The sequence below is a fragment of the Stenotrophomonas sp. GD03877 genome, from assembly GCF_029840555.1.
Taxonomy (GTDB): Bacteria; Pseudomonadota; Gammaproteobacteria; order Xanthomonadales; family Xanthomonadaceae; genus Stenotrophomonas; species Stenotrophomonas geniculata.
On sequence record NZ_JAOCCT010000024.1, the window covers coordinates 1 to 57,671 of the forward strand.

General features: G+C 67.2%; 48 protein-coding genes (1 of these 48 running past the window's edge). 27 read left to right on the top strand and 21 right to left on the bottom strand.

From position 1 onward, the window contains the following. Positions 1–65: 65 nt before the first annotated feature. Complete coding sequence (locus tag N5D20_RS16670) at positions 66–2,747, top strand: TonB-dependent receptor (RefSeq protein WP_235651825.1); 2,682 nt, start codon at positions 66–68, stop codon at positions 2,745–2,747. 107 nt (positions 2,748–2,854) lie between these two features. On the opposite strand, the gene betT is transcribed toward N5D20_RS16670, so the two are convergent. Both betT and N5D20_RS16680 read right to left on the bottom strand, forming a co-directional pair. Then, the gene (gene betT / locus N5D20_RS16675; protein WP_010485181.1) at positions 2,855–4,834 is read right to left on the bottom strand and encodes a choline BCCT transporter BetT; all 1,980 of its coding nucleotides are present in this window, start codon (positions 4,832–4,834) and stop codon (positions 2,855–2,857) included. 193 nt (positions 4,835–5,027) lie between these two features. After that, complete coding sequence (locus tag N5D20_RS16680) at positions 5,028–5,408, bottom strand: VOC family protein (RefSeq protein ID WP_010485179.1); 381 nt, start codon at positions 5,406–5,408, stop codon at positions 5,028–5,030. 150 nt (positions 5,409–5,558) lie between these two features. On the opposite strand from N5D20_RS16680, the gene N5D20_RS16685 reads away from it, so the two are divergent. The 3 genes from N5D20_RS16685 to N5D20_RS16695 all read left to right on the top strand — a co-directional run bounded on the left by N5D20_RS16685 (position 5,559) and on the right by N5D20_RS16695 (position 10,036). Continuing rightward, complete coding sequence (locus N5D20_RS16685) at positions 5,559–6,077, top strand: sigma-70 family RNA polymerase sigma factor (RefSeq protein WP_019337855.1); 519 nt, start codon at positions 5,559–5,561, stop codon at positions 6,075–6,077. Beyond that, positions 6,074–7,018: a FecR domain-containing protein gene (locus N5D20_RS16690; RefSeq protein WP_279914803.1), complete on the top strand. Its 945-nt coding sequence runs from the start codon at positions 6,074–6,076 to the stop codon at positions 7,016–7,018. Before N5D20_RS16685 ends, N5D20_RS16690 begins: the two co-directional genes overlap by 4 nt. 69 nt (positions 7,019–7,087) lie before the next feature. Then, positions 7,088–10,036, top strand: coding sequence for a TonB-dependent receptor (locus tag N5D20_RS16695; protein WP_279914804.1), 2,949 nt, complete (start codon positions 7,088–7,090; stop codon positions 10,034–10,036). 170 nt (positions 10,037–10,206) lie between these two features. Here N5D20_RS16695 and N5D20_RS16700 read toward each other — a convergent pair whose 3' ends face one another. Beyond that, positions 10,207–10,530 carry an SMR family transporter gene (locus N5D20_RS16700; protein ID WP_049437687.1) on the bottom strand — a complete coding sequence of 108 codons (324 nt, stop codon included), beginning with the start codon at positions 10,528–10,530 and terminating at the stop codon, positions 10,207–10,209. Then, a complete protein-coding gene (locus N5D20_RS16705; protein WP_019659945.1) occupies positions 10,530–10,883 on the bottom strand; it encodes an SMR family transporter in 354 nt (117 codons plus the stop codon). Before N5D20_RS16705 ends, N5D20_RS16700 begins: the two co-directional genes overlap by 1 nt. Positions 10,884–11,043: 160 nt before the next feature. Here N5D20_RS16705 and N5D20_RS16710 point away from each other — a divergent pair, with 160 nt between their 5' ends. Further along, entirely contained in the window at positions 11,044–11,895 is an 852-nt protein-coding gene (locus tag N5D20_RS16710) for a LysR family transcriptional regulator (protein ID WP_279914805.1), read from the top strand. 73 nt (positions 11,896–11,968) lie between these two features. On the opposite strand, the gene N5D20_RS16715 is transcribed toward N5D20_RS16710, so the two are convergent. Next, entirely contained in the window at positions 11,969–12,889 is a 921-nt protein-coding gene (locus N5D20_RS16715; RefSeq protein WP_279914806.1) for a M14 family metallocarboxypeptidase, read from the bottom strand. A gap of 131 nt (positions 12,890–13,020) precedes the next feature. Between N5D20_RS16715 and N5D20_RS16720 the strand changes: the two genes are divergently transcribed. The 3 genes from N5D20_RS16720 to N5D20_RS16730 all read left to right on the top strand — a co-directional run bounded on the left by N5D20_RS16720 (position 13,021) and on the right by N5D20_RS16730 (position 17,746). Next, positions 13,021–15,102: a TonB-dependent siderophore receptor gene (locus N5D20_RS16720; protein ID WP_279914807.1), complete on the top strand. Its 2,082-nt coding sequence runs from the start codon at positions 13,021–13,023 to the stop codon at positions 15,100–15,102. Positions 15,103–15,164: 62 nt separating this feature from the next. Then, complete coding sequence (locus tag N5D20_RS16725) at positions 15,165–16,937, top strand: chloride channel protein (protein ID WP_279914808.1); 1,773 nt, start codon at positions 15,165–15,167, stop codon at positions 16,935–16,937. A 92-nt stretch (positions 16,938–17,029) separates the two neighbouring features. Beyond that, on the top strand, positions 17,030–17,746 hold the full coding sequence (locus N5D20_RS16730; RefSeq protein ID WP_024957423.1) for an MgtC/SapB family protein: 717 nt from the start codon (positions 17,030–17,032) through the stop codon (positions 17,744–17,746). Positions 17,747–17,761: 15 nt separating this feature from the next. On the opposite strand, the gene N5D20_RS16735 is transcribed toward N5D20_RS16730, so the two are convergent. Next, a complete protein-coding gene (locus tag N5D20_RS16735; protein WP_010485157.1) occupies positions 17,762–18,169 on the bottom strand; it encodes a MerR family transcriptional regulator in 408 nt (135 codons plus the stop codon). A gap of 63 nt (positions 18,170–18,232) precedes the next feature. Here N5D20_RS16735 and N5D20_RS16740 point away from each other — a divergent pair, with 63 nt between their 5' ends. Continuing rightward, a complete protein-coding gene (locus tag N5D20_RS16740) occupies positions 18,233–19,060 on the top strand; it encodes a class I SAM-dependent methyltransferase (protein WP_279914809.1) in 828 nt (275 codons plus the stop codon). An 85-nt stretch (positions 19,061–19,145) separates the two neighbouring features. Here N5D20_RS16740 and N5D20_RS16745 read toward each other — a convergent pair whose 3' ends face one another. The 4 genes from N5D20_RS16745 to N5D20_RS16760 form a co-directional block, all read right to left on the bottom strand. Then, a complete protein-coding gene (locus tag N5D20_RS16745; RefSeq protein WP_014037513.1) occupies positions 19,146–19,436 on the bottom strand; it encodes a hypothetical protein in 291 nt (96 codons plus the stop codon). A 121-nt stretch (positions 19,437–19,557) separates the two neighbouring features. Beyond that, positions 19,558–20,394, bottom strand: a complete 837-nt coding sequence (locus N5D20_RS16750; protein WP_010485152.1) for an OmpA family protein — start codon at positions 20,392–20,394, stop codon at positions 19,558–19,560. Between the two features lie 61 nt (positions 20,395–20,455). Next, a complete protein-coding gene (locus N5D20_RS16755; RefSeq protein ID WP_049480860.1) occupies positions 20,456–25,651 on the bottom strand; it encodes a YadA-like family protein in 5,196 nt (1,731 codons plus the stop codon). Between the two features lie 235 nt (positions 25,652–25,886). After that, complete coding sequence (locus tag N5D20_RS16760; protein WP_010485148.1) at positions 25,887–26,867, bottom strand: helix-turn-helix domain-containing protein; 981 nt, start codon at positions 26,865–26,867, stop codon at positions 25,887–25,889. Between the two features lie 686 nt (positions 26,868–27,553). Between N5D20_RS16760 and N5D20_RS16765 the strand changes: the two genes are divergently transcribed. The 13 genes from N5D20_RS16765 (at position 27,554) to N5D20_RS16825 (ending at position 40,140) form a co-directional block, all read left to right on the top strand. After that, on the top strand, positions 27,554–27,745 hold the full coding sequence (locus tag N5D20_RS16765) for a Flp family type IVb pilin (RefSeq protein ID WP_019337868.1): 192 nt from the start codon (positions 27,554–27,556) through the stop codon (positions 27,743–27,745). 65 nt (positions 27,746–27,810) lie between these two features. Then, complete coding sequence (locus tag N5D20_RS16770; protein ID WP_010485142.1) at positions 27,811–28,356, top strand: A24 family peptidase; 546 nt, start codon at positions 27,811–27,813, stop codon at positions 28,354–28,356. Beyond that, positions 28,353–28,829, top strand: a complete 477-nt coding sequence (locus tag N5D20_RS16775) for a TadE/TadG family type IV pilus assembly protein (RefSeq protein WP_010485140.1) — start codon at positions 28,353–28,355, stop codon at positions 28,827–28,829. The genes N5D20_RS16770 and N5D20_RS16775 overlap by 4 nt, the downstream gene beginning before the upstream one ends. Positions 28,830–28,852: 23 nt before the next feature. Next, the gene (gene cpaB / locus N5D20_RS16780) at positions 28,853–29,890 is read left to right on the top strand and encodes a Flp pilus assembly protein CpaB (RefSeq protein WP_043402488.1); all 1,038 of its coding nucleotides are present in this window, start codon (positions 28,853–28,855) and stop codon (positions 29,888–29,890) included. An 18-nt stretch (positions 29,891–29,908) separates the two neighbouring features. Next, entirely contained in the window at positions 29,909–31,267 is a 1,359-nt protein-coding gene (locus tag N5D20_RS16785; protein WP_010485136.1) for a type II and III secretion system protein family protein, read from the top strand. Positions 31,268–31,294: 27 nt separating this feature from the next. Further along, a complete protein-coding gene (locus N5D20_RS16790) occupies positions 31,295–32,551 on the top strand; it encodes a fimbrial protein (RefSeq protein ID WP_312662351.1) in 1,257 nt (418 codons plus the stop codon). Then, positions 32,536–33,885: a CpaF family protein gene (locus tag N5D20_RS16795; protein WP_010485132.1), complete on the top strand. Its 1,350-nt coding sequence runs from the start codon at positions 32,536–32,538 to the stop codon at positions 33,883–33,885. Before N5D20_RS16790 ends, N5D20_RS16795 begins: the two co-directional genes overlap by 16 nt. Before the next feature lie 2 nt (positions 33,886–33,887). Further along, positions 33,888–34,844, top strand: a complete 957-nt coding sequence (locus tag N5D20_RS16800; RefSeq protein WP_049410331.1) for a type II secretion system F family protein — start codon at positions 33,888–33,890, stop codon at positions 34,842–34,844. A 28-nt stretch (positions 34,845–34,872) separates the two neighbouring features. Beyond that, positions 34,873–35,808: a type II secretion system F family protein gene (locus N5D20_RS16805; protein ID WP_010485128.1), complete on the top strand. Its 936-nt coding sequence runs from the start codon at positions 34,873–34,875 to the stop codon at positions 35,806–35,808. Next, a complete protein-coding gene (locus tag N5D20_RS16810) occupies positions 35,808–36,704 on the top strand; it encodes a hypothetical protein (RefSeq protein WP_010485125.1) in 897 nt (298 codons plus the stop codon). The genes N5D20_RS16805 and N5D20_RS16810 overlap by 1 nt, the downstream gene beginning before the upstream one ends. Continuing rightward, positions 36,701–37,159, top strand: a complete 459-nt coding sequence (locus N5D20_RS16815; protein ID WP_279914811.1) for a DUF3613 domain-containing protein — start codon at positions 36,701–36,703, stop codon at positions 37,157–37,159. The genes N5D20_RS16810 and N5D20_RS16815 overlap by 4 nt, the downstream gene beginning before the upstream one ends. Positions 37,160–37,167: 8 nt before the next feature. Beyond that, on the top strand, positions 37,168–39,327 hold the full coding sequence (locus N5D20_RS16820) for a TadG family pilus assembly protein (RefSeq protein ID WP_010485121.1): 2,160 nt from the start codon (positions 37,168–37,170) through the stop codon (positions 39,325–39,327). Between the two features lie 99 nt (positions 39,328–39,426). Next, positions 39,427–40,140 (top strand): DUF2968 domain-containing protein, encoded by a 714-nt coding sequence (locus tag N5D20_RS16825; protein WP_109815102.1) that lies wholly within the window; start codon positions 39,427–39,429, stop codon positions 40,138–40,140. A gap of 69 nt (positions 40,141–40,209) precedes the next feature. Here N5D20_RS16825 and N5D20_RS16830 read toward each other — a convergent pair whose 3' ends face one another. Next, the gene (locus N5D20_RS16830) at positions 40,210–40,596 is read right to left on the bottom strand and encodes a hypothetical protein (RefSeq protein WP_197601813.1); all 387 of its coding nucleotides are present in this window, start codon (positions 40,594–40,596) and stop codon (positions 40,210–40,212) included. A gap of 186 nt (positions 40,597–40,782) precedes the next feature. On the opposite strand from N5D20_RS16830, the gene N5D20_RS16835 reads away from it, so the two are divergent. Then, complete coding sequence (locus N5D20_RS16835; protein ID WP_071305363.1) at positions 40,783–41,607, top strand: alpha/beta hydrolase; 825 nt, start codon at positions 40,783–40,785, stop codon at positions 41,605–41,607. A gap of 102 nt (positions 41,608–41,709) precedes the next feature. On the opposite strand, the gene N5D20_RS16840 is transcribed toward N5D20_RS16835, so the two are convergent. The 7 genes from N5D20_RS16840 to N5D20_RS16870 all read right to left on the bottom strand — a co-directional run bounded on the left by N5D20_RS16840 (position 41,710) and on the right by N5D20_RS16870 (position 48,489). Continuing rightward, positions 41,710–43,359 carry an MFS transporter gene (locus N5D20_RS16840; protein ID WP_010485113.1) on the bottom strand — a complete coding sequence of 550 codons (1,650 nt, stop codon included), beginning with the start codon at positions 43,357–43,359 and terminating at the stop codon, positions 41,710–41,712. Beyond that, positions 43,353–44,636 (bottom strand): alginate export family protein, encoded by a 1,284-nt coding sequence (locus tag N5D20_RS16845; RefSeq protein WP_197655062.1) that lies wholly within the window; start codon positions 44,634–44,636, stop codon positions 43,353–43,355. The genes N5D20_RS16840 and N5D20_RS16845 overlap by 7 nt, the downstream gene beginning before the upstream one ends. Continuing rightward, a complete protein-coding gene (locus tag N5D20_RS16850; RefSeq protein WP_279914816.1) occupies positions 44,615–46,462 on the bottom strand; it encodes an amidohydrolase in 1,848 nt (615 codons plus the stop codon). Before N5D20_RS16850 ends, N5D20_RS16845 begins: the two co-directional genes overlap by 22 nt. A gap of 119 nt (positions 46,463–46,581) precedes the next feature. Beyond that, the gene (locus tag N5D20_RS16855) at positions 46,582–47,007 is read right to left on the bottom strand and encodes a DoxX family membrane protein (protein WP_005410009.1); all 426 of its coding nucleotides are present in this window, start codon (positions 47,005–47,007) and stop codon (positions 46,582–46,584) included. A gap of 2 nt (positions 47,008–47,009) precedes the next feature. After that, on the bottom strand, positions 47,010–47,666 hold the full coding sequence (locus N5D20_RS16860; RefSeq protein WP_010485105.1) for a hydrolase: 657 nt from the start codon (positions 47,664–47,666) through the stop codon (positions 47,010–47,012). Next, a complete protein-coding gene (locus N5D20_RS16865; RefSeq protein WP_019337880.1) occupies positions 47,663–48,106 on the bottom strand; it encodes an AraC family transcriptional regulator in 444 nt (147 codons plus the stop codon). The genes N5D20_RS16860 and N5D20_RS16865 overlap by 4 nt, the downstream gene beginning before the upstream one ends. Positions 48,107–48,156: 50 nt before the next feature. Continuing rightward, positions 48,157–48,489 carry a hypothetical protein gene (locus tag N5D20_RS16870; protein ID WP_019337881.1) on the bottom strand — a complete coding sequence of 111 codons (333 nt, stop codon included), beginning with the start codon at positions 48,487–48,489 and terminating at the stop codon, positions 48,157–48,159. A 96-nt stretch (positions 48,490–48,585) separates the two neighbouring features. Between N5D20_RS16870 and N5D20_RS16875 the strand changes: the two genes are divergently transcribed. Both N5D20_RS16875 and N5D20_RS16880 read left to right on the top strand, forming a co-directional pair. Then, positions 48,586–51,615, top strand: coding sequence for a sensor histidine kinase (locus tag N5D20_RS16875; protein ID WP_279914814.1), 3,030 nt, complete (start codon positions 48,586–48,588; stop codon positions 51,613–51,615). Next, entirely contained in the window at positions 51,608–52,261 is a 654-nt protein-coding gene (locus tag N5D20_RS16880) for a response regulator transcription factor (protein ID WP_279914815.1), read from the top strand. Before N5D20_RS16875 ends, N5D20_RS16880 begins: the two co-directional genes overlap by 8 nt. Positions 52,262–52,859: 598 nt before the next feature. Here N5D20_RS16880 and N5D20_RS16885 read toward each other — a convergent pair. After that, positions 52,860–54,053 (bottom strand): MFS transporter, encoded by a 1,194-nt coding sequence (locus N5D20_RS16885; RefSeq protein ID WP_071305367.1) that lies wholly within the window; start codon positions 54,051–54,053, stop codon positions 52,860–52,862. A 93-nt stretch (positions 54,054–54,146) separates the two neighbouring features. Here N5D20_RS16885 and N5D20_RS16890 point away from each other — a divergent pair, with 93 nt between their 5' ends. Further along, entirely contained in the window at positions 54,147–55,076 is a 930-nt protein-coding gene (locus N5D20_RS16890; protein WP_049430989.1) for a LysR family transcriptional regulator, read from the top strand. 114 nt (positions 55,077–55,190) lie between these two features. On the opposite strand, the gene N5D20_RS16895 is transcribed toward N5D20_RS16890, so the two are convergent. Then, positions 55,191–56,648, bottom strand: coding sequence for an amidohydrolase family protein (locus N5D20_RS16895; protein WP_279915111.1), 1,458 nt, complete (start codon positions 56,646–56,648; stop codon positions 55,191–55,193). 51 nt (positions 56,649–56,699) lie between these two features. After that, positions 56,700–57,401 carry an ankyrin repeat domain-containing protein gene (locus N5D20_RS16900; protein ID WP_279915112.1) on the bottom strand — a complete coding sequence of 234 codons (702 nt, stop codon included), beginning with the start codon at positions 57,399–57,401 and terminating at the stop codon, positions 56,700–56,702. A 122-nt stretch (positions 57,402–57,523) separates the two neighbouring features. Here N5D20_RS16900 and N5D20_RS16905 point away from each other — a divergent pair, with 122 nt between their 5' ends. Continuing rightward, positions 57,524–57,671, top strand: partial view of a LysR substrate-binding domain-containing protein gene (locus tag N5D20_RS16905; protein ID WP_024957553.1) — the 5' end (the start) only. 734 nt of this gene lie beyond the right edge of the window; the window shows 148 of its 882 coding nt (coding positions 1–148); the start codon lies at positions 57,524–57,526; the stop codon falls past the right edge of the window.

The following is a 57,671-nucleotide window of genomic DNA, read 5'->3' on the forward strand; positions in this document are numbered from 1 at the left end:
GAGCGCTTACTTTCGTTAAGAACCTGTGATGTATAACTGAATGCGCTTTCGTCATTGGAAGGTGCATGTACCTGCATGCGGTACTGACGGCTCCTCCCCCGTTCGGCGTTGTCGCTTCCATGTACCGCACCACCCTGAACCTGCTTGCTGGCGCCATTGCGCTGGGCCTCACCGCCGGCGCTGCCGGCGCCGCTGAATCCGCCGACACCGGCAAGGACAGCACCACCCTCGGCACCGTGCTGGTGACCGGTTCCAACATCAAGCGCAGCGATACCGCCGGGCCCAACCCGGTGCAGATCGTCAGCCGCGAACAGATCGAGCAGACCGGCCGCTCCACCCTCACCGACGTGCTGCGCAACCTGTCGGCCAATGCCGGCAACAGCTTCGACGAGCAGTACACCGGCAGCTTCGCCGCCGGCTCGGCCTCGATCGGCCTGCGTGGCCTGTCGCCGAAGAACACACTGGTGCTGGTCAACGGCTACCGCGTGTCCAACTTCGGCTTCGCGCTCAATACCCAGGACACCTTCGTCGACCTCAACGCGCTGCCGATCAGCGCGGTGGAACGCATCGAAGTGCTGAAGGACGGCGCCTCGGCGGTGTATGGCTCCGACGCCATCGCCGGTGTCATCAACATCATCCTGCGCAAGAACTTCCAGGGCGTGGAAGTGGGCGGCGGCTTCGGTACCGCCACACAGGGCGGCCTGGACGAACGCAAGGCCAACCTGCTGGCCGGCTTCGGCGACCTGGAGCAGCAGGGCTGGAACGTGCTGTTCGGGCTGGACCTGCTCAAGCGTGATCGCCTCGACGCCGACCAGCGCGCCTATACCCGCAGCGGCGATTTCCGCGACAAGCCCGGCGGACGCCTGGCCGGCTGGTCCACCGCCGGTGGCAATTGGCTGTCCAACCCGCGCGCGCCGCAACCGTTCGCCAACTGCCCGGATGGCAGTCAGCTGCGTCCCTACAGCGATTTCGGCAGCACCCTGCCCGGCCAGGCCTGCGCCTTCAACGCGCAGCCGTTCAAGACCCTGCAGCCCGGCGCCGAGCGCCTGCAGGCGTCGTTGAGCGCGACCTACCGCTTCAACGACAGCGTCGAAGCCTTCGCCGACGTGCTGTACAGCCACAACAAGGCCGACCAGATCTTCAGTGCGCCGCTGACCGTTGGCCCCGGCCTGCGTGCCTACAACCCGGCTACCGGCACGCTCATCGACGTGCCGGCGGTGCTGCCGGTCGGCCATCCCAACAACCCGGGCAGTACGCCACTGCCGTTCGAGTACACCTTCTTCGATCTCGGCCCGCGCCTGAAGGACAACACGCAGGTGTTCTACCGTGCCCTGGCGGGCGTGCGCGGCAGCGGCGAACGCTGGGACTGGGAAGTGGCGGCACTGACCTCGCAGAGTGCACAGCGCGAGTACGTCGACAACTTCGTCAATCGCTATGCGTTCGAGCAGATCCTGCGCGAGGGCAGCTACAACTTCCTCAACCCGTCCAGCACGCCGGGCGCGCTGGATGCACTGCGCCTGCAGACCAAGCGTCCGGGCTGGTACAAGCTGCACGCGTTGAACGTGAAGGCCTCCACCTCGCTGTGGGAGATGCCCGCCGGTACGGTCGGCTTTGCCTGGGGTGCGGAGTTCCGCAAGGAATCGCTGGACGCGCGCACCAGTGCGCAGGTGCTGTCGGGCACCGAACTGCGTCCGGCCATCAACGTGGTCAATGGCGAGCGCCAGGTCAGCGCCGCCTATGCCGAACTGAGCGTGCCGCTGCACCGCACGTTGGAGCTGCAGGTGGCCGGTCGCGGCGATCACTACGATGACTTCGGCAAGGCGTTCTCGCCGAAGGTGGCGCTGCGCTGGCAGCCGCTGGACAGCCTGCTGCTGCGCGGCTCGTTCTCGCGCGGCTTCCGGGCACCCTCGCTGCCGGAGATCGCGCCGGGCCAGACCGTCAGCTACGGCTCGGTGATCGATCCGCTGGATCCGCTGCAACCGGGCGGCAGCCGTGGCGTGACCAACATCCGCACCGGCAACCCGGATCTGAAGGCGGAGCGCTCGCGCAACTTCAACGTGGGTGCAGTGTGGTCGCCGGATGGTGATACCAGCATCGGCCTGGACTGGTACCGCATCGAGCAGGACAACCTGGTCAAGCCGGACAGCGCGCAGTTCATCGTCGACAACCCGACGCTGTTCCCCGGTCGCGTGCAACGTGATGCGCAGGGACGCATCCAGTTCATCACCAACCAGTACGCCAACCAGGGCGAACTGACCACCTCGGGCCTGGACCTGGACGCCAACCGCACCTTCCGCACCGTGGGCTGGGGCAACTTCACCGTGGCCGGCAGCTGGACCCACCTGCTCAGCTTCAAGCAGCCGTTGGTGGCTGGGCAGGCACCGTATGACGGCGCCGGCAACAACCGCCACGGCGCGCTGCCGCGTACCCGCGGCACCACCTCGTTGAACTGGGCGGTGGGCGACTGGAGCAGTACGCTGAGCCTGCAGTACGTGAGTGGCTACGACCAGCGTGTGGCGACGGCAACCAGCAACCCGGGCCTGCGCGACCGCATCAAGCCGTATCACCAGCTGGACCTGTACGTAGCGTACGAAGGTATTCCCAACACCACGCTGTCGCTGTCGGTGCTGAACCTGACCGACAAGGACCCGCCGTTCGACCCCGCCGGTGGCTCCAACGGTTTCGACATCAGCCAGTACAACCTGCGCGGACAGTTCGTCTCGCTGGGCGCTCGTTACAGGTTCTGATTGCCACTGTAGAGCCGAGCCATGCTCGGCTGCTCTTCCGACACCGAGGAGCCGAGCGCGGGCTCGGCTCTACAGGGGGTGCGGACCAACGGTCCGCCCCCACCGCATCACCGGCTCAGGTGCAGGAACTGCAGGTGCCGTTCGTACTGGCTGATGATGTCGTTGATGATCTGCTTGCGGCTGTAGCCCACCAGGTCGTAGTCCTGGCTGCCTTCGAACAGGTGCACCTCGGCGCGGTAGTAGCGCTGGTTGCGCAGCTGCTGTGCGGCGAACGACGGGGTCAGGTAACCGCTCAGAATCACCCGGTACAGGAAGTCCTGCTGCTCGCCATGGTTGACCGTCAACTCCATGTCGCCCGCCTCGAAGCGCGTGGCCACGTCCCAGCCCTGCCCGCGCAGCTGCTCGGCCACCGCTTCCATCGCCGGCTTCACCGTGTCATCCATGAAGCGGTAGACCTGGTCGCGCACCGGGAAATGCATCGCCTGGCTCAGGCGCTGGCGCCAGCCCTGGTGGTGGCGATCGTCGCCGATCAGCGGCGATGGCCGGTACTGCAGCGCGCGCTTGCGGTGCGATTCGTCACTGAAGGCGCGGGTCAGCCCCCACATCATCAACAACAGGATCGCCGAGAACGGCAACGACGCCAACACCACCGCCGATTTCAGTGCGTCGATACTGCCGGCCAGCAACAGGCCCGCGGTCAGCACCGCGATCACCGTGCCCCAGAACACCCGCAGCCAACGCGGACCATCATCCTCGGGTGCGCCGCCATGCGAGGACAGCGTGGACAACACCACCGCCCCCGAGTCGGCCGAGGTCACGAAGAAGATGAAGCTGACCAGCACTGTCACCGTGATCACCGCGCGGCTCCAGGGGTAGCCGTCCAGCAGCGCATACAGCACGGTCGGTGGATCATCCACCGCCAGCTGCGCCAACTGTTGCTGGCCGTGGTGCAGCACCTGGTCCAGCGCGCTGTTGCCGAAGATCGACAGCCAGGCCAGGGTGAAGCCCAGCGGAATCAGCAGCACGCCGAACACGAATTCGCGGATGGTGCGGCCGCGCGAGATGCGCGCGATGAACAGCCCGACAAAGGGCGCCCAGCCGATCCACCAGGCCCAGTAGAACACCGTCCAGCCGCCCAGCCATTCCGGTCGGCCGCCGTAGGCATACACATCGAAACTCTTGCCGACCACGCTACCGAGGTAGTCGCCCAGGTTCTGCATCAAGGTGCTGAACAGGTACTGCGTCGGCCCGGCAAACAGCATGAACAGCACCAGCGCGATCGCCAGCAGCATGTTGATGTTGGCCATCCAGCGCACGCCTTTCTCCACGCCGGAGACGGCCACGGCCACCGCCGCGCCCATCATCGCCACCACCAGCATGATCTGCACCAGGTTGGAATGCGGGATGTTGAACAGGTGCGCCAATCCGGCATTGAGGTGCAGCACGCCGAAGCCCATGTCGGCACCGATGCCGAACACGGTGGCGACGATGCCCAGCGCGTCCACGGTGTAACCGATCGGGCCGTTGATGCGCTTGCCGATCAGCGGGTACAGCGCCGAGCGCAGTGCCAGCGGCAGGTTGTGGCGGTAGGCGAAGTAGGCCATCGCCATCGCCGCCAGCGCGAACACACCCCAGCCATGCAGTCCCCAATGCAGGAACAGCAGCTGCATGGCCTGGCGCGCGCCGGCCTCGCCCGCCGCCGGATCGCCCTGCGGCGGCTGCAGGTAGTGGGTCAGCGGCTCGGAAACGCAGAAGAAGAACAGGGTGATGCTGATGCCTGCAGCGAACAGCATGCCGGCCCAGGAGAGGTAACTGAACTCCGGTTCGTCATGGTCGGCACCGAGCTTGATGCCACCGTATTTGGACAGCGCCACGCCGACCACGAACACCAGGTACAGGGTCATGGCCAGCAGGTAGTACCAGCCGACGTTGAGTGCGGCCCAGTCCTGCGCCTTCAGCAGCAGGCGGCCTGCGCCCAGCGGGAACAGGCTGACGAACAGCGCGAACGCCACGACAACGATCGCCGCGAAGGCGAACACAGGCCGAAGGGTGCGCACCGGGGATTGTTGCGGCTCCAGTACATCCATGGGGCGGCGTTCTCCGGTAGATCAAAGGGTTAGCCGACCGATTGTGGCTGAACCGCAGTGGACAGAGCATGAAGTTGTGGCCAGCGGTCACAGGCCCGATCCACCATTCCGTGTTATCACGCGCGCGCCGGCAGACGCCTGCGAGCACAGCCGCGCGCACTGCCTGCGACGCGGCCACGCGCGTACTGTCCAATTACGACATCACATGCACCGCGCACAGCTTGTTGCCATCCGGGTCGCGCAGGTAGGCCAGGAACAGCTGGCGCCCGGCCATGCTGCGGATGCCGGCCGGGTCTTCGATGGCGGTGCCGCCATGGGCCACGCCGGCGTCCTGCCAGCCACGCACGGCCTCAGCACTGTCGAGGGTGAAGCCGATGGTGCCGCCGTTGGCGTGGCATGCCGGCTGACCGTCGATCGGCGCGGTGACGATGAACATACGGCCATCCTTGAAATACACCAGACGGCCCTTGTCATCGAAGACGCCCGGACGTGCGCCCAACGCACCGAACAGTGCATCGTAGAAGCGATGCGCGGCGTCCATGTCGTTCGTTCCAACGGTGATGTGGCTGAACATGCGGGCACTCCCTGTGGAAAACCGCAGTGTCGGCGAGCACGTCGGGCATCGCAAATCCGGCGACCTCCCCCGCTGCGCCCCGCGCAACGTTTGTCGCGCGCCGCTCGATCACCCTATAATGGGAATCATTCTCATTAATGATCGATGCCGATGGCCGTGCCCGCCGCCTCCAGCACTGCGCTGGCGGGGTTCTACCGCGAACACCATGGCTGGCTGCTCGGCTGGTTGCGCCGCCGCACGCACAACGCCGACTGCGCCGCCGACCTGACCCAGGACACCTTCCTGCGCCTGCTCAGCCGTCGTGTCGATCCATCAGAACTGCGCTTGCCGCGCGCCTATCTCAGCACCATCGCGCACGCCCTGCTGGTCAACCACTGGCAGCGCGCGGACCTGGAACGCGCCTACCTGACCGCGCTGGCCACCCAACCGGAGCCGGTGCATCCCTCGGCAGAGGAGCGCACCCAGGCATTGCAGTTGCTGCATGCCATTGCCGACATGCTGTCCGGCCTCGCCGAGCGGCCACGGCGCGCGTTCCTGCTGGCGCGGCTGTCCGGCCTTGGCTATGCAGAGATCGGCGTGCAGCTGGGCGTGTCCGAGCGCATGGTCAAGAAGTACATGGCGCAGGCGATGCTGCATTGCCTGCGCCTGTCCGGCGACGCGGCGGCATGAGCGCGGCATTGGCCGGCCCGGCGCTGGAACAGGCTGCCGAATGGTTCGCGCTGCGCCAACAGGGCTGGAGCGACGGCGACCAGCAACGCTGGCACGCCTGGCTGCAGGCCGATGCTGGTCACGCCGACGCCTGGCGACGGGTCGAGGCGGTCTGGCAATCGTTCGCCCCGCTGTCGGCTCCGGCAGCCGCAACTGCATTTGATGCTGCGCGCCTTCGCCGGCGGCGGGCGCTGCGCGGCATCGGTGGCGCCCTCGGCATCGGCGCGGTCTCCCTGCTCGGCCTGCATGGGCTTCAGGCGCAGCGCCGCCTGCAGACGCAGCGCACCGCTGCCGGGCGTACCGGTCATTGGACGTTGGCCGATGGCAGCCAGTTGTGGCTCAACGCCGGCAGCGAAGTGACCGTCGACATCGGCAACGGCCACCGCGCCCTGCATCTGCTGCGCGGCGAACTGCTGCTGCAGACCGGCCACCACCCTGCATTCGTCGGCCTGCCCCTGACCGTGCATGTGCCCGGGGCGCGCCTGCAGCCGATCGGCACCCGCTTCGCGGTCGGCCGCGAAGCGCAGGACGGCCGGTTGGACGTGTTCGAGGGTGTGGTGCGGTGCCTGCCGATGTTCGGTGCGGCGCTGGATGTTCCTGCGGGAAGTGCGCTGCAGATCGGAGCGATGGGGGGGCTCACAACGGTCGCTGCCGATCCTCTGCGCGGCGACTGGCAGGACGGACGCCTGCAGGTGCAGGACACGCCGTTGATCCGGGTGATCGACGAACTGGCCCGTCACCATCAGGGCTATCTGGGCTGTGATCCTGCACTGTCCGCATTGAATGTCACCGCAGTATTGCCGCGCCTGGACAGCCTGCAGGCCCTGAAACTGCTGGCGCGCGCCCTGCCGATCCACATCGAGCAGCGTTGGCCGTGGTGGACCGTTGTGCGTCCGCGTTGAAATCGCGGTTCCCTTTCTGCGCGCTCGGCGGGCACTACAAGGGAACCCATTGCGGATGTTGCCGCCCCCATGAAACGACCCTGCCCTTCCCCTCGCCCGCTTGCCATCGCACTGTGCCTGGCCCTGGCCACGCCGTGCCTGTTGCCGGCGGCCGCCCACGCACAGGATGCCGCCGCTGCCGTTCGCTGGCAGATCCCGGCCGGACCGCTCGACCAGGCCTTGACCACGTTCGGCCAGCAGTCCGGCCTGTCCATCGCCACCGATGCGCGCCTGACCCGCGGCCGCCACAGCAGCGGCGTGCAGGCCTCGCTCAACACCGAGGCCGCGCTGGCGCAGCTGCTGGCCGGCACCGGCCTGTCGTTCCAGCGTGATGCCAGCGGCGTGGTGCTGCAGGCCGCCCCCGCCACCGATGCTGGTGTGCGCCAGATCGGCACCCTGCGCGTAGCCGGCCAGGCCAGCGAAGGTGCTTCGCCGTGGGGCTTGGCCGATGCCGATGCCGTATACCGCGACAGCGGCTCGCGCGTGCATCTGGACCACCAGCAGCTGGAACGCTTCCGCGGCCAGTCGATCGGCGATGTGCTGGCCGGCGCAGTCGGCGTGCACACCGGAGACGTACGCAATGGTGGTGCGCTGGACGTGAACATCCGCGGCCTGCAGGGCCAGAACCGGGTGCCGGTGATCATCGACGGCGGCCAGCAGGCCATCGACGTGTACCGCGGCTATGCCGGTGTGCAGCAGCGCAGCTACCTCGACCCGGACCTGATCAGCGCGATCAGCATCGAGAAGGGGCCGAGCCTGGCCGCCAACGCCGCCAGCGCGATCGGCGGCGTGGTCTACATGGAGACGCTGAACGTCGATGACATCCTCGACGAGGGCGAGGCCTGGGGACTGCGCGTGCGCGGTGGCGTGGCCGACAACAGCATCGACCGCACCCGCACCTTCAAGCAGATCGCGCGCGGCAGCGACAACCGCAACAGCCTGCGTGACCCGCGCGACTGGAACGGCAGCGTGGCCTTCGCCCAGCGCGGCGAGGACTGGCAGCTGGTGGCCGCTTACGCGCGTCGCCGCCAGGGCAACTACTTCGCCGGCAGCAACGGCGCGCACCGCTACGACGACCAGCACCTGTCCAGCGGCGGTACCGGCATGTCCAGCCAGGCGGTCTCGGACATGTACCACTCGGGTGATGAAGTGCTGAACACGCACACCGACAACGAATCGGCGCTGCTGAAATTCACCTGGACGCCCAATCCCGACCAGCGGCTTGAGCTGAGCCACCGCTACTTCAACTCCAGCTTCGGCGAGATCATGCCCTCGGCGATCGGCCGTGTCGGTGAGTCCAACGAATGGGTGACCTACGTGGACAAGGCCAACACCATGTTCCAGTTCGAGCCAGGGAAAATGCGGCTCAACGCCACCTCGCTGCGCCACCGCTACCGGCCCGAGGCACACCCGTGGCTGGACCTGAGCAGCACGCTGTGGTTCACCGCCGCCACCAGCCGCATGTTCAACAGCAACATCGCCAACACGCCGCTGTTCAAGGACGTGCCCAACGACCAGATGCCGGATACGCTGGGGGAAACCTATGGCCCGGGCCTGCAGTCGGACGTGAAGACCCGGCGCTGGGGCGTGGACAGCAGCAACACCACCCGCTTCAGCAACAGCCTGGGCGACTGGACGCTGCGCTACGGCGCTGCGTTCCAGCATGAGGACACCGCACCGAACTCGCCGGTGCTGCCTGTGGACTACAACAACAACCGCTACCTGCGCTCCGGCACGCGGCGCGAAGCCAGCGTTGTCGCCTCGCTGCAATGGCAGCCGTGGGACTGGCTGTCGCTGACCGCAGGCGGCCGCTTCATCGACTACCGCACCCGCGACCGCAACCGCGTGGCCTTCGTCAGCGAATCGCGCGACCTGCGCTATACCTTCGCGCGCCTGAGCAAGGGGGGCCAGCTGCTGCCGGGCTGGTACAAGGAGTGGTACCCGGATGCACAGGGCAACTACACGTATGACTCGCTACGCGCTACGCCCTACGGCGGCAGCACGCTAGGCCAGAGCTACGACTTCGATGGCTTCATTCCCGACCCGCGCGGCGCCAACGGTTTCTACACCAGGCAGATTCCCACCGCATGGGGCTACAAGCCGGCGATCCGCCGTTCCGGCCACGGCTTCGCGCCGTACGCAGAGGCCCGCTTCAACCTCGATCAGGACATGTTCTTCTACGTGAAGTACGCGCAGGGCTGGAAGATGCCCAGTCTGTTCGAATCGACGCTGGGCAACAGCACCTCGGCACCGGTGGCCGACCTGAAGCCGGAGAAGAACCGTTCCTGGGACATCGGCTTCAGCCTGCTCAAGCAGGACCTGTGGCGCGATGGCGACCGCCTGGCGTTCAAGGTGGCCTGGTTCAAGAACGATATCGACAACGCGATCACCCGTCGCTTCGACTCCAGCAACTGGGCGTTCTATGTCGACAACGTGGACAACTACACGGTATCCGGCTACGAGCTGCAGTCCGGCTATGACGCCGGCATCGCCTACCTGGACCTGTCGGCCAGCTACTACCAGCGCGCGCGCACCTGCGACGCGGCCACCGCCAAGCGCCTGCGCGAAGACCCCTATGCGAAGTGGAGCAAGCTGGACACCACGCCGGATTGCGTGGATGGCGGCTTCGGTACCTCGTTTGTCAACGCACAGAATCCGCCGAAGTACTCGATCCACAGCACGCTGGGCTTCCGCCTGTTCGACAAGCGGCTGGATACCGGCATCCGCCGCACCTACAACAGCGGCCCCACCCACGAACTGGACAAGCCCTGGAATACCACCGGCTCGACCGGGTTGCAGAACATCTACCTGCCCACCGCGATCTACGACTTCTATGCGCGCTGGCAGTTCACCCCGAAGGCCGAAGTGGAACTGGTGGTCAGCAACCTGCGCAACACCTACTACATGGACACGCTGGCGATGAGCCTGATGCCCGGCCCGGGCCGTACCACGCGATTGAACTTCACCGCACGCTTCTGACCGCTGCAGAAACCGCAACGCCCCGGGGAGATCATCCCCGGGGCGTCTGCATGCGGCGGCTCACGCTCTGACAGGTACCAACCCGGGTTGGCACAGCAACTCAGCACGGGTAGGTGCCAACCAGCAACTCAGCACGCGTAGGTGCCAACCTTGGTTGGCACAACAACGCGTTACTTCGCGGTGCTGAGCAGCAGCACCGCGACAGTGACCAGCGCGATGCCGATCCAGCCGATCGGGCGCAGGCGGTTGCCGAACAGCAGGCGGCCGCAAGTGGCGGTACCGATCACGCCGATTGCACCCCACATCGCATAGGCGGTGGCCAGGTCCATGTAGCGCACCGCCTGGCCCAGCAGGGCGAAGGCGATCCAGACCATGACGACCGCGCCGACGCCCCAGCGCCAGCGGCGAAAGCCCTCCGATTTGGCCACCATCATGTTGGCGGCAACGTCGATCAGCGCAGAACAGATCACGAAAAACAGAGCCAGGGTATTCATCAGTGCGCCTCCCCGAGGGTGACACAGACGATGCCGACCACCGCCAGCACGAGGCCGGCCAACTGCTGCAGCGACAGGCTCTCGCCAAACACGGTGAGGCCGACCACGGTCAGCAGGGTCAGGCCCAGGCCTTCCCACACCGCATAGGCGACACCGACCGCGATGCGGCGCACCGACAGGGCCAGGAAGTAATAGGACAGCGCCAACGCGCCGGCCATGATCAGGTAGCCGGTCCAGCCGCCGTCGCGGGCGGCATGGGCCATGAACGAGGTGCCGACCACTTCGGCAACGATCGCCACGGTCAGGCAGGCCCAGGCGACCAGCGCGCCACGGGCGGGAACAGTACGGGACATGTGAAACTCCTTGCGGGACGGGGACCGCGCCGCCTTTTCAATAGATCCACGCAGTGCGTGGAGGGTCCGGAGCACGCCGCAGACAGGGGCGACGGCTGACAGTATCATCGCCTTTTACGGTGGTATCAAAATGGATTCCATCGACAGGAGCGATGGATCAATGCCCTATTCCCCTGAATCCCTGCAGGCCTTCGTGGAAGCCGCGGCGCTGGGCTCGTTCTCGGCGGCGGCGCGCCGCCTGCGCAAGACCCAATCGACGGTCAGCACCGCCATCGCCCACCTGGAGGCAGACCTCGGCGTCAGCCTGTTCGACCGCAGCGGACGCTACCCGCAGTTGACCGAAGCCGGGCGCCAGGTGCTCGGTCATGCCCAGGAAATTCTCGCCGCCGATACCCGCCTGCAGCAGTTGAGCGTGCGGCTGGCCGCCCCGGTCGAAGCGCGGCTGACCGTGGTGTTCTCCGACGTCTATCAGCTCGATCCGGAGCAGCGCGTGTTGCAGCGCTTTGCCGAAGCGTTCCCCGAGATCGAACTGGAATGGCTGGATGCCGAAGGCGAAGACGTGCTGGAGCTGGTCGGCAGCGGCCGCGCCGCGCTGGGCCTGCTGCCGCGACAGGAAAACTACCCGGATGGGCTGATAGCACGGCCGTTGGCCCATCACAGCGAACTGTCAGTGTATGTAGCGTGCGGCCATCCGCTGGCCGACGCCGGCCGTCGCGCGGCTGCCCAGCTGGCACGGCACCGGCAGGTGCGCCTGAGCGCGGAGGTCGACCATGCGCGCGCGGCTACCGGCCTGGCGTGGACCGCCACTGACTATCTGATGGTGATGGAGATGGCCGAGGACGGCATCGGCTGGGCCGAGCTGCCACGGGCGCTGGTACAGCGCTACGACCGCGGGCAGCTGGTGGAACTGGTGCTGCCCGGCTGGCCACGACGCATCCACAGTGACCTGCTGTGGCGCCGCGACACGCCGCCGGGGCCAGCGGCGCTGTGGTGGGCCGACGCGTTGGGGTGAACCGAAAAAGGGGACGGAGGGGATCAAGTCGTTTGTGCCGCAAACGACTTGATCCCCTCCGTCCCCTTTTTCATCAACGATGGGCGAGCGCGTAATCCAGCGACGCGCACACCGCTGCCACCTGGGCGTCGTTGCACTGCTGCGGGGTCGCCCGCGGGCTGTCCGGGTAGACCTCGGTGGTGGTGGTGTACTTCGCCCCGGTGATACCGGCGCACAGGCCCAGCTTCACCAGCGGGTACTCGATCACGCCAAGCGCAACCACCGGCGAACCGATGATTTCGCCCTTGTCGTCGGCTGGTGCGATATGGGTCACCTTCTCCACTTCGGCAACCACGGCCTGCTGGAACGCCGGCTGCGGATTCTCGCTGTCGTCCACCAGGTAGAAACCATCGGGAATCAGGCCCGGTTCGAACGGCTTGCCGTCACGCGCGGCCAGCGCCGGGCGGAACTCGCTCTCGTCGCTGTCGGTGGTCTCGTGCAGGTCGATGTGCAGCACGAAATGGTCCTTGATCGGTGCGATCAGCTCCATCAGCGCGGTCGACTCGCGGGCCGGGCCATCGGCGCGGAAGTTACGGTTCGGATCGATCGCATCGAAGTTCCAGCGGTTGATGCGCTCGAAACCCCACGGGTTCACGCACGGCGCCACCAGCAGGTTGACCTTGCCGGCATAGTCGGCGGCGTGCTTCTCGAGGAACTCCAGCGCGCCCATCACGCCGCTGGTTTCGTAGCCGTGCACGCCACCGGTCACCAGGGCAGCCGGCAGCGCTGGGTTCCAATCGCGGCTGCGCAGGGCGAACAGAGTGTAGGTCTCGCCAGCGTAGTCGAGCTGGCCATAGGCCACCTTGTCGAAGCGCGAGGCCAGCGCCTCGATGCGGGGCAGCACCTCCTCGTCATAGCGACGCAGGCGCTGCTGGCGGCCACGCCACACCTCCCGTTCCGCCGCTCCCCACGGCTGGCCAGGGGTTCCGACGGGGTAGAAAGCGGCTTGGGACATGGCAGATCTCAGCGAGTCAGGAAGCAATCGCTCACTGTATCACCGGGGCATCGGCATGAACCGAAGGCGCATTCCAATAGCGAATGGAATCAGCAATAATTCTCATTTACGACCTTCCACAGCCTGCACCGATGCCCATCCTCGCCCTGCAACCGGCCCGCCTGCCCCTGGCTGCCGCCCTCGCCCTGTGCCTGCTCCCGACCACCCGTGCCTTCGCCCAGGACGGCGCCACCACGCTGGACAGCATCCAGGTCTCCGGCAGCTGGCTGGGTACCGGCCTGCATGACAGCGTCAAGCGCTTTGCCGGCGCGCGCACCGTGGTCGACCGCCAGCGCATCGAGGCCAGCGGCGCGGCCAGCCTCGGCGATGCCATGCGCCGTATTCCGGGTGTGCAGGTCACCGACAACTCCGGCACCGCTGGCAGTTCGGTGTCGCTGAACATCGGCGTGCGCGGCCTCACCGGGCGCTACTCGCCGCGCTCGACCGTACTGTTGGACGGCGTGCCGCTGGCGGTGGCGCCGTATGGCCAGCCACAGCTGTCGTTCGCGCCGACCAGCCTGTCCAACATCGACTCGATCGACGTGGTGCGCGGCGGCGGCGCGGTGCGCTACGGGCCGCAGAACGTCGGTGGCATCATCAACTTCAGCACCCGCGGCATTCCCACCGAGGCCGGCCTGCACGGCGAAGCCGGCGTGCGCTACACCGCCTACGACCATGGCGGCGGCGACAGCGCCCAGTACAACGCCTTCCTCGGCGGCACCGGCGACAACGCCTTGGGCGCCGCCCTGCTCTACTCCGGCCAGGATGGTCGCGGCTGGCGCCAGGGCAGCGATGACCGCTTCAACGATCTCGCGCTGAAGTTCGCCTACGCCATCGACGAACAGCAGGAGCTGCGTGCCAAGCTGTCCTACTACGACGTACGCTCGCTGACGCCGGGCGGCCTGACCCGTGCGCAGTACGAGGCCGATCCGTTCCAGAACACCCGGCCGACCGATTTCTGGAAGGGCCACCGCACCGGCATCGACCTGGGCTACACCAACACGCTGTCGGCCAACAGCGAGTTCGAGGTGCTGGCCTATTACAACGAGAGCACCCGTGCCAGCTCGCTGATCAACGCCGCCAACACCCAGCTGACCGTGCAGCCGCGCGACTACCGCGTGCTCGGCATCGAGCCGCGCTATACCCAGCGCCTGCACTGGGGCAGCGCGGTGCATGACATCACCGCCGGCTACCGCTTCCTGCGCGAGCGCGGCAACGACCGCAGCTACACCGTCGCCCGCCGCACCGGCGCGGCCAGTGCCACCACCCGCTTCGACAACGCCACCGACGCGCACGCCCTCTACATCGACGACCGCATTGCGATCGGCCAGTGGCGGATCACGCCCGGCGTGCGCATGGAATGGATCGACATGGACCGCCGCCAGGCCGGAGGCACGGCGACCTTCAGCAGCCGCAACGACAAGGCCCTGCCCTCGATCAACATCGCCTACCTGCTGACTCCGCAGCTGACCGTGTTCGGCAACTACACCACCTCGTTCGGACCGGTACAGAACATCCAGCTCAATTCGCAGACCGCCAGCAATCCGCTGAACCCGGAAGTGGCCAAGACCACCGAGCTGGGCGCACGCTGGCAGGATGGGGCACTGCGCGCGGAAGTGACCGTGTTCAAGATGCGCTTCGACAACCAGATCCTGCAGGTGCCGGGCATCACCCCGCCCACCTTCCAGAACATTGGTGCCACCGACCACAAGGGTGTGGAGAGCGCACTGGAGTACCACTTCGCCGAGGACGGCGCGCTGGCCGGGCTGGAGCTGTACGCCAACTACACCTGGACCAAGGCGATCCAGCAGTCCGGCGACAACCGTGGCCTGGACGTGCCGTTCTACTCGCGCGACACCGACAGCATCGGCGCCCGCTACGCGCTGGCCGGCTGGACCTTCAACGTCTCCAGCACTCACCAGAGCGGCCAGTTCTCCGACGCCGCCAACACCTGGGCCGAGAGCGCTGACGCGCGCGTGGGACGCGTGCCGGGCGTACGCCTGTGGAATGCCCAGGTGGCCTGGCAGGTGCCGGGGCTGGGTGACAGCGAGATCGCGCTGGGCGTGAACAACCTGGCCGACAAGCGCTGGTACACCCGCAATGTCGATGGCAACGCCGGCCGCATGGTGGCCGCGCCGCGCACCTTCTACGTGCAGGGCCGCTACCGCTTCTGAGCCGGTAGCCGCCCGATGCGGTGACGGTGGCGCTCACGGTGGCGGCGTATCATGCCGCCACCATGTCACTGCCTGTTTCGCCATCGCGCCTGCATCTGGCCTTCCAGGGCCTGCGCCTGCGGCTGCGCGGCAGCGACCTGTGGTTCATCGCGCTGGCGCTGCTGGTTGGCCTGATCGCCGGCTACCTGACCCTGCTGCAGTCGGGCATCGCGCGCTGGCTGCAGGGCACGTTGTATGGGCTGGACGACGGCATGCGGCTGAGCTCCCTGCCCTCGCTGACCTGGACCGCGCTACTGGTGCTGCCACTGGGCGGGCTGCTGGTCGGCCTGGTCAGCCTGGCGGCGACGCGACTGAAACGGCCACTGCTCGATGCGGTGGAAGCCAATGCGCTGCACGGCGGCCGCATGTCGATGCGCGACAACCTGATCGTGCTGACCCAGACCCTGCTGTCCAACGGCTGCGGCGCGTCGGTCGGCCTTGAGGCTTCGTATACGCAGATGGGCGCGGGCAGCGGCTCGCAGCTGGGCAGGGTGATGCGCCTGCGTCGCAACGACGTGCGCATCCTGGTCGGTGCCGGTGCCGCCGGTGCCATCGCCGCTGCGTTTGGTGCGCCGCTGGCCGGTGCGTTCTACGCCTTCGAGATCGTCATCGGCGCCTACACCCCCGCTGCGCTGGCACCGGTGGCCGTCGCAGCGCTGGCCGGCGCGTTCGTGGCCGACCAGGCCGGCATCGAAGCCTATCTACTGCCAGCGGCCTCGACCATCGACGTGCGCGCCGCCGACTACGCGATCTACGGCCTGCTCGGCTGCTGCTGCGCGATGGTCGGCATCGCCATCATGCGGCTGATCGCCTCGATCGAAGGCACGGTCAAGCGCAGCCCCCTGCCCGCGTGGGGACGGCCGGTGGTGGGTGGACTGCTGCTGATTCCACTGGCACTGGCCAGCCCGCAGGTGCTGTCGTCCGGCCACGGCGCCCTGCATCTGGACCTGACCACGCACCTGCCGCTGATCTGGATCGGCGGCCTGTTGACCCTGAAGTGCCTGGCCTCGGGCATCTCGCTCGGCTTCGGCTTCCGTGGCGGCCTGTTCTTCGCCTCGCTGTTCATGGGCACCCTGGTCGGCGCGCTGTTCGCTGGACTGCTGGGCATGGCCACCGGCGTTCCGGTGATCGACGCCACCTCGGCCGCGCTGGCCGGCATGGCCGCACTGGCCGCCGCCGTCGTTGGCGCGCCGATGACCATGGCCATGCTGGTGCTGGAAGGCACGCACGATTTCCTGCTGACCAGCGTGGTGATGAGCGCGGTACTGGTGTCCAGCACGCTGGTGCGGCAGTGGTTCGGCTACTCGTTCTCGACCTGGCGCATGCACCTGCGCGGCGAGACCATCAAGAGCGCCCGCGACGTGGGCTGGGTGCAGAACCTCAACGCCGGCCGGCTGATGCGCAAGGGCGTGGCGACCGCCCCGGCCGATCTCGATGCCGCCGCGTTCCGCCAGCGCTTCCCGCTGGGCTCGGGCACCCGGGTGATCCTGATCAACAGCGAGGGCCACTATGCCGGCATCGTGCAGATTCCACGGGTCTACGGCGATGGCGTGAAGCCGGAAACCCTGATCGGCGAACTGGCCGAGAACCGTGACGTCTCGCTGGCACCGTCCTCCGACGTGGTCAGCGTGATGCAGCGCTTCGACCAGACCCAGGCCGACGAGCTGGCGGTGGTGGCTGCCGACGGCCAGGTATTGGGCGTCGTCTCCGAAGCCTTCGTGCGCAAGCGCTACGCCGAAGAACTGGACAAGCGCCAGCGCGAGCTGATGGGCGAGCGCGTCGACGATACCGACTGATCCCGAAAAAGGGGATTAAGTCGTTTGTGGCCCATCCGGGTATCCACGCATGGCATGGATCTACCGTCACACGACCGGGGTAGACTCCGGCCATGCGCTTTATTGAGACCTTCCAGGCCGGTCCCTTCGCCGACACCGTGGTCAGCCTGCTGGCCGCTTTCGTACTGGGCACGCTGATCGGCGCCGAACGCCAGTACCGGCAGCGCACCGCCGGCCTGCGCACCAACGTGCTGGTGGCCGTCGGCGCCGCTGCCTTCGTCGACCTGGGCATGCGCATCGCCGGCAGCGCCGAGGCGGTGCGGGTGATCTCCTACGTGGTCTCCGGCGTCGGCTTCCTCGGCGCCGGCGTGATCATGAAGGAAGGCATGAACGTGCGCGGCCTGAACACCGCCGCCACCCTGTGGTGCTCTGCGGCGGTGGGCAGCTGCACCGGCGCGGACATGCTGGCCGAAGGCGTGCTGCTGACCGTGCTGATCATCGCCGGAAACACCCTGCTGCGGCCGCTGGTGAATGCGATCAACCGCATTCCGATCAATGAGACCGCCACCGAGGCGACCTACGAAGTGCGCCTGAGCGTGGATGCCGAAGCCGTGCCGCGCGTGCGCGAGCGGTTGGTCGACGCGCTGGAAGCAGCGCAGTATCCGGTCGGTGATGTGCAGGTGGTCGAGCATGCCGATGCACCCACCGATGTGATCGCGGTGCTGGTCAGTACGGCCGTCAGTGCCGATGAGCTGGACGTGGTGCTGGCGCGGATGGAGCACGTGCCGGGCGTTCTGCATGCCACCTGGGAAGTCAGCACCCGCGATTGAGCCGGTTCCGGCAACTCACCCACCCGCCATGCGCTGCTGCGCCCGCAGCAGCTTGCGGAATGAACCGCACTGCCGCGCATCCTGCGCTTCCGGGCAGGCCGCCGCGCGCTGCAGGTGCCGGCGCACCCGCTGCAGCTGGGTGATGTGCCTCTGCAGCACATCAGCCTGCGCCAGCAGCGCCTCACGATCCAGGGAGATACATCCACGCTGCGGCGGCAGCGATGCGCCGATCTGCTGCAGTGACATCCCGGCCGCCTGGCCGAGACCGATCAGCGCCAGCCGTTCCAGCACCTGCTCGTCATACTGCCGGCGCAGGCCACGGCGCCCAAGTGCCTGCAGCAGCCCCAGCTGTTCGTAGTAGCGCAGGGTCGAGGCCGGCACGCCACTGCGCTTGACCACCTCACCGATATCCAGTTCACGCATGGGCTTGACCTCAAGTCGTCTTCAAGCAGCAACCTATGGGCCACTTCCCGACAAGGCAAGGCCATGGCCAGCACTTCCCCCGTTGATCAGAACACCCTCTGGAACGGCCCCGGCGGCCAGATCTGGGTCGCCCAGCAGGCCATCCTCGATGGCCTGTTCCAGCCGATGGCCGACCTGCTGGTCGCCGAGTTGCCAGAAACCGTCACGCAACTGCTCGACATCGGATGCGGCACGGGCGCAAGCCTGCTTGCCGCCGGTGCGGCACGCCCGGCCGCCCATTGCACCGGCCTGGACATCTCCGCACCGATGCTGGCAACGGCGCGCGAACGGGCAGAAACGGCGGGGCTGGACGCTGACTTCATCCTTGCCGACGCGCAACAGCACCCACTGCCCCCCGCGCATTTCGACTGGATCCAGTCGCGGCTGGGCGAGATGTTCTTCGAAGATACCGGTGCGGCCTTCGCCAACCTGCACCGCGCCACGCGGCCCGGTGCCGGCCTGCGTTTCATTGCCTGGCGCAGCGCTGACGAGAATCCATTCATGACCACGGCCGAGCGCGCGATCGGCGATGCGCTTGAGCTTCCGCCGCGCGTACCCGGTGCCCCGGGACAGTTCGCCTTCGCAGATGGCCAACGCGTGCAGCGCCTGTTGCAGGCTGTCGGCTGGAAGGATGTGGAGGTGGTTGCGGTGGACCTTCCGTGTTCGATCGCACGCGATGAGCTGCCGACCTACGTCGGCCAGCTGGGCCCGGTGGGCCAGGCGCTGCGGGCACTGCCCGAAGCGGAGGCCGCCGGGCTGCGCGACCAGGCGCTGGCAGCATTCACACCATTCATCGAGGGCGATCGGGTCCGCGTGGATGCTGCCTGCTGGTTGATCCGTGCACGCGCATGACACAGAAAAGGGGACGGAGGGGATTAAGTCGTCCATGTCCCTGCCGTGCCGGGAACGACTTAATCCCCTCCGTCCCCTTTTTCTTCTACAGTGCCTCGCCGGCGTCGGCCAGGCGCGATTCGATCAGCGCATACCACTGCTGCAACACGTCGATGAGCATGTCCAGTTCGGCGTCGGTGCGCTGTGCGCGACCACTGCGCAGGCAGGCCTGGGCTTCCTGCAGCTGGGCAAGGAAGCCGGCCACGGTGTCTGCCTGCAGGATCAAGCCCGGCAGGCGCCGCCCGGGAATGCGCACCACCGCATGGTTGCCGAGCTGACCGTACACACTCAATGTGGCTTCCGTCTTCATGGAAAGAGGCAGGAATTGGGCGTTCATCGCGTGCACCATGGAAAACCTGAGCCGCCGGCAGGCATGGTCAACGGGGGAGACGTAACCACGTCCTGCCGACGGTCAGGGGGGACTCGGGATACCGGGGCATGACCCCGGTGTTGGACTCTCAGCGCGGCTGGGCCATTCCAGCAATCTGCACACGCCGGTTCGGCGCCAGGCAGGCGATCAGCTCGCGACGGTTGCGCTGCTCGCACTGCACGATCGGCTCGGCTGCGCCCCGCCCTTCGGCGCTGATGCTGGCCGCAGGCACCCCACCCTGCACCAGCGCGCTGCGCACGGCCTCGGCACGTCGCTGCGACAGGGTCTGGTTGTAGCTGGCACTGCCGATACGGTCGGTGTACCCGGTCACCCGGATCGACTGCACCTGACTGGCCTCGCGCACCTGCGCCAGCACGCCCTGTACGGCCTGCTGGCCTTCGGCACTGAGCACCGCGCTGTCGAACCCGAACAGCGCATCCGCCGACAACCGCAGCGGCTGCTCCGGCAACGGTGCCGGTGCTGGCGGCGCTGGCGGCCGCGGCGGTTCCAGCACCGCCGCGCACGATTCCGGCTTCCAGTAGCCCCCTTGGGCGATGCCCTTGCTGTCGAAGCGCACCTGGAACTGGCAGGTGAAATACTCCGCGCCCTGCGCGGTGCGGAAGTTGAACAGGTAGTTCCACTCGCGCACGCCCCACATGCCTTCGTTGAAGTGCGGCGTGCCCAGCAAGGTATACAGCTGGCGCTTGCTCATGCCCGGCGCGAAACGGCGCAGGTCGGCGACGTCGGGATAGATGCCTTCCTTCAACGAGGCCTTCGAAGCCTCCGGGAACTGCACGGCGGTGGTTTCGGCAGGACCCTCGGCGGCCGGCGCATGGCTGCGACAGGCGGCCAGCAGGCCCATTCCCAGGACCAGGCCCAGCACTGCGGCCATCTGGCCGGTGCGGGCGATGCGATGCTGTTTCATGTCATTCCCCCTATGGACGTTTCCGCGATGCCGGGCCGCGCGTGCGGCCCGGCGGCGGGGATCACCACTGGATGCCGGCACCGACGGCCACACCGGCCTCGCCACGGCTGTTGGTGGAGCCGCTGAACTTGTAGATCCAGCGCCCTCCCTCGGAGACACCGGAGATACCGACCGCCACGCCCGACTCGCCGTTGTAGCTGCCGGCAGCGACCGAGGCCATGCTGCGGCCCGCTTCGCTGGGCTGCGGCAGGGCTGCGGTGGCCATCGCCGAAGCGATACCGGCCGAGGCGCGATTGTCGGTCTTGCGCAGGTCGCGCTCGAAGCCCCCCATGCGCTCGTCGGTGTAGGCCTTCGACCAGTCCAGGGTCTGCGCCATGCCCGACTTCAGCTGGTCCACGTTGACTGCGTCGGTACCGGCGGTGCCGGCGGCGACGTTGCGCACCGTGGTCGGGCCGCTGTTGGTGCTGCCCAGCGTGACACTGTTGTAGTTGGTCGCACCGTTCACCGTGGTGTCGTAGCGGATCGTGCCCTGCTGCGAGGCCTGCAGCTGGCGCACGTTGACCGCATCGGTGGCCTGCGAACCGTCAGCCACGTTGACGACCTGGCGTTCGGCGCCGCTGGCACCGACCGAGACCGTGTTGGCCCGGTTCGCCACCGAACCCGCCCCCAGCGCCACCGAGTTGTCGGCCTGCGCCTGCGAACCATTGCCCAGCGCGGTCGAGTTGGCACCGGCGGCGGTGGAGCCTGCACCACCGGCGGCCGAGTTGGCACCGCTGGCGGACGGATCGGCCAGGTTGTTGGTGTTGTTGGCGCGGAAGCTGCCGGCCACGTTGGTGATGTTCTGGATCTTCTGGTCGGTGTACTTCTTCGACTCATCGATGGCGTAGTTCACACCATTCTTCAGCTGGCCGACATTGGTTGCGTCGTAGGTGTCGGAGCCATCGGCAACGTGGGTGATCTTGCGCTCGCTGCCGGTGCTGCCGACCGAGACCTCACCGGCCGAGTTGCTGGCGCCGGTCTGGCCGTAGGCACCGGTGTAGCCGCTCTGCGCACCAACGCTGGCCACCGAACCGGCACCCAGGGCGACGCTGTTGCCTGCACTGGCGCTGGCACCGTTGCCGACCGCCACGCTGTTGGCACCGGCCGCACTGGCCTGCGGGCCGACAGCCACCGCTTCCGCGCCGGCAGCCGTTGCAGCCGCTGCGGTCGAGTTCACCGCCAGGTAGGCGCTGCCACCGCCGCCGTTGGTGATGCGCTGGTTGAGGACCTTCAGCGAGCCGTCCACCGCAGTGAAGGCGGCGGTGACGTTGTTGTAGTCGCCGCTGGTAAACGTGCCGTCGGTGGCGATGCTGGAGATGCTGAACTTCGGCGCGGTCCACACATTGGTGGTGCCGTTGTACGCGGTGGTGCCACCGAAGTAGTTGGCGATGGTGCTGTTGGTGTTGAACAGCTGGTCGCCGGTGATGGCATCGCTGCTGCCGGCCAGGATGCTGCCGGCGGCGACGTTGGTGATCTTCACCGCGCCGGTGCCGGTGCCCGTCAGCGTCACGCTGTTGAGCACGTTGCCGCTGCCGTCGACGTCGTACTTCACGGCCAGCTTGTCGATCTCGCCGGTCTGGTCGGCGACGTTGGCCAGCGAGTTGCTGACGGCATCGAAGGCGGTACCGACGTCGTTGTAGCTGCCCTTGGTGACGGTGCCGTTGGCGGCGACGTTGTTGATCGCGTAGGTCGGTGCGGTCAGCACACCGCTGGCATTGACCGCTGCACCACCTCCGAGGTGGGTGGCCACGGCCTGGTTGGCGGCAAACAGCTGGGCACCGTTGATGGCCTCGCTGCTGGTGGCACTGACCTGGCCCGGGCCGAGGTTGCGCAGCGTGGTGGCGGTGCCAGCCTGGCCCAGCGTGGCGCTGGCATAGTTGACGCTGCCGTCGCCGTTGAGGTCATAGCGCAGGGCGCCCTGCTCCGAGGCCTGCAGCTGGCCCAGGTTGACTGCATCGGTCGCTGCGGTACCGGCCGCCATGTTGGTGACCTGACGCTCGGCACCGGCGGCACCGATGGACACGCTGTTGGCACGATCGGCCAGGCTGCCGGCACCGACCGCGATGCTGTTGGCCGCGGTTGCGCGGGCGTTGGTGCCGACTGCGATCGAGTCGGCACCGCTGGCCAGGGCCTCGGTACCGGTCGAGTTCACCCGCAGGTACTTGGTGCCACCGTTACGGATGTCGGTGATCTGCGTGTTGAGGTTGACCAGCGAGCCATCGACCGCGGCGAAGGCATCGGTAGCGTTCTCATACAGGCCCTTGGCGATGGCGCCGCCGGTGGAGATGGTGCTGATCTCGAACAGGGGCGCAGTGAACGCGCCACTGGCAGGATCGAAGGCTGCGCGGCCGCCGAAGAAGCTGGCGATGGCAGCATTGGTCGCCGCCAGCTGGCCACCATTGACCGCTTCCAGGCTGCCGGCCGTGACTGCACCGCCAGCCAGGTTACCGATGGTGGTGGTGCCGGTGCCCGCGCCGAGCGTGACACGGCGATAGTTCGGGTTGCCGGCACCGTCCAGGTCATAGGTCACCGCAGCGGCCGCCACATCATCGATCAGGCTGATGGCCCCCTTCAGCTGGGCCACGTTGACCGCATCGGTATTGACACTACCCGCCGCGACGTTGGTGATCTGGCGCTCACCGCCACCGGCGGTACCCACCGACACTTCACCGGCAGAGACCTGCGGCGCAGTGAGGCCATAGGCGCTGTAGCTGGCCTGGGCACCGCGCAGCGCGGCCGAGCGGTAGCCCAGTGCGACCGAATTGGCCTGGTTCGAGGTGGCCTCGGCACCGAGCAGGGTCTGCCCGTTGGCAGTACCCACCGCGCTGTCACCGACGATCACCGAGTGACCCATGCGTGCGGCGTAGTCCGCGGTCGGCACGCCGGTCGGGTTGCTCGGGTCATTGGTGCCTGCACCCGGGAAGGCCACGTTGGCATCGACCTTCGGCAGTTCGTGCCGCGCATTGGCACCGATCACCACTTCCTTCGAGCCGTTGGCGAAGGCGCCGTCGCCCATCAGCACCTGGTAGTCCTGCGCGGCGTTGACGGCCCAGCAGGAGATGTCGGCCAGGGCGATGTCCAGGCACTTGGCGGCCCAGGCCGGCGAATCCTTCGGCAGCAACAGGCCCAGCAGGCCGCCCGGATTGCCGTTGTTGATGTTGTAGATGTAGCTGTCGGAGGTGACGCCACCGATCAGGGTCAGGTGCGAGCTGCCGCCGGTGACAGCGCCGCCGAGGCCATTGAGGGTGCTGCCGACCGGCGACAGGTTGACCACCGGCAGTCCCAGCACATTGACCGTCGAGTAGGTCTGCATCACGTTGGCGTTGCTGAGCTTGAGGTTGCCGTTGCTCAGGTAGCCGTTGCCGCCGAACAGGCTGGTGGTGGTCGGGCCGATCAGCTGCCCGACATTACCGACCAGGCCGCCGGTGCCGATGATCAGGCCAGCGTTCGGGTCGGCCGGAGCCGGCGCCTTCGGGCTGGTCGGCGGGATCGCCGAGGGCTTGGTCAGGCCGAGGCCGCCGAGCGTGCCACCGACCAGGCCGCCTACGGCACTGCCGAGATTGCCGATGGTGCCGTTGAGGTTGCCATTGAGCAGGTTACCGACGGCGCCGCCGACATTGCCGAGTGTATCGCCCAGCAGGCCACCCAGGCCGCCGGTGCTGCCACCTGTTGCGCCGTTGAGTACACCGCTGACGGTGCTGCCTACTGCACCCACCGTATTGTTGAGCGTGCCGCCCACGGCACCGCCAACCGAACCGACCGTGCCGTTGAGTGCACCACCCACGGTGCCGCCGACTGCGCCAACCGTGCCAACCGCACCGTTGAGCGCGCCGCCGACGGTGCTGCCGACCGAAGCGACCGTCCCGTTGAGTGCACCACCCACGGCGCCGCCAACTGCACCGACCGTGCCAACCGCACCGTTGAGCGCACCACCGACGGTGCTGCCGACCGAACCGACCGTCCCGTTGAGTGCACCACCCACGGTGCCGCCAACTGCACCGACCGTGCCAACCGCACCGTTGAGCGCGCCGCCCACCGCGCTACCGACAGTTCCAACGGTGCCGTTGAGCGCACCGCCTACGGCTCCGCCAACCGTGCCAACGGCACCATTGAGCGTGCTGCCCACTGCGCCGCCTACCGTTCCAACCGTGCCGTGCAAGGCGCCGCCGACCGCATCAACCGTGTTGCCTACGGTGCCATCAAGCACGCCGCCCACGGCGCCACCTGCTGCGCCGACAACGCCGCCCACCAGGCCACCGACGCCCAGCGCGCTGTTCTGCGCTGCCACGGTGGCTTGGCCGGCCAGCTTCAGATTGCGGTCGGCCACGACCTCCTGGCCATCCGGCGCCTGCACGCGCACTTTGCCGGCAACACCGGTATCGAAGGCCGCGGTGATCGCACGATCATGAGTCTCGCCCGGCAGCTCCTCCTTGGCCGGCAGCGTGACCGCCGCCGTCGCCTTGACCTGCCCCTGGCCGTCGATCTGGTGGCCCGCCAGCTTCAGCTGCGAATCCACCTTGCCGTCAACGGACGCCTTGAGGCCGGACAGCGAGCCAGCCGGTGCGCCAGCAACAGCGGCGGCCGCCTTGGCACCGGTATCGATCGAGGCCACCTGGGTACCGGCGATGCCAACGCCGGCCTTCGCCTGGGCATCCGCAGCCACACCGAGCGGCGCATGCGCGTACGGCGCAACGTTGGCCGCCAGCGATGCATCAATCTTCGCCACATGGGACGCTGCATGACCCAGCCCGACATTGGCGCGGACATCGGCAGCCAGCGCAGGAACCGCGACCTGCTTCGGCGCAGCGTTCGCCGCCAGCTTCACCTGCACGGTGGCCGGCAGCACGTCGCGTACGATCGGCAGCGAGTTCGTACTCAGCTGCAGGCCGACACGCGCGTCAGCGCTGATCGCCGGACTGCTCTGCGCCTGGCGCGATGCGGCAGCCAGCGCCACTTCCGCGTCGACCTTGGCCGGCATCGGCTGCGCGTACTTCGCGGCCAGTGCCTGCAGGTCACGTAGAGACTGATTGGATTCGGACGCGCCTGCATGCCCGCTGGCCAGCGCGCACAGCAGGGCCAGGGCCAGTGCGGTCGGCATCAGCAGTGCACTGCGCGGATCGCGGGCGGCGCTGCCGCCGCTGTCGCCGGTGGCCAGTTCCGAGGCCACAACCAGAGCATTGAGCTGGCGGTTCCATACACGCCGGTAGATGCGGTTCATGAGCATTTCCCCCGTAGGCGAACAACTGGAATGTCAGTGGACTTGCCGTTAGGCAGGTGACTGACATTTCAGCGTTTGCAACGGCGGCTGCGCACTTCATTCCGGCACGGAAATCGCGCATTCCGGCAAATCCACGGTCGGAATCGGCAGCCGGTTATGCAGAAGCGGCAACCATATCGGCAAGCGGATATGCAATTCCGGCAGGAACTGCCGGGAAACCCTTACGGGGCTTGAATCAAGCTGGCTGGCCGATCTGCGCGGGAGCGCGCATCAGCGTGTCACGCGGCAGTTCACCGAAGACCTTGCGGTAGTTGTCGGCGAAGCGCGACAGGTCCCACAGGCCACAGCTGAGGGCGATGGCCTTGACCGAACGGCGGCTGGAATCAGCCATCGACAGGCTGCGGCAGGCCGCGCACAGGCGCAGCATCGACAGGTAACGATTGGGCGACGTGCCGAACAGGTCCTCGAACGCGTAGCGCAGCCCACGCTCGCTGACACCGGCAGCATCGCAGATCTCATTCATGTAGATATTGCGGCGCAGGTTGAGGCGCATGAAGTTTTCCGCCCGCTGTGCGATCAGATAATGTGTGCGCCGCGCACGGCTGCAACCCGGGCGATCGGCGGAACCCGCGCCCAGCAGTGCCTGCACGTGTTCGTGCAGCAGCCGCTCGGTTTCTTCAGGCTGCAGGCCCGTGCCCTGGCCCAGCTGCAGGTGCAGCTGCTGGTAGTGCTGTGCCAGCGGGGCGGCCTCGCTGGCGAGATTGAACAGCGAAAGTGCCTGTCCGGCCGGCGGTGTACTGCGCAGGCTCAGTTCGGTCAGCTTGCGCTGCACCCGTGCCACCGGCACCAGCATCAGGGTCATGTGCGTGCCCGGGCTCAGGGTGAACTCGCTGATACCCTCCGGCATCACGGTCAACGCCATTCCAGGCACGAGCGGTACACCGTGGCACCAGCTCAGGGTTTCATCGGTCGCGTGCAGATACCCCAGCATCGCCCAGTCCGGCGGCAGCATGAATCGTCCACGGCAATGGAATCCACAGCTGATGCTGCAGAACAACGCCTCCTCGTGCACGCGTGAAGCGAAGGCCGCCCGCGGCCCATTGCCATCGAGCAGTAGCAGTTCGACATCACATACACGAAGCACGCCGCTCAGCGTCGCCAGGTCGATCGACCGCAGGCCGCTGTCGTCGCTGTCTCCTACCCCACCATCGACCATGACAGTGTCGTCCCCCGATTATCCGTCGTGCGATACGGCCCCCACTGCCTGACAGGGCGCGCACCTCTCATGGAATCTCTTCCATCGCCGGGATGCGCGCCAGCAAAGTGCGCACCCCAAAAGAAACGCGAGTACTTGAATACGAGTATGCCCGATAATTCAACGGGGTAAACATCTGCACTGCATTGAATAAGATGGATACAGACGTGAAAACAAGGTCGTGGTGTTTGGCACAGTTTTCGCATGCGACTGAAAAACCCGCCTCACATTATCTGCACGTCGATGAATCGTTTTGCGCACGAACGGATTTCCGTCACAGAACCCGCGTGAAAAATTAAGGACCGAAGGGATTCTGCCGAATTTGCATATAGGTTCCGGTTGCAGCCGGCCGCCATTCAGGCAAAGTCGATAACACGGTGATCCGGTCTTTGATAATGACCGCACCCAGGGGGACAGCATGACCATGCACGTATCGCTCGACACCTCGACCACCGGCTCCGCGCCGTGCGGTCGCGGTTGCGCGAACGGCGTCCCGCCTGGAATCGATCACCCTGCTTGAGCATGGCGGGTCCGTCCCGCCGTGCCTCCTCCGCCAGGACGTGCGGAGGTCCACGGACGATCCCGGCGGAGCCGGGCCACCGCCCAACAGGTGTCCTGTAGCAGACAGGTAGAGGGAGACAAACGTCATGAACGCATCGATCCGCAAGTTCCTGAAGGAAGAAGATGGCGTTACCGCACTCGAGTACGGCCTGCTGGCGGCTGTGATTGCGGGTGTCCTGATCGCACTGGGCAGCACGCAGATCAAGGATTTCTTCGAAACGCTCTTTGAGAATCTCACCAAGCTTGCCGACAAGGCGTCAGGTAACACACCGGCCTGAGCCGCTCCCAGGCTGATCAGGGACAGCAGCTGCTGACCGTCCACTGACGGACAAAGGAGGGTGCGATGACACTGCTGGGATTGCTGGCCATCGGTGTGTGCCTGCGGATCGCGATCAGCGATCTGTACGCCCGTCGGGTGCCCAACGCCTGGCTGCTGTCCGCATGCGCGATCACCGTTGTCGTGCTCATCGCCGGACAGTTCAACGCGCCGCGCCTGCCGTGGGCTTCCCACATTGCCGGCGCGGCGCTCGGCCTGGTCGCATTGCTGCCTTTCCATGCAGTGCGCTGGATGGGCGCCGGCGATGTCAAATTCTTTTCGGTACTGGGATTGATGCTGGGCTGGCAGGCACTGCTGCCGATCTGGATCGCGGCCAGCCTGGCGGCGGGCGCACATGCCGCACTGGTGCTGGTATCACGCCGGTTGGGTCCAGTACTGCCCATCGGCCTTCAAGCCCATATGCATCGGGCAAGTTCGCAATGGCATTCGCACCCGGCGCTGCGCGGAATGCAGAGCGCCCGCCAGGGACGCCAAGGCATTCCCTACGCCGCCTACCTGGCGGTATCCGCCATCGCCTGGATCCTCATCAGCACGTACGGAGGTGTGGCATGAACATCCAGAACCCACGCCGGCAACGCGGCGTGGCCAGCATCGAGTTCGCACTGATGCTGATGCTGGGCCTGCTGCCACTGCTGTTGTTCACGTTCTCCGGCGTGATGATCATGGCGGCCCAGCAGACCCTGGCAACCGCCTCGGCCGAGGGTGCGCGCGCATCGCTGCGCTATGGCAGCGCCAACGAACGCCGTACTGCAGCCTGTGTTGCGGCGCGCAGTTCGATGCAGTGGCTGCTGAACTTCTCGGGTCAGCCGGTCGACTGCAGCAATGGCGGAAGCAACGCCATTCTGGTTTCGGCGCAGGCCCCCTGCGCCGGACTGGCCAGCGCCCAGTGCATGACCGTGACAGTCAGCTACGACTACGCAAGCCACCCCTTCCTGCCCGGCACCGCCACGCTCTACAAGTGGGTGATGCGGGCTCCCATCCGCAGCGTCGCGGTCGCTCAGCTCGACCTCGGCAGCGGCAACTGACGTTCGGTACAGGAGACGGTTCCATGCTCAAGTTGACCCGCATTGCTGCCGTCGCCCTGATCGGGCTGGCCGTGCTGCTGGCGGTGATCGCCTTGATGATCGGGCGCAAGCAGGCCGCGCCGGCCACGGTTGCCCCGGTCGCGCGGAGCGATGCCCAGGCGATCACCGTGGTGGAGGCGGTGGCACGCCTGCCGGCCGGCGAACCGATCTCTGCCAACGGATTGCGTCTGGCACAGCGCAGCGCCCCGGTTGCCGGTGCCGCCACCAGCATTTCCGCCGTGGTCGGAAAGGTACCGGTGCAGGACATCGCCGAAGGCACGGCGATCAGCAGCAATGCACTCGCGCAGGGATTCTCGCTGCAGCTGCGCCCCGGGGAACGCGCACTCGCGGTCCCGGTGGACGAGCTGGTGGGTGCCGGCAACCGCATCCTTCCGGGTGATTTCGTCGACGTGTTCCTCAACCTGCGCACTGCCCAATCCAGCGCCAGCGGCCCGGCCGATGCAGCACAGACGCGCCTGCTGTTGTCACGCCTGCGCGTGCTCAGCTATGGCCAGCAGGACATCGCCCCGGCCAACCATGACGCTGTTGCCAGCACTGAAGCCGATGCCCGCAACGATCCGCGCGCCGCTGACATCACCGGAAGCAGCAGCACCCAGAGCACGGGCAGCGAGACTGCCCAGCCCGCACGCAGCGCGGTACTGGCGGTACCGGTGGCCGACGCCAACCGGCTGCTGCTGGGTGCACAGCAGGGCAAGCTGTTCCTGGCCCTGCGCAACCCTGCCGATTCCGGCCAGCCCGATCTGGCGCTGTTCCCGCAGGCACGCGGGGTGATCGATCCGCTGCGGGGGCTTGATGCGGAGCAGCAGCTTGCGCTGCAACGGCCAGAGAATCACGCCTTCGCCGGCATCGACGGCGATGCGTTGGCCGGGCGCAGCAACACACCGGCGCGCAGCGCCCAGGATGCCCCGGCACGCGCACCCGCACCGCGGCGCAGTGCCCCGCGCGCATCGGGTATCGAAATCATCCGAGGCGACAGCTCCGCCCCCCGTGGTTCCCTTTGACCTGCATCGAGCGCATCCATGACCGAACGTCGCCGCAGTCCACGCCCTTCCCCCCGCCAGCGCTGGCTGGCCCTGCTGCTGGTGCTGCTGGCACCGGCGACGAGCGTGGCCGCCGACGACCTGGTGCTGCAGGCGCGTGAGCAGCGTCCCTGGACCCTGCCGGGCGATCTGGAGCGGGTCGCCATTGCCGATCCGGGCGTGGCCGATATCGTGATGCTGCGCGGCCAGCGCCAGGCATTGCTGGTCGGCAAGGCGCCTGGCACTACCACGCTGCTGCTCTGGCACCGAAAGCAGGCCGAACCACAGCGCCTGCAGGTGCGGGTACAAAGCGCGGTGCAGGGTGCGGCCGACACCGGCGCGAACGGGCTGGTATTCACCCAGCAGGACAATCAGGGCCTGCTGCAGGGAAGCACCGACAGCGTGCTCTCGCACATGCAGGAACAGAAGACCGCCGCCATGGCGCTGGGCAAGGAGGGCCTGCTTGCCGACGCATCCACGGTGAGCAGCGGCGGCGTGGTCCAGGTCGAGGTCAAGGTGGTCGAGTTCAACAAGACCGCATTGAAGCAGATCGGCATCAGCTTCCAGAACCGCAACGGCAACTTCGCCTACGGCTTCGCCCGCCCGGGCGGCCAGTTGCCGGGCAACACCGGCATCCTGCCCGGCATGAAGGAAGGCAACTCCGGCAACGAAGCCGAATCACCCATTTCTTCGGCCTTCCGCCTGGTATTCGGCTCGACCAAGGGCCTGTGGAATGCCGACGTCGACCTGCTGCAGAGCAATGGCATGGCGCGCGTGCTGGCCGAGCCGACACTGGTCGCGCTGTCCGGACAGAGCGCCAGTTTCCTGGCCGGCGGCGAGCTGCCGATCCTGGAACCGCAGGGGCTGGGCACCACGACGATCACCTACAAGCCCTTCGGCATCGGCCTGACCGTGACACCGACGGTACTGGCGCCGAACCGCATCGCCCTGAAAGTCGCACCGGAAGCCAGTGACCTGGACTACAGCAACGCCATCGCGCTCAACGGCGTGCAGATTCCCTCGATCACCACCCGCCGTGCCGACACCACGGTCGAGCTGGGCGATGGCGAGAGCTTCGTGATCGGTGGCCTGGTCAGCTCCAACGTGGTGTCCAGCGTCGGCAAGATCCCGCTGCTGGGTGACCTGCCGATCATCGGCTCGTTCTTCCGCAACTTCGACTACAAGCGCCAGGACAAGGAACTGGTGATCATCGTCACGCCACGCTTGGTGAAGCCGCTGGCACGCAACACCGACCTGCCACTGCCCGGCGACCGCGAAGCCAAGCCGCACATGCCCGAATGGGGCGCCTGGCTGCTGGGTCCGATCAGCCAGGACCCGGTGCCCGGCTTCTCACGCTGATTCCATGATGCCTGCGATACCACGCCCATGCCCTATGCCACTGCCCAGCCGCTGCATCCGCAAGGACCGCCGATGAACCTGGTCCTGTATGGAATGGATCGCGAACTGCTGCCCCGGCTGGCGGCCAAACTGCCGCCGACCACTACCCTGCACTGGCAGGACAGCAGTACGCCGACCTCCGCCCAGGATCTGCAACGTGGGCCGCAGAGCCTTGTGCTGCTCGATTTCCGCCCCGAGCATGCGGCCGCCTCCAGCGTGCTGGCGCAGCAACTGCAACAGACAGAGCCGGATCTGGCATTGGTTGCCGTCGGTGCCACCAGCGCCGGCCAGGTGGAAGGCGTCGTCATCGCATTGCGGGCGGGCCTGCGTGATGTGCTGGATCTGGACAGCGACAACGTCGGTATCGAGGCCGCGCTGCGTCGCGCCCTGTCGCCACGACCAGCTGCCGCCGCGCAGCACGCGCACAAGGCGCGCCTGATCGTGCTGCTGGGCGTGCGCGCCGGGGTCGGCACCAGTACGCTGGCCGCACATCTCTCGGTGCTGGCACAGCAGACCCGTGCGCTGGCACAGGGCGAGGCACTGCATCAGGACGGCCTGCTGATGGAGCTGGCCCAGCCTTCGGGTGACCTCGCGCTATACCTCACCCTGGACAGCCGCTTCCATTACGAAGACGCGCTGCGCAACGCCAGCCGCATCGATGCCACCCTCGCCCGCACGGCCATGGCCCGTCACGATTCCGGGCTCGTGCTGCTGGACCGCGCCAGCGGCAGCGATGCGGTACCGCCGTCCGATCCGGGTGCGTTGCTGCAGCGCCTGCGCACCGTGTTCGCCAGCGTGCTGTGTGATGCCGGTGGCTGCCCGCTGCGTCAGCTGCCGCCGCTGCTGCTGGACCAGGCCGACGAGATCTGGCTGGTCACCGATGCCTCCATCGCCACACTGGTGTCGCTCGACCAGGCACTGAAGCATCTTGCCGGGCAGCGCGAACGCGAGAAGCGCCTGCAGCTGGTGATCAACCGCCACGATGACAGCAGCGGCATGAGCCCGGAGCAGATCGCGCGCCGATTCGAGGTGCCCCTGCTGGCGACGCTTCCCGAACGACCGCGCGTGCGCCTGGCTGCCAGCCAGGGCCACCTGCTGCTGCAGGATGCACCGCGCGACCCCTACCTGCGTGCCCTCGCTCCGCTGGTTTCACGCCTGGATCCGGCTGCTTGCCCGGTCCAGGCGCAGGGCCTGCGGGAAAGACTCTCCCTTGCCCTGGGTGGATCGCAATGGAAGACAAGGTAACCCCGTTCCCGCATGCCGTTGCCCGGCCGGTGCTGCCCGAAAGCTCGCCGGGCCACCAGCCGTTCGCGCAGACCGAGCAGTACCAGAAGGTGCTCTCGGCCGCGCATGAGCACCTGCTCAACAGCATCGAGGACGAGCGCATCGACATCGATTCCTGGGCCCCCGACACCATCGCCCGTTGGGTGCAGGTGCAGACGGTGGGCTTCATCCAGGAGTGGCGCATCCCGATCAACGAAGAGGAAATGCAGGTGGTGGCCAACGGCCTGGTCAAGGAGCTGACCGGCTTTGGCCCGCTGGACGACCTGCTGCACGACGCGTCCATCGAAGACATCCTGATCAACGGTTTCAAGGATGTGCACGTGTCCCAGGGCGGCCAGCTCAAGCGGGCCACCCAGCGCTTCACCGACGATACGCATCTGCTGCGCATCCTGCGCCGCATCCTCGCCCCGCTTGGGCGCCGGCTGGATGACTCCAATCCGATGGTCGATGCGCGCCTGCCCAACGGCGGCCGTCTCAACGCGATCATCTCGCCACTGGCGGTGGATGGACCGATGGTGTCCATCCGCAAGTTCCGCAAGGACCCGTTCACCCCCGATGAACTGCTGGCCAAGGGCACCTTCGATGCGCCGATGCAGGCCTTGCTGAAGGCGATGGTGCTGGGCCGCTGCAACATCCTGGTATCCGGCGGCACCAGCTCCGGCAAGACCTCGCTGCTGAACGCCCTGGCCAGCTACGTCCCCGCGAACGAGCGCGTGATCACCGTCGAGGACACCGCCGAGCTCTCGCTCAACCACCCGCATGTGGTCCGCCTGGAAAGCCGTATCGGTGGCGCCGAAGGCCACGGTGCGGTCAGCATCCGCGATCTGGTCCGCAACAGCCTGCGCATGCGCCCCGATCGCATCGTGGTGGGCGAGGTGCGCGGCGCCGAGGTCCTGGAAATGCTGCAGGCAATGAACACCGGCCACGACGGCTCGATGGCCACCATCCACGCCAACTCACCGCGCGACTGCCTGTACCGGATCGAGATGCTGGCCGGCTTTGCCGGCTTCCAGGGCAGCGAGGACAGCCTGCGCCGGCAGATCGCCAGTGCCATCGACTTCATCGTGCAGATCTCGCGCTTGGGCAGCGGGCGCCGCGTGCTGGTATCGATCACCGAGATTACCGGTGTCAGCGACAACCTGATCACCACCCAGGAAATGTTCCGCCACGAGCTGCAGATCGACGGCAACGGCAAAGAGATCGATCGCTGGGTCGGGCTGGGCTTCCATCCGCACTCACACAAGCTGGAGCCGTTCCGCCAACAACTGCGCGAATCGCTCTACGGAGACTTCTGAGCATGGGAACCGGCGCGCTGCTGGGCATGTTGAGCATCATCGCGGTGCTGCTGGCGCTGGCAGCCTGGCTGTGGGGCACGGCCAGCAGCCGTGAACAACGCCAGGTTTCAATGCGGCACGCCGAGCAGCAGCTTTCGCGCGGAAGCGCCACGGGCGGAGCACCCGCCGGGCCGTCCGTCACCGCTGCCAACGATCCGGCGCGGCCCGCCAGCACCGGGCGCCGCGTGCTGCCGCTGGATGGCCTGCTGCAGCGCGCAGGGCTGCAGACCGGCTGGAAAATTCCCATCATGCTGCTGGTACCGGGGCTGGTACTGTCGGTGGTGGCGATGCTGCGGCTGGGCACCGCATGGATGTTTCCGCTGACCCTGCTGCTGTACCTGCTTGGCTGCTGGCTGTGGGTGATGCGGCGGACCACGAAGCTGCGTGCGCAACTGCTGCATCAGCTGCCGGACTTCCTCGACAACCTGGTGCGGCTGACGGCACTGGGCAACAGCCTGCAGGCCGCGTTCCAGGTTGCTTCGATGCAGACCAGCGCGCCGTTGCGCGGGCTGCTGGACACTACGGTGCGCTTTGCGCGCAGTGGCATGGAGCTGGACCGTGCACTCGCACAGGCCTCGCATCCCTATCGCATGGATGTGTTGAAGGTGTTGTCGGTGGTGATCGGTGTCAGCGTGCGCATCGGCGGGCGCTCCGACCAGATCCTGCAGCGCATGGGCGATTTCATGCGCGATCTGGAACAGGCCCAGCAGGAGCTTGCGGCAACGACCTCGGAGACGCGCATGTCAGCCTGGGTGCTGGGCCTGCTGCCACCGGCCTGCGCGGTGCTGATGGCGATCGCCAGCCCGGACTTCTTCCAGCCGGTGCTGCACGATCCGCTTGGCCACAAGATCCTGCTGCTTGCACTGGGCATGGAGCTTGTCGGTGGCTTCCTGCTGTATCGCCTGGCCAAATCGCTATGAACCACCCCCGCCCCGCCGGAGACGACCGATGAGCGCCAGCGCCTGGTTCGCCCTCTCCCTGCTCGTACTGGCTGCAGGTATCGCCCTGCTGGGTATCGGCGGCTGGGTACGCAGCCATCGTGAGCAGCGTACAACGGCCACGTTGAAGACCGCCCTGCAGCCGCGCGAGGCGTCCCGTGACCCCGAACCTGCACGGCACGATTCGCTGGGCTGGCTCGAACGCTTCGGCCGTGCCCTCAGCGGCGGCCGCCTGGAAGCGGCATTGCTGGCCAATGAAGACCGGCTGCTGTTGGATCTGGCCGGGTGGAACACCCGCCGCGGTACGGCCATCTACCTCGGCCTGCGCCTGCTGCTGGCCGTGCTGGTGCTGGCACTGGTGCTGACATTCAGCAGCGTCACCGGGCTGGCCAGGATCATGGTGATCATCGGCGCCTTGGCCGCTGGCCTGCTGCTGCCCAAGTTCATTCTCTCCTCCTGGGTGAAGCGGCGCCGGCGCGCGGTCGACAACGAGCTGCCGCTGCTGATCGACCTGCTGCGCCTGCTGCAGGGCGTGGGCTTCAGCATGGACCAGAGCCTGCAGACGCTCGGCGACAAGCTGCGCGATGCATTGCCGGTCCTCGGCGGCGAGCTGCAGGAGGCCAACGTCGCCTATACCCATGGCCGCACGCGCGCGCAGTCGCTGCGCCGGCTGAGCGAGGTCTATGCAGACGATGACCTGACCAGCCTGATGCAGCTGATCCTGCAGGTGCACGCCCATGGCGGCGCGGTGCAGGAGCCGCTGCGGCAGTTCAGCATCCGCCTGCGCGAACAGCGTCGCAACACGCTGAAGGAAAAGGTCGGCAAGCTCTCGGTGAAGATGACCGTGGTGATGATGCTGACCCTGCTGCCAGCGCTGATGCTGGTCCTTGCCGGCCCGGCGCTGGTCGCGCTGGCCACTACCATGTCCAAGATGGGGTCCCCCTGATGCCTGCCCTGCGCACTTCCTGCCTGATTGTTGCCCTGGCCGCCGTTGCCGGCGCCAGCGGCTGTGCATCGACCACACCGAAGTACCTGCGCGCGCCCAGCCTGGCCGCGCCCGAACCGGCGCCGCAGGACAGCCGCAATGCCTACCTGGAGCTGATCGAACGCATGCAGCAGCAAGGCGCATGGTATGCCTCGCTCGCCCACGTCGACGCCTTCCGTCAGCGCTACGGCGATCCGCCGGCATTGCGTCTGCTGCAGGCCGACGCGCTGCGCGAGACCGGCCAGGCCGATGCTGCGATCGCCCTGTACCGCGATCTTTCCAGTGGTCCCCAGGCCGCCGCGGCCGCACATGGCCTGGGCCTGATTGCCGCGCGCCGCGACGACGACGCCGGCAGTGAGCAGGCACTGGCGCGGGCGACCGAACTGCAGCCATTGAATACAAGCTATCTCGGCGACCTCGGCTATGCGCGGCTGCGCGCCGGGCAGTTCGAGCGCGCGCGCGAACCCCTGGCCAAGGCGCTGGAGCTGTCGCCGGGCAATGCCAAGGCCACTGCCAACCTCGCGCTGTGGGCGGTGCTGCGTGGCGACACCACCACCGCCGAACGCCTCGCCCAGCAGGCCAACCTCAACGACGAGACCCGGCTCAGCATCCAGCAGCAGGCGGCGCAGATCCGTGCCCGCCTGCAGCAACGCCAGGCCGCATCGGCCGCTGCCGCAGCCGTGCCGGCCACTGCGCGTGCTCTCGCCAGAGATGCCGTCGGCAACCCGCCCGCCGCCACGCGACTGGCGGCGGAACCACGCCGCGACAGCCGCGACGAACGCGATCCGCAGCGCCTGCCGCCCTCGATGCTGGAACGCTTCAGTACCTCCGACCACCCGAACGGGAACACACCATGACCGCGACGCCCCTGACCCGACGCCTGCTGCCCGTTCTGATCTGCCTGTTACCGGCCACTGCCGTGCAGGCGCAGCAACAGCCGCTGACCGGTCAGATGCTTGGCGGCAGCACGCCGGCTGTGCCGACGCCGCAGCCGCTGCAGTCCGAGTCACTGGCCACCGTGGACCTGATGGCCCCGCCAACACCGGTGCCGCAGGCGGCGCCCGCAGCAGTGGCCATCACCGATGGCAATGCTGCAGCCGCGCGACCCGACCGCAGCCAGATCGGCGATACCACGCGCAACCTGTTCCGCCTGCAGGCATCGGGGCAACAGGCCGGGCAGCACCTGCCGATCCTCGGCGACCAGGCGACGCTGAGCTACGCCCGCTACATGAAGAGCTTCGAACACGAGATCCCGGACTTCTTTGAAACCGATGTCGCCAAGTCCAAGGGATCATCCTCATCCGGACGCTGAGGTAGGCCATGAAACGCCCACGCCAGTTCAGTTTCAGCCGCCCACGGGGCGGCATGTCGATCACCATGATGCTGGTCATGCTGGCGTTGCTGGCGATGCTGGGCCTGATCGAGATCGGTTACCTGTTCTGGGCCAAGCGCGATGCGCAGAAAGTCGCTGATCTGGCCGCACTGGCGGGAGCGCAACGGCTGGAGCTGTGCACCTCGGACAACAGCGACAACAGTGCTGCGCGGCAGAGCGCACTCACCCAGAACAGGTTCGCTGGGAGCCTGGAAATCCGTTGCGGAAACTGGAACGTGACCCGGGCCACCGAGGGGCACTTCAGCCCGGCCGTCGATGCTGCGAATCAACGCAACGCCGTTCGTGTCATCACCCGCCGCGCGGTGCTTCCCTTCTTCGGGCAGAACAGCAGCCTGCCGACCGTGACCGCCCAGGCCGTGGCGCGCCGTGCAGAGCCCACGGCGGTTTTCAGTGTCGGCTCGCAACTGCTCCGCATCAACGGCAACACGCCACTGGGAAATGTCCTGAAACTGGTGGGTGCCGACCTCGACAAGACCACCCTGCTCGGCTACGACGGCCTTGCACAGGCGCATATCACCCCGAACGGACTGCTGCAGGCACTGGGCATTCCGATCGACGTCAACATGGGCGTGGCCGAGTTCAACAATCTGCTGGCGGGCCGCAAGGTCAAGCTGGGCAAGATCCTTCAGGCGACCGTTGACCTGCTCACCCAGCAGGGCGTTGCCCACGTGGACCTGAGTGCGCTGGAGAATGCCCTGGTCGTGCAGGGCATCGACCTCAAGCAGCTGGAGGTGAAACTCGGCTCCGATGACAGCGGCGGCGGCTTGTTCGCACGCGTGGTCGCGCCGGATGGAACGATTTCCAGCGCGCTGCAGGCCGATGTCAATGTGCTGGACCTTATAGGGACCAGCATCAGCATAGCCAATGGCGGCCGTGCGGTCTCGGTCAATGACCTCAACCTGTTGGGCCTGGTCAATGCGAAAGCCGCCGTGGTGGAGCCGCCGTCGATCGCCATCGGAGGCATTGGCTCGCGCGCCTACAACGCGCAGATCCGCGTCTTCCTCGACATCGACACCAACAACATCCCCGTTGCAGGCGGCGTACTTTCCCTGCTGGGCATCCGCCTGAAGCTGCCGGTCCATGCAGACGTGACCAATGCAATGGCGACCCTGACCAGCCTGCAATGTGGCAGCACGCCTCCCACGGCGACGATCAAGGTCGAGTCCTCCGTGCTGCGCGCCTGCGTCGGCAAGGTGGCCGACAGCGAGCGGTTTTCCAAGCAGAATGTCTGTGGCGACACCCTGCAGAAGGAACAGATGCTGACACTGCTCGGCGCCCCGTTGATCAATGACAGCATCAAGGTCAATACGCTGACCGACACGCAAAGCCTCACCCTCCCCGCCGGCGCGACCGGTTCAACCCAGGTCAACTCCCTGGAGGTGGGCACCGCCGTGTCTGAACTGGTCAGCGAACTGCTGCGCGTACTGTCCGGGGTGCTCGATCCTCGCGACGATGGCATGAGCCAGGGCTCGACCGCAGCGCAGTTGGCCGATCGCTACCTGAAAGCAGCCAACGTTGGTCGCAAGCGATACGATGTCGACGCAACCATCAAGCTGCTGGAATTCGGAGACAGTACGCAGGGATTGAAACCACTGGGAAACTGGGACATCACCAAAGGGGTACCGACCAGCTGTGTGCTGGTGACCTGCATGGTCGACGGCAAGGTCTGGCAAGGATTCCGCAACGCAGTGACCGGGGTTGGCTCGGGGCTCCTCGATGGCGTCCTGGGAGCGCTTGTGGGTGGGCTGCTGGTCAAGCAGTGCAACAGCCTGATCGGCGCCCTGGATGACACCACCTACAACAATTGCATGAAGTACAACCTGACTTCCTACCTGCAGACCGCCGATGCCGGCTTCCTGGACCAGTTCGCCGGCGACGGCGTCACCGCCCCCGGCAATGGCCCGGTCAGTTGTTCGGGCCTGCTGTGCTTCCTGCTGAAGCCCGCCCTGGACGTCCTGAAGCCGCTGCTCAACAGTGTCGGCTCGCTGCTGCGCTCACTGCTTGCCCAGGTACTGGGCCTGGAACTGGGCCGTACGGATGTGCATGTCCAGTCCATCCAGTGCACGCCCGCACAACTGGTCTACTGACCCGTGACGGGCGCCCTTGGCGGCGCCCGCGCACATGCTAGACTCCCGGCGGGGAACCACCTTCATCTCAACCCACACTCATCCGTGGATGGTCTAGACATGCGAGAAACTTCAGGGGGCGCGGTCTTCGCCCGGCACGCGCGCGGCGCGGCACTGCTGGCCGTGGCCATGATGCTGGTGGCACCGGCGGCGATGGCTGCCCGTAGCGACCGCGAAGCAGCCGCAGAGCCGGCCGCACGTACCGCACCGGTGGTGCGCAACACCGTTGACGAGCTCAAGCAGCTGATGGATGCCCGCCAGCTGACCGAGCTGCGCACCACCTACAACGGCAATTACGGCGCCAGCCTGCTGTTCAATGCCAACACCCTGACCTACTACGTCGCCCTGTTCCAGGAGAAGAATTTCTGGCGGGTGATCAAGACCGATGCCGTCGACAACGCCGAGCGTGTCTACCGCACCTTCGCGCAGCAGTCCGAGCAGCTGGCCCAGGTCTACATCGACACCACCCGCCTGGAGGCCGGCAAGCGCTATACCGAGCGCCTGGTGGCCTACAACGAGGAACGCCTGCGCGCCCTGCAGCAGGAAATGGAACAGCAGCAGGCACAGTCGGCCCAGGTCAGCGCCGCTCTTCAGCAGGCCCAGCAGCAGGCGGTCAGCCTGAGCAGCGACGTGCAGAGCACCAACAGCCAGTTGGATTCCCTGCAGCGCCGCATCCAGATCCTGCAGGCCGAACAGGGCAACCCGGAGCTGAGCCTTCCCAAGCCGGACAGCGTGCCCTCGCCGGCACCGGCGGCTGCCAGCGACGGTCGCTGAGGTCCAGCACCTCGCATCCTGTCCAACGGCGCCTGCGGGCGCCGTTGTCGTTTCCGGCACCATTTCGTTTCAGCGGCACGCCTCATGCACGGCATCGTCCAGTTGCCGGCGCTGCACGAAGTCCATGCGCTTGCCATTGGCCAGCACCTTTGCGCGTTGCTGCCGCGCGCGCTCACAGGCGGCAGGATCCGCGCTGATCGATATCAGTGCAGCCCGCGCACGCGCCTGCCGTACCACACGCGGACGGCTTGAGGCTGGGCTCGCCGCCTTGGCCATGGTTGCACCCGTTGAGGCCGGCTCCGCCGGCACCTCCCAGCGCCATTCCGCATGCCCCTGGCACGGCGTCTGCTGGTAGACCGGATGCGGCCCGTCCACGCATTTGTAGACGTTGGTCTGAGCGTGCGCGCCCGCGGCCAGCAGCAGGCACAACAGCGGACTCCAATACGCATTCAACATCGCAGGCTCCTCAGCAGGGCTACCGCCATCCTCAATGCCGGAACGGCTTCGTGCCAGAGCGATATGCGTCACATCCGGTGTAATCCAGCACAGCCGTGCAAGTCGCCGGCCTGGCGCTGCGCTGTACTGCCGGAGGCACCGGCACAACTGCCAGTGCCTTCCCTCCCTTCCGCCAAGGAAACCGCAATGAGCAACTTCGTCACCGTCGCCGACGGCGCCCGCATCTTCTACAAGGATTGGGGTACCGGCCAGCCGATCGTGTTCGCCCACGGCTGGCCGCTGTCGTCCGATGCCTGGGACCCGCAGATGCTGTTCATGGGCCAGAACGGCTTCCGCGTGATCGCTCACGACCGTCGCAGCCACGGCCGCTCCAGCCAGACCTGGGACGGCAACGACATGGACACCTACGCCGATGACCTGGCCGCAGTGATCGAAGCACTGGACCTGAAGGATGCGATCCTGGTCGGCCATTCCACCGGTGGCGGCGAAGTGGCCCACTACATCGGCCGCCACGGCAGCAAGCGCGTGGCCAAGGTGGTGCTGGTCGGCGCGGTGCCGCCGCTGATGCTGAAGACCGAAGCCAACCCGGCCGGCACCCCGTTGGAAGTCTTCGACGGCATCCGCAAGGGCACCGGCGGCGACCGCTCGCAGTTCTTCAAGGACCTGACCACGCCGTTCTTCGGCGCCAACCGCGACGGCAACACCGTTACCCAGGGCATGCGTGATGTGTTCTGGCTGCAGGGCATGCTCGGTGGCGTCAAGGGTCAGTACGACTGCGTGCACGAGTTCTCGGAAGTGGACTACACCGAGGACCTGAAGAAGATCGATGTGCCGGCGCTGGTCGTGCACGGTGATGACGACCAGATCGTGCCGTTCGATGCCTCGGCCAAGCTGTCCTCGCAGATCATCAAGGACGCCGAGTTGAAGGTGTACCCCGGTGCGCCGCACGGCCTGACCGTTACCCACGCCGACCAGTTCAACGCCGACCTGCTGGCGTTCGCGCGTAAGTGATTCACCGCGGCGGCGCTACCCAGCGCCGCCGCACAAAAAAGGGGACGGAGGGGATCAAGTCGTTTGTGCACAAACGACTTGATCCCCTCCGTCCCCTTTTTGTCAGATGTCGCTGTGGTGGTGCGGGACCCCGGTCTTCGGCAGCGGGTCATGCCCACCCACGAAGTGGCGTACCACCGGTGCGCGCTCACCGCGATGCAGTTCCCGCAGCACTTCCTGGATCGCCTTGTCGTCGGCGGTGATGCGCTCGTGCTGGCGCAGGTGCTCCAGCCACGACGGGGTCACGAAATACTCCAGGTGGATGCCCGGGCTGGCCACATCCTCGACCACGCCCCAGACCACGGCACCATCGCGGCGGCGGATCGTGCCCAGCGCGCGCATCTGCGCCTGGAACGCGGCACGATCAGCGTCGTCGATACGGTACTCGATGGTGACCAGCACCGGGCCGCGATCGTTCGACACCGGCACCGACAGCTCTGGTGCCGGCCAGTGCCCGGCCGGACGCAGGTTCAGGTCTTCGGTACCGGCGATGCGCACGCGCCACACCAGCAATCCGCCGATCACCGCACCTGCGGCAGCCACCAGCAACGCCAGCTCCGGCGAGGTACGCTGAGCCAGCGCACCCCAGCTCAGGCCACCGGCCGCCATGCCGGCGGAGAACACCATGATGTACAGCGCCAGTGCACGCGCGCGTACCCACGCTGGTACCGCGGTCTGGGCGGCAATCTGCAGTGACGACAGCACGGTGATCCAGGCAAAACCGTTGATCAGCATCACCAATGGCAGCACGTACCAGCTGCGGGTCAGCGCCAGCCCGACCAGGCTCAGCGCAAGTGAGAGCGTGGCCAGCAGCACCAGCAGGTCGCGATCCATCTGCGCGCGCAGCTTCGGCAGCAGCAAGGCACCGCCCACTGCACCGATACCGATGCAGCCCAGCAGCATGCCGTACTGCCCGGCCCCACCGTGCATCTGCCCACGCACCACCACCGGCAGCAACGCGTTCATCGCCGCGGCAAAGAAAAAGAAGCCGACCGACTTGATCAGCACGGCCTGCAGGCGTCCGGCACGGCTGGCATAACGCAGGCCCGCCTTCAGCCCTGCGCCAAAACCCTCCGGCGGCAGGCTCGACTGCTTCGGGTCGCGCTTCCAGCCCCACACCACGAACAGCATCGCGGCGAAGGTGATGGCGTTGAAGCCGAACGCCCAGACCGCACCCAGCTGCGCCACGATCACACCGCCGATGGCGGGGCCGATCGAGCGCGCGATGTTGATGCCGATCGAGTTCAGCGCCACCGCTGAGGCCAGCATCGGCTGCGGCACCAGTTCGGACACGATCGCGGCCTGCGCCGGCATCGCCATCGCCGCGCCGCAGCCCATGCAGAAAGTCAGCAGCACCAGCAGCTGCGGGGTGAGCATGTCCATCGCGGTAAGTGTCGCCATTATCGCGGCGACCAGCAGCATCCAGCCCTGGGTCGCCAGCAGGTACCTGCGGCGATCGACGATGTCGGCCAGCGTTCCGGCGGCCAGCGCCAGCAGCACGATCGGCACGGTGGTGGCCGACTGCACCAGGGCAACCATCAACGGCGAGCCGGTACGCTCGGCCATCACCCAGGCGGCGGCCACGTCATTGACCCAGGTGCCGATGTTGCTGGCCAGGATTGCCAGCCAGATCGAACGGAACATCCGGATCTTCAGCGGGGACCAGGCACCTGCGGCCTGTGCGGGGGGTTGCGACGCGGTTGCGTTCACCATTGCCATGCTCCAACGATCGAGGCAAACAGCGTGTCCTGGCCACCGGCCTGCTTCAGCGCAGGACCCGCATCGATCCAGGCCAGCTGCAGCTGCCATTGCCAGTGTTCGCTGGCCTGCCAGCGGGTTTCGGATTTGTATTGGGTGCCTATCAGGCGTGCACCTCCGGCCGTGCCGGGCAAGGCCACCAGGGGTGCCGGCGTGGTGTACACCGCATCGGCACGACGATGCTTCCAGGCCATCTGTACGCCCAGCTCCGTCGTCACCGCGTCGTGCAGGCGGAGGGTCAGGGTCGGCTGGACGTCCATCAGGTTGGCCGGGGCCAGCAGGCTGGCCTCGCTGAAGTAGGCCGATTTCGGGAACAGTGCATTGAAGGTTCCCAGGCGGCCGTCATGCAGATTGCCATCGCCACTGGCGATGTCCGCCTTAAGTCCCAACCGCGGTTGCAGCGGCAGGTCCGTCCAGCGCCAGCCGGTGTCGGTGGCCAGCGTCCAGGCGCGGATGTCGAGCGTAGCTGCCGAGGTGCGCAGTTCACCGCCCTGCGCCACCAGTTCACTGTTCCAGTCCAGTGAACCGGACTGGCCGAACCAGCGCGCACCCACGGTCTGCCGCCGTTCGATGCCGAAACCCGCCGAGAAGCGTGCTCCTTCCCGGCGGTAGTCCAGCAGGTACAGATCCCACTGTCCTGCGCCCTGCCCGCGTGCCGTGGTGGCATAGGCACCCCACAGGTGGGCACCGTGTTCGCCATGATCATCGAAGGCTCCCGGCCGGTTCTGCACCGGCCGCAGCGCCATCAGGTCAAGCGTGCCGAGGCGGCCCTTCCAACCCAGGCGCGCACCATCGAAGGCCAGGCGGATATTCGGCCCATCGCGCACCGACAGCAGCCGCGAGCTGCCATAGCCGGCTTCCTGCCGGCCCAGTTGCAGGTGGAAGCTGCCACGCTGCCAGCGCCAGTACGCCTGCTGCACGTCCAGCGCGCTGCGGTCGGTGCGGCCTGGGCCGCCTGCCTTGCCATTCTCGGCATGCACGCCCAGCTGCAGCTTCGCCTGCCAGCTGTCCTCCGCATAGGTGGCCGAGGCCAGCGCGCGCAGCAGGCCGTAGCCATCTTCACTGCCACCGATGCCGAACCGGGTCGGGTCGTAGTACAGGCCACGCAGGCGCAGCGAGGCGTCCCACCGCAATTGGCCGTCGCCGGCGCCAGAGCAATGGCCACCCTCGCAGGCCAGCGCCAGCGATGGCACGGCCAGCAGCGCCAGGCTCAGAACGCGAAGCACGAACATCCCATCGCGCCCCAGAACGCGGCCAGGTCATCGGTGGGCGCCGCATGTTGCGCGGCATGACCGTGAGCACCATGCGTACTGCAGGCCACGCCGTGATGGTGGCGATGGGCGGCGGCCAACCCGGTGGCAGCACCGCCGACATGGTAGCCACCGAACCTGTTGACCGGCGACCAGTTGGGCATCGCCGGCGGCAGCTGCGGCGCCAGCCCGGCGTAGTCGCCGTCGGCATGCACGATGCGGCCACCGACCACGGTCAGCACGCTGGTGATGTCGGCGATCTGCGCATCGTCGACGCGGAAGAAGTCGGCCGAGAGCAGGATGAAGTCGGCCAGCTGGCCGGCTTTCAGCGTGCCCTTCACGGCCTCGTCGCCGGAGAACCAGGCGCTGCCCTGGGTCCACAGGCGCAGCGCCTGTTCGCGCTCCAGCAGATTCTCGTCGCCATACAGGGCCAGGCCACCGACGGTACGCCCGGTCACCAGCCACGACAGCGCCACCCATGGGTTGTAGCTGGCCACGCGGGTGGCGTCGGTACCGGCACCGACCGGCACGCCTTCGGCCAGCATGCGCTTGACCGGCGGCGTATGCCGCGCGGCCTGCACGCCATAGTGCTCGACGAAGGCTTCGCCCTGGTAGGCCATGCGGTGCTGCACGGCGATGCCGCCACCCAGCGCGCGGATGCGCTCGATGTTGCGCGGGGTGATGGTCTCGGCGTGGTCGATGAACCAGTGCAGGCCATCGAACGGCACCTCACGGTTCACCTGTTCGTAGACATCGAGAATGCGGCTGATGCTCTCGTCGTAGGTGGCGTGGATGCGGAACGGCCAACGCTTCTCGACCAGCAGCTTCACCACGTCGTGCAGTTCCGGCTCCAGTTCTGGTGGCAGCTCCGGTCGCGGTTCGTTGAACAACTCGAAGTCGGCCGCGGAGAACACCAGCATCTCGCCGGCACCGTTGTGGCGCAGCAAGTCATCGCCCTGGCGCGGCTGCAGGATCTCGCTCCAGCCACGGAAGTCATCCACTTCCTTGCCCTTGTTCTGGGTGAACAGGTTGTAGGCGATGCGCACTGTCAGCTGGTCATCGCGGTGCAGCTGCTCGATGACCTGGTAGTCCTCGGGATAGTTCTGGAAGCCGCCGCCGGCGTCGATCACCGAGGTGATGCCGAGCCGGTTCAGTTCGCGCATGAAGTGGCGCGTCGAGTTCGCCTGGTACTCGATCGGCAGACGCGGGCCCTTGGCCAGCGTGGCGTACAGGATCAGCGCATTGGGCTTGGCCAGCAGCAGCCCGGTCGGGTTGCCCAGCGAATCACGCACGATCTGGCCACCCGGCGGATCCGGCGTGTCCTTGCTGTAGCCGCACGCGCGCAGCGCGGCGCGGTTGAGCAGTGCGCGGTCGTACAGGTGCAGCAGGAACACCGGGGTATCCGGCGCGATGTCATTGATCTCCTGCAGCGTCGGCAGGCGCTTCTCGTTGAACTGCGCGGCAGTGAAGCCACCGACCACGCGTACCCACTGCGGTGCGGGCGTGCGGTCGACCTGGGCCTTCAGCATGTCCAGGGCGTCGCCCAGCGAGCGCAGGCCGTCCCAGCGCAGTTCCAGGTTGTAGTTCAGGCCACCGCGGATCAGGTGGGTGTGGCTGTCGTTGAGGCCGGGCAGCAGGCGCCGGCCCTGTGCGTCGATCAGGGTCGCTTCATTGCCCCAGCCGCGCATGATCTCCTCATCGCTGCCGACGGCGACGATGCGTCCTTGCTGCACAGCCAGCGCCTGCGCATGCGGCTGCTGCGGGTCGAGGGTGGTGATGCGGGCATTGCGGATGACCAGCGTGCTCATGCGACGCTCCTTGGAAGTGGAATCGAGTGCAGCACCGGCGCGACCGGCCAGGCTGAGCGCAACAGCGGCACCGCTGGCCAGCACCACGTTGCGGCGGCCGTGATCGAGTGGATCGTGACTCATGCGAGGTCTCCCGGAAGTCGGTGGACGTCCAGCGCCCAGGTGCCGGGCCCGGCCAGCGCGATGGCCAGCAGTACCGTTGTCCACATCAACGGGTACTCACTGCCACCGCGCATCCAGAACCATCCCCTGGGCAGGGCCAACAGGACGGTGAAGCCGATGAAAGCGGCCGCCGCAAGCGCGGCGATACGGGTCTGCCATCCCAGCAGCACGGCCAGCCCGGACAGCACCTGCAACAGGGCCAGCAACAGTGGCAAAGGTGCCACCGCTGGCAGCCCGAAGCCGCGCAGCTCGGTGGCGAAACCAGAGAGCCCCGGACCGCCGAACCAGCCGAACAGCTTGCCCAGCGCGTGCGGCAGCAGGAAGCCTCCAGCCGCCACGCGCAGCATCAGCAGGGCCAGGTCGAGGCCATGGCCAGCCAGCATGCTCAGTGCCCGCCTTCCTGCGCGCCGAACATGCGCTTGGCGTACTGGATGCCGATGCCATAGCCACCCGCGTGATCGCGCGCGATGCCGGTGGTCAGGTCGTAGGTTTCCCCGCGTGCCCAGTCGCGCTGCAGTTCGAGCAGGTACTGCACGCTGGTCATCGGCACCGCGCCGGCCTGCACCATGCGGGTGATCGCACGCTCGTGCGCTTCTTCGCTGACATCACCACAGGCATCGGTGATCACATATACCTCGAAGCCCTGCGCCAGTGCCGACAGCGCCGGGCCGACGATGCAGACGCTGGTCCACAGGCCGGCCATCACCAGCCGGCGCTTGCCGATACGGTTGATCTCGTCGATCACCGGCTGGTCTTCCCAGGTATTCATCGAGGTGCGGTCGAACACCGTCTGGCCCGGGAAGATCTGCGGCAGTTCGGGGAACATCGGGCCGGAGAACGAGGCTTCCGCCACCGTGGTCAGCAGCACCGGCACGTGGAAGCCCTTGGCACCCTTGCTGATCAGCGACACGTTGTTGCGCAGCGCGGAGATGTCGATGGTGTGCGTGGCAAACGCCATCTGCGACTGGAAGTCGATCAGCACCAGGGCGTGGTCGGTCGGCGAAAGCAGCGCCGGGGCGGGAGTGGCGGTGGCAAGGCTCATGGATGGACTCCGTTGGAAACACGATCAAGGGGAAGCAACAGGGCGGCATCGCCGGCGACGTACTGGCCGGGGCTGCAGCCGGTCTCCGCGCGGAAGCTGCGGACGAAATGGCTCTGGTCGAAGAAGCCCAGCTGCTGGGCCAGGCAGGCCATCGGCAACTGCGCACCCGGCAGCAGCTGGCGCGCACGCTCGATGCGGCGGCGACGCACATAGCGCAACGGGCTGGCACCGGTACCGGTACGGAACAGGCGCACCAGATGGAAGCGGCTGACGCAGGCGGCCGCCGCCAGCTCGGTCACCCGCAGCGGCTGCGACAGGTGTTCATCGACATAGCGCAATGCACGCTGCAATGCTGCGACCTGCTGTGGTGCCAGCGACGCAGCGGGGAATTCCTGTGGAGTAACGGTGGCCATCGAGGTCGCCGCGAGGGGGTGGCCCATGGTGCGGGGCGCCTGCACGATGCCCTACCCCCGTCGGTCGAGGCCAGCACCTACCCGAATGGGGGAGGCCGGCGGCCGATCACGCGGCGACCGAACAGCCGTGCGTCCAGCGAATAGGCGCCCGGCCCCAGCACCAGCAGGGCCAGAGGCAGCAGCGCCAGTGGCCAAGGCCCGGGCAGCGTGGACAGACCCACGGCCGCCATCACTGCCGCCAGTGGTGTCAGCACACCAAGTGCGAGCATCGCTACGGCCAGCAGGTACAAGGCCGACCACCAGCCGCCTGGCATACCGGGCCCGCAAAGAGCGGCCGCAACGCACAGCCGCAGCCACAGCAGGCCGAGGCCCGGGCCACGGTCGGGAAACATCACGAACAGGCGCTGCATGACCGGGCTCCACGGGGCATGCCGGCGTGATATCGGAACGGACCGCGTGCCGCCTACCCCGTTCGGGTCACCCTGGCCTGCCCCGCACCTGCCAGAATGCGCACCATGCGTGGCCGCCCCTTCCCGTTCCTGCGTCGCCTACCGGCGCTGCTGACGTGCCTGCTGTTGATGACCGCCCTGCCCGCGCTCGCCGTGCAGCGTCCCGCCCTGAGCAGCGGACTGCCCGGCTACGAGCACACCGCATGGCGGGTCGGCCAGGGTGCGCCTGGCGATATATGGGACATTGCGCAGGACCGTGATGGACTGCTGTGGCTGGCGACCGGTTCTGGCCTGTACCGCTTCGACGGCCGCCGTTTTGAACGCCAGGCGCCACCACCGGGCAGCAGCTTCCCGTCCACCAACATGGTCACCCTGGCAGTCGGGCGCGATGACGCAATGTGGATCGGCTACTTCCAGGCCGGCATCAGCCAACTCGCACGCGGCCAACTGCACAACTACGGTCGGCAACAGGGCGTACCGGTCGGCGTGGTGCCGCACTTCAGCCAGGACCGCGAGGGCCGCCTCTGGGCAGCGATCAATGGTGGACTGCGCTGGTTCGATGGCCGGCGCTGGCAACGCCCGCCGGCCTCCACCGGGCTGCCGGAACACCGCGTGCAATGGGTGTTGCATGACAGCCGTGGCACGTTCTGGGTACTGGCGGATCTGAAGATATGGATGCGCGGACCCCACCAGGCGGTCTTCATTGATACCGGCATCGCCGTCTCGCAGATGGCAACACTGGTGGAGAACCCGCAGGGTGAGGTGTGGCTGGCCGACCGCGTCCGTGGCGCCTCGCCACTGGCAAACGCACATGGTCTGCTGACCGGGCCCGAACGTGAGGCGAGGCGCCTGCCCGACCTGGTCGCTGCCCGCATGCAGTTCACCACCGACGGCGCGCTGTGGGCGACGATGAGCCCGCATGGAGGCGTCGCCCGGGTCACGTTCGACGGCACCCGAGCCGTGCGCATGGAGCGCTTCGATTCACCGCATGGCCTGACGGCCACCTCGGCGGTGCCGATCATCGCCGACCGCGAAGGCAACCTCTGGGTAGGTACCAATCTTGGCCTTAACCGCTTCCGCGCGCGCAGCGTGCACACCCTGGCGGTCGGCCCCAGTGATCCCTACCGCTCGCTGGTGCGCACCACTGACGGACGGGTGTACGGCTACGGTGAAGACCTCAAGCCCTACGACCTGCGGCGGTCCCTGCTGGAAGGCAGCGCCGCACAGCTGCAGGCCGCAGCGCGGCAGGCACCTGCGCCGATCTGGCAGTTCGATTGGGTCAATCTGGCGCGCACTGTCGAAGGCCGTACCACGCTGATTCCGCTGCCCGCGCCGTTCACCGGGCAGCCGCTGCACGCCCTGCTGTTTCCCGACGAGACGCAGGCCTGGGTATGCACGGGCGAACGCGGTGTGCTGCATTACCGGGACGAGCAATGGCAGCGGGCGAGTCGCCTGCCCGAGCAGGCCTGCTCCTCCCTGGCGCTGGACGCCCATGGCCAGCTGCTGCTCGGCTACGCCGATGGTCGCGTGCGCCGGATGGGCACCACGACCATCGATGCCTTCGGCGCAGCGCAGGGCCTTTCGGTAGGGCCGGTGACCGCCCTGCTGCAGCATCAGGACCTGCTGCTGGTAGCCGGCGAAGCCGGACTCGCCGCACGCATCGGCGAGGGGCCCTTCGTTGCAGTGCGCACCGACATGGCCGGCGTCCTCGAAGGCATCACCGGCATGGTCGCCGATGCGGGCGGGCATCTGTGGCTCAATGGCAGCCGTGGCCTGGTGCGTCTTGAGAGCAGCCTGTTGCGCCGAGCAATGCAGGCAGGGCAGCAGGTGACGCCCCGCTTGTTCGATGCGGTGGATGGCATGCCCGGCATTGCCCTGCAGAGCGGGCCGATCGCCACCGCCACGCTGGCCGACGACGGTCTTCTGTGGCTGGCGACCAACCAAGGCCTGGCCTGGCTGGACACCAAGCGTTCGCACGTCAACACACTGGCACCCAGCGTTCGCATCGGCGACGTGCTGTATGGCAGCGAACAGCAACCACTGCGGGACGGCCTGCGCCTGCCGGCCGGCACCAGCCAGCTGCAGATCGACTACGTGGCGCTTTCACTGGCCCGCCCGGAGCGCAACCGCTATCGCTATCGACTCTCCGGCGTCGATGACGGCTGGCAGGACGCAGGCAGCAGCACCCGCGCCTATTACACCAACCTGGCGCCGGGAAGCTATCGCTTCGACGTGGAAGCCGCCAATGAGGACGGCATCTGGAGCACGGTCCCGGCCAGCCGCAGCTTCCGCATCGCGCCCACCTTCATCCAGACCGTGTGGTTCAAGCTGCTGTGCGTGGCCGCCGTGCTGGCGCTGCTCGTACTGGCCGTGCGCATCCGAAGTGGCCAGCTCGCCGCGCTGTTCCGTGCGCGCCTGCAGGAACGCAACGGCGAGCGCGAGCGCATCGCGCGCGACCTGCACGACACCCTGCTGCAGGGTAGCCAGGGCCTGATCCTGCGCCTGCATGCAATCAGCCAGTCCGCGCAGACGCCAGAAGCAGTGCGCGGCCAGCTGGAGTCGGCGATGCAGCTGGCCGAGCGCAATCTGGCCGAGGGCCGCGAACGCGTCAACGCATTGCGCGACGGCCCTTTCGCCGGCCGCGACCTGGCTTCGGCACTGGCCGATGTGCACGCCGAGTACGCGGGGCATGGCACCAATCCTCTGCGCCTGACCGTTGAGGGCGCGACGCCACCACTACAGGCCGATGCCGCGGAGGAAGTGTTCCTGATTGGTCGCGAGGCCATCCGCAACGCGTTGCGCCACGCCAACGCCAGCGCCATCGAAGTGGAGCTGTCGTACGGCACGCGTTGCTTCCTGCTGCACGTGCGCGACGATGGCGTCGGCATCGCCGACGAGAACGCCGGCCATGGTCATTGGGGCCTGCAGGGCATGCGCGAACGTGCACAGCGCCTCGGTGCGGAACTGCAGCTGTGGACCCGCGCCGGGCTGGGGACCGAAGTCGCGCTGGCGGTTCCCGCCCGGCGCCTGTATCACCGCCGCCCATCGCGTTGGCGCTGGCCCTGGAGTAAAGCAAACCATGACTGAGTCCCCTGCCCCGATCGGCGTGCTGGTGGTCGACGACCACCCGTTGCTGCGTGACGGCCTGGCGGCGCTGCTGGGCGCCCATTCCGACCTGCGCCTGCTCGGCGAAGCCGCCGATGGCGAGGAAGCCATCGCACGCTACCAGCAGCTGCAGCCCGACGTGGTGCTGATGGACCTGCAGATGCCACGCCTGGATGGCGTCGAAGCGATCGTACGGATCCGCGCGATGGACCCGCGTGCGCGCATCATTGTGCTGACCACCTACCGCGGCGATGTACGCGCGGTGCGGGCCCTGCAGGCGGGTGCCAGCGCTTATCTGCTGAAGGACATGCTGCGCCACGAACTGGTCGACACCATCCGCATGGTGGCCGGTGGCCGCCGTGCGCCGATTCCTCCAGCGGTGGCCGCCAGCATCGCCGCGCATGTGATCGAAGACCGCCTGTCACCGCGCGAGACCGAGGTACTGCGGCACGTGGCCAGTGGCCTGTCGAACAAGCGCATCGGCGAACGCATGCAGATTTCCGAGCAGACGGTGAAGGCGCACATGAAGAGCCTGATGGACAAGCTGGGCGTGGGTGATCGCACGCATGCGGTAACCCAGGCGCTGCGCCGCGGCATCATCAGCCTGGACGACAGCGGTCACGATTAGGGGGTTGTTCGGCAGGGCTTGCAGCCCTGCACCCGCGGCAGTGCCGGCCGCTGGCCGGCAACCTCAACAGCAAAAGCAACAGCAAAAGCGTGGAGTCCGTGGGATGGCGGGGCGGTGTCGGAGTGCGGGGACGCTGCAAGTACGTCCCTGTAAGCTTGGCAGCCGCATCCATGCGGCTGACACCCCGCACTCCGACACCGCCCCACCTCTGACAGAACTCCACGGCTGTTGGTAGGTGTCGACCTTGGTCGACACTTCTGTCAGATATCGAAATCAATCTGGGGTCAGATCCGTTCCAACACACCGCAGGAAACTGTCGAAGGCGGGGTGGGTCCGGTTGCGGGGGCGTGAGCGCCATGGGCCCGAGGCATGCCTCGGGCGGGTTGGGCAGGACGCCCAACCCCGGTCTTGCCGTGTGCGCAGGACAGCGCACACGAGCAAGGCGCGACCGAGCCTCCATGGACGGATTCACGGCGTCCCCCGCAACCGGACCCACCCCGCCTACCTACAGGAACCCCGCCGTTGCCGTTGCTGTTGCCGTTGCTGTTGCTGTTGCCTCCAGCAGGTGCAGGGCTGCAAGCCCTGCCGAACACCACCCCTACTTCAAACGCAGCAGCAGGCTGCCGCCCGCACATACCACCGCCAACCAGGCCACGCCGTGCCACCCCCACTGCGCCAGCGCCAGGCTGCCCAGCGCACCACCGGCAGCCATGCCGATGAACATGCCGGTGAACAGCAACGCATTGAGCCGGCTGCGTGCCGGCGGCACCAGGCCATAGACCAGCGTCTGGTGCGCCACCAGCGCCGACTGGAAGCCGAAGTCGAACAGCAGCGCACTCACCACCAGCAGCGGCAGCAGCGCGGCGGCCGGCAGCCAGGACTCGGCCAGCAGCAGGCCGAAGCCCAGCAACGCCACCGCGATCGCCAGCCGCGCCACTGCATGGCAACCCAAGCGATCGGCGAATCGACCCGCAAATGGTGCGGCCAGTGCACCGGCCGCACCCGCAATACCGAACGCACCCGCCGCCGCACTGCCCAGGCCCAGACGAGCATGCAGCATCAGCGCCAGGGTCGACCAGAATGCACTGAAACCCACCGCCAGCAGCGACTGGCTGGCCACCGCACGGCGCAGCTGCGGCTGCTCGCGCCACAACGCCAGCAATGAGCCCAGCAACGCCGGATAGCGCAGCGTGCTGGTCGGTGCGAAACGCGGCAGCGCGCGCGCCATCACCGCACCCATCGCCGCCACCGATACTGCAGCAAGCACAAACTGCGTGCGCCAGCCCCACGCTTCAGCCACCACGCCACTGACCACGCGCGACAACAGGATGCCCAGCAACAAGCCGGTCATCACCCGGCCGACGATCTGCCCGCGCTGCGCATCCGGTGCCAGCACCGCAGCGGCCGGCACGATGTCCTGCGCCAGCGTGGCCATCAGCCCGACCAGCAGGCTGGCCATCAGCAGGCCCGGCAGGTGCCCGGCCATCGCTGCAGCACCCAATGCCAGTGCCAGCAATGCAGATTTCAACAGGATCAGGTTGCGGCGGTCGAACCGGTCACCCAGCGGCGCCAGCAGCAGGATACCCATTGCATAGCCAAGCTGGGTCAGGGTCGGTACCAGGCCAGCGGCGCGCTCACCCGCGCCGAGGTCCTGGGCGATCAGGCCCAGCATCGGCTGGCTGTAATAGAGCGAGGCGACCGAGAAGCCGGCGCCGGCCGCCATTGCCAGCACCAGCGGGGTGGAGGGTGCAGTCGCGGGTGCGGCGGCGACGGACAGCGAAGGGGTAGACATGGGGGAGTCCGGTGGAAGAAGTGGGCGTATCCTGCCCGCATTCGCCCAACGTCTGTAGTAGGCTGAAATACATATCATTCATACGCCCTACGCATGACCGAGCTCACCGCTGGTGCCGATCGCCTGGATCTGCTGCGCACCTTCCTGCGCATCGTCGATGCCGGCAGCCTGTCTGCCGCAGCCGCGCAGCTGGGCACCACCCAGCCAACGGTCAGCCGACGCCTGCAGGCATTGGAGCGGCAGCTCGGCCTGCGCCTGCTGCTGCGCTCCACCCATGGCCTGCAACTGACCGAGGATGGCCTGCGCTGCCAGCGCCATGCGCAACGCGTGGTCGACGAATGGGAGTCGCTGCAGGCCGAACTCCACGGCGAGCCGGAAACACTGCGCGGCCGTCTGCGGGTGATGGTGCCGCATGCATTCGGCCAGGCGCAGCTGCTGCCGACCATGCTCGCATTCCTCGCCCGGCATCCGCAGCTGAGCCTGGAGTGGATCCTTGAAGATCGGCGTCCGGATTTCATTGCAGAAGGCATCGACTGCGCGGTGCGGGTGGGCCCGGTCGACGAACCGCGCATGGTCGCGCTGCCACTGGCCGAAGTACCGCGCATCGTCGTGGCGGCGCCCTCGCTGGTGGACGCCACGGCAGTCAATACGCCGGAGCAGGCGCAGTCACTGCCGTGGATCTCGCTGGTCACCTACTACCGCGAACGACTGCTGCTGCATGACGCGCAGGGGCACGCGCATACCCTTTCGATCAGCCCGCGCCTGCTCAGCGACAACCTGTTCGTGGTGCAGCAGGCCGCATGTGCCGGGCTGGGAGCGGCCGTGGTCTCGGCCTGGCTGGTGGCCGACGACCTCGCACAAGGGCGGCTGGTGCAGCTGCTGCCGGACTGGCAGGCACCGCCACTGCCGGTACACGTGGTATTTCCCGCAGCGCGCCAGCAGCCGCCGCGGCTGCGCGCCTTCATCGATGCGATGAAGGCCGCACTACCGCAGCTGCACGGCATGCGGCCGGCGCCGCGCTAGGTCACCGGCCGCATCATCCACGCATGGCGTGGATCTACTGCTGATCGCGGGTATGGATGCCCGGACGGTAACCGGTAGATCCACGCCATGCGTGGATTCCGCCCCGCCGCACCATCAATTGGCCTTCGTCGCCTCGGCATTCCACGCCGCGACCTTGGCCTTGGTGTCGGCCAGCATCTTGTCCAGCGCGGCGCGGTCATACACGTTGCCGCGCAGGATCACGCTGTCGATCTTCTCGGTGGCAGCGATGTCCTGCAGCGGGTTGGCGGTCAGCAGCACCAGATCGGCGGCCTTGCCCTGCGCGACACCACCGTAACGGTCCATCTGGCCGAACCAGGCCGGGCCGGAACGGGTTGCGGCCGACAGTGCCTGCGGTGCGCTCAGGCCTTCCTTCACGAACAGCTGCAGTTCCTGGTGCAGGGCGATGCCCGGGAAGTTGAACGAGTTGAGGAAGCCCGCATCAGTACCGGCAATGATCGTCACACCCGCTTCCTGCAGCAGCGGCAGCACGGCGGCCACCTGGTGGTACTGCGCGTGGCGCGCTTCGATCTGCGCCGGCGTCGCCTTCGCCGCGCGGTCCACGCGCCACTGGTAGGTCGCGCGCAGGCCCGGGCCGATGTAGGCCAGGTACGGGTCGTTGGCGTGGTCATCCTGGTCGAGGAAGTCGAGGATGCGGCCGCCGTTGAGGGTCGGGGTCACGAATACGCCACGCTTGGCGAAATCACGGTAGGCCCGCATTGCGGTGTCACGGTCGAAGCTAGCGTCGAGGCGGCGGTTGGCTTCGGCACGGTCGATGCGGCCAGCTCCGAAGTCGGCGGCAATCTGCGCCTCGTCCTTGCTGCCGGCCTTGAACGCGTAGTCCAGGTGCTCGATCGAGGCCAGGCCGGCATCGACCGCCTGCTCCACGGTCAGCGCCATCGGGATGTGGCCCGACGCCTTGAATCCGGCCTTGCGCGCGGCACTGGCCGAGTACAGGAACAGTTCCGGCTTCAGCGTGCTGTCGGTGATCTTCACGAAATCGATCTTGTCGTGCTGCAGGCGGGCGATTGCCTTGTCGGCGTCGGCCTCGCTGCCCACTTCGATCGTGCCCTTCCAGACCGGCTTGATGCCTTCGATCTTCGCGCCGGAACTCAGCAGGCGCGGGCCGAACAGGGTGCCCTTGGCGATCTCGCCACGCCACTGCAGCACCTGCTCGGGCAGATCGCCGGAACAGTCACGCACCGTGGTGATGCCATGCGCGATGTACAGCGGCAGCAGTGCCTTGTTCTCTTCGATCAGCGCGGGGCCACCACCGAAGTGCACGTGCATGTCCCACAGCCCCGGGATCAGGTATTTGCCCTTGGCATCGATCTGGCGGGTCGCGCTCCACTGGCTGCGCAGCTGCGCGTCCGGGCCGACAGCGACGATGTCGTCGCCGCGGATCACCACGCTCTGACCAGCCAGGGTACTGGCGTGCTCGACGTCGACCACGGTGGCATTACGGATCAGCAGGTCGGCGCGCTCGGCAGCAGATGCCGACAGCGGCGCCACCACAAGGAGGATGGCAAGGGACAACGGACGGGAACGGAACATGGACAGCATCCTGGTGGGCACGCCCAGCGTGCGGGTGGAAGGGGTTGCGGCTCAGCGCACCGCGCCGTGCTGGCGCAGCAGGGATTCAATTCCGGTATAGCCGCGCTGGCGCGCGTGTGCCAGCGGCGTTACGCCATCGCCGTCGGCCAGCTCCGGGTCGGCACCGGCCTCCAGCAGCAGCTGCACGATCTGCACGTGGCGCACGCCGCCATCGCCGAGCAGGATCGCTTCCAGCAGCGCGGTCCAGTGCAGCCGGTTGACATGGTCCACCGCCACGCCGGCCCGCAGCAGCGTGCGCACAGTGGCGACATGGCCGCGCTCGGCGGCGGGAATCAGCGCGGTGCCGCCATAGCGGTTGGTGCTGCGCAGATCGGCACCATGCGCCAGGGTCATCGCCAGGATCTCATCAAGGCCACGCGAGCCTGCGTACAGGTAGGCGCTGTCCTGCAACGCATCCTTGGCGTTGACGTCGGCACCGGCCTCGATCAGCTCGTGCGCGGCATCCACGTTGTTGCCATGCGTGGCCAGCAGCAGCGCGGTGCGGCCCTGTGCATCGCGCGCCTCCAGCGTGGCGCCCTCCTCGATCGCCTGTCGCACCGCAGCAGCGTCACCGCGACTGGCAGCATCCCGCAGGCGGCCATCGACGTCGGCTTTGGACGTTGCGGTGCAGGCCGGGGTGACCATGGCCAGCAGGCACAACAGCAGCACGCGCGCGAACGGCGCACGCCAGCCAGGGGAACGATGGACGCGCATGACAGTGACTCCTCATGTCCGTCGCCACGGAGCACCGGGCGACGGTAGCAACAGCCGGGCATTGCCGGCCCCTGCCCTGCATGGTAGAAGTCGGCTTGGGTATCCAGAAGTGAAATGTTCAAATGCAAGACAGTGCCAAATCGAATAGAACCCTGTTCGAACTGGACCTGCTGCGGGCGCTGGTGATGGTGGCCGACTGCGGCAGCTTCACCACGGCGGCCACGCGCCTGCATTCGACACAATCCACGGTCAGCCAGAAGGTGCGGCGGC

Coding starts and splice junctions, on each gene's coding strand:
- N5D20_RS16670 (WP_235651825.1), top strand. CDS start 66: ATGTACCTGCATGCGGTACTGACGGCTCCTCCCCCGTTCGGCGTTGTC.
- betT (WP_010485181.1), bottom strand. CDS start 4,834: ATGGATGTACTGGAGCCGCAACAATCCCCGGTGCGCACCCTTCGGCCT.
- N5D20_RS16680 (WP_010485179.1), bottom strand. CDS start 5,408: ATGTTCAGCCACATCACCGTTGGAACGAACGACATGGACGCCGCGCAT.
- N5D20_RS16685 (WP_019337855.1), top strand. CDS start 5,559: ATGGCCGTGCCCGCCGCCTCCAGCACTGCGCTGGCGGGGTTCTACCGC.
- N5D20_RS16690 (WP_279914803.1), top strand. CDS start 6,074: ATGAGCGCGGCATTGGCCGGCCCGGCGCTGGAACAGGCTGCCGAATGG.
- N5D20_RS16695 (WP_279914804.1), top strand. CDS start 7,088: ATGAAACGACCCTGCCCTTCCCCTCGCCCGCTTGCCATCGCACTGTGC.
- N5D20_RS16700 (WP_049437687.1), bottom strand. CDS start 10,530: ATGAATACCCTGGCTCTGTTTTTCGTGATCTGTTCTGCGCTGATCGAC.
- N5D20_RS16705 (WP_019659945.1), bottom strand. CDS start 10,883: ATGTCCCGTACTGTTCCCGCCCGTGGCGCGCTGGTCGCCTGGGCCTGC.
- N5D20_RS16710 (WP_279914805.1), top strand. CDS start 11,044: ATGCCCTATTCCCCTGAATCCCTGCAGGCCTTCGTGGAAGCCGCGGCG.
- N5D20_RS16715 (WP_279914806.1), bottom strand. CDS start 12,889: ATGTCCCAAGCCGCTTTCTACCCCGTCGGAACCCCTGGCCAGCCGTGG.
- N5D20_RS16720 (WP_279914807.1), top strand. CDS start 13,021: ATGCCCATCCTCGCCCTGCAACCGGCCCGCCTGCCCCTGGCTGCCGCC.
- N5D20_RS16725 (WP_279914808.1), top strand. CDS start 15,165: ATGTCACTGCCTGTTTCGCCATCGCGCCTGCATCTGGCCTTCCAGGGC.
- N5D20_RS16730 (WP_024957423.1), top strand. CDS start 17,030: ATGCGCTTTATTGAGACCTTCCAGGCCGGTCCCTTCGCCGACACCGTG.
- N5D20_RS16735 (WP_010485157.1), bottom strand. CDS start 18,169: ATGCGTGAACTGGATATCGGTGAGGTGGTCAAGCGCAGTGGCGTGCCG.
- N5D20_RS16740 (WP_279914809.1), top strand. CDS start 18,233: ATGGCCAGCACTTCCCCCGTTGATCAGAACACCCTCTGGAACGGCCCC.
- N5D20_RS16745 (WP_014037513.1), bottom strand. CDS start 19,436: ATGAACGCCCAATTCCTGCCTCTTTCCATGAAGACGGAAGCCACATTG.
- N5D20_RS16750 (WP_010485152.1), bottom strand. CDS start 20,394: ATGAAACAGCATCGCATCGCCCGCACCGGCCAGATGGCCGCAGTGCTG.
- N5D20_RS16755 (WP_049480860.1), bottom strand. CDS start 25,651: ATGAACCGCATCTACCGGCGTGTATGGAACCGCCAGCTCAATGCTCTG.
- N5D20_RS16760 (WP_010485148.1), bottom strand. CDS start 26,867: ATGGTCGATGGTGGGGTAGGAGACAGCGACGACAGCGGCCTGCGGTCG.
- N5D20_RS16765 (WP_019337868.1), top strand. CDS start 27,554: ATGAACGCATCGATCCGCAAGTTCCTGAAGGAAGAAGATGGCGTTACC.
- N5D20_RS16770 (WP_010485142.1), top strand. CDS start 27,811: ATGACACTGCTGGGATTGCTGGCCATCGGTGTGTGCCTGCGGATCGCG.
- N5D20_RS16775 (WP_010485140.1), top strand. CDS start 28,353: ATGAACATCCAGAACCCACGCCGGCAACGCGGCGTGGCCAGCATCGAG.
- cpaB (WP_043402488.1), top strand. CDS start 28,853: ATGCTCAAGTTGACCCGCATTGCTGCCGTCGCCCTGATCGGGCTGGCC.
- N5D20_RS16785 (WP_010485136.1), top strand. CDS start 29,909: ATGACCGAACGTCGCCGCAGTCCACGCCCTTCCCCCCGCCAGCGCTGG.
- N5D20_RS16790 (WP_312662351.1), top strand. CDS start 31,295: ATGCCCTATGCCACTGCCCAGCCGCTGCATCCGCAAGGACCGCCGATG.
- N5D20_RS16795 (WP_010485132.1), top strand. CDS start 32,536: ATGGAAGACAAGGTAACCCCGTTCCCGCATGCCGTTGCCCGGCCGGTG.
- N5D20_RS16800 (WP_049410331.1), top strand. CDS start 33,888: ATGGGAACCGGCGCGCTGCTGGGCATGTTGAGCATCATCGCGGTGCTG.
- N5D20_RS16805 (WP_010485128.1), top strand. CDS start 34,873: ATGAGCGCCAGCGCCTGGTTCGCCCTCTCCCTGCTCGTACTGGCTGCA.
- N5D20_RS16810 (WP_010485125.1), top strand. CDS start 35,808: ATGCCTGCCCTGCGCACTTCCTGCCTGATTGTTGCCCTGGCCGCCGTT.
- N5D20_RS16815 (WP_279914811.1), top strand. CDS start 36,701: ATGACCGCGACGCCCCTGACCCGACGCCTGCTGCCCGTTCTGATCTGC.
- N5D20_RS16820 (WP_010485121.1), top strand. CDS start 37,168: ATGAAACGCCCACGCCAGTTCAGTTTCAGCCGCCCACGGGGCGGCATG.
- N5D20_RS16825 (WP_109815102.1), top strand. CDS start 39,427: ATGCGAGAAACTTCAGGGGGCGCGGTCTTCGCCCGGCACGCGCGCGGC.
- N5D20_RS16830 (WP_197601813.1), bottom strand. CDS start 40,596: ATGTTGAATGCGTATTGGAGTCCGCTGTTGTGCCTGCTGCTGGCCGCG.
- N5D20_RS16835 (WP_071305363.1), top strand. CDS start 40,783: ATGAGCAACTTCGTCACCGTCGCCGACGGCGCCCGCATCTTCTACAAG.
- N5D20_RS16840 (WP_010485113.1), bottom strand. CDS start 43,359: ATGGTGAACGCAACCGCGTCGCAACCCCCCGCACAGGCCGCAGGTGCC.
- N5D20_RS16845 (WP_197655062.1), bottom strand. CDS start 44,636: ATGTTCGTGCTTCGCGTTCTGAGCCTGGCGCTGCTGGCCGTGCCATCG.
- N5D20_RS16850 (WP_279914816.1), bottom strand. CDS start 46,462: ATGAGCACGCTGGTCATCCGCAATGCCCGCATCACCACCCTCGACCCG.
- N5D20_RS16855 (WP_005410009.1), bottom strand. CDS start 47,007: ATGCTGGCTGGCCATGGCCTCGACCTGGCCCTGCTGATGCTGCGCGTG.
- N5D20_RS16860 (WP_010485105.1), bottom strand. CDS start 47,666: ATGAGCCTTGCCACCGCCACTCCCGCCCCGGCGCTGCTTTCGCCGACC.
- N5D20_RS16865 (WP_019337880.1), bottom strand. CDS start 48,106: ATGGGCCACCCCCTCGCGGCGACCTCGATGGCCACCGTTACTCCACAG.
- N5D20_RS16870 (WP_019337881.1), bottom strand. CDS start 48,489: ATGCAGCGCCTGTTCGTGATGTTTCCCGACCGTGGCCCGGGCCTCGGC.
- N5D20_RS16875 (WP_279914814.1), top strand. CDS start 48,586: ATGCGCACCATGCGTGGCCGCCCCTTCCCGTTCCTGCGTCGCCTACCG.
- N5D20_RS16880 (WP_279914815.1), top strand. CDS start 51,608: ATGACTGAGTCCCCTGCCCCGATCGGCGTGCTGGTGGTCGACGACCAC.
- N5D20_RS16885 (WP_071305367.1), bottom strand. CDS start 54,053: ATGTCTACCCCTTCGCTGTCCGTCGCCGCCGCACCCGCGACTGCACCC.
- N5D20_RS16890 (WP_049430989.1), top strand. CDS start 54,147: ATGACCGAGCTCACCGCTGGTGCCGATCGCCTGGATCTGCTGCGCACC.
- N5D20_RS16895 (WP_279915111.1), bottom strand. CDS start 56,648: ATGTTCCGTTCCCGTCCGTTGTCCCTTGCCATCCTCCTTGTGGTGGCG.
- N5D20_RS16900 (WP_279915112.1), bottom strand. CDS start 57,401: ATGCGCGTCCATCGTTCCCCTGGCTGGCGTGCGCCGTTCGCGCGCGTG.